The sequence below is a fragment of the Micromonospora sp. NPDC023737 genome (assembly GCF_040639715.1).
Classification (GTDB): domain Bacteria; phylum Actinomycetota; class Actinomycetes; order Mycobacteriales; family Micromonosporaceae; genus Micromonospora.
This window is the reverse complement of the sequence record NZ_JBFAAL010000007.1, coordinates 55162-111005: the sequence shown is the minus strand read 5'-3', so window position 1 is coordinate 111005 and position 55844 is coordinate 55162. Positions and strand designations below refer to the sequence as shown.

The following is a 55844-nucleotide window of genomic DNA, read 5'->3' as shown; positions in this document are numbered from 1 at the left end:
GGTTGCCGCTGCGCTGCGGACGCGACGACGTGCCGTGGGCCTGCCGGCACGAGTCACCGGCCAATCCGCCAGGAGCTGCGCGACGGCGCGCGGTCAGCCGGCGTGACGTACGTCGGTCTGCCAGATCTCCGCCCACGGTCGTCGCAGGCCCGTACAGAGCCAGATGGGTCCGCCGTTCTCGTCGTTGTCGACCTCGACGCGCTGGTCGACCCGGCCGGCGAGCGTGACGTCGGCGAACCAGGCGCGCAGCTGCTCGGGGTGTTCCCAGCCGACGGCGATCACCACGTCGGCATCGGCGGGCGGCTGGCCGAAGTCGACCATGCTGTTGTGGCCGGAGTAGGCCGCCGGCAGTCCACGGGAAGGACCGTAGCGGGCGATCGCACCGGCCTCGCCGTAGTTGGCGGTGAGGACGACGGCCCGCCGTCGCTGCGGGTCGGGCAGCGCCCGGTGGACGGCGGCGACGGAGTCGGCGAACTCCGGCCAGCCGATCGTCTCGCCGGCGTCGTAGTTCACGGCGGTCACGAAGCCGGGCAGCCGATCGGCGGGCAGGGTGGGCAGCAGCAGCACCCCGTTGGGGGCGACGAACAGCAGCGCGGCGACGATCAGTAGGCCACGCTTCAGCGTGCTCGCGCCGCGGCCGGCCCAGGCGACGGTGAGCACGGCCCCGGCGGCGGTGAGCACCAGCAGCAGCGGAGCGTCGTAGTAGCCCTTGCCGCCGGCGAGCAGCACGACGGCGACGACCACCAACCAGGCCCACGCCAACGCCCGGTACGGCCGCCAGGCCGGTCGACGCAGCAGGGCCACGAGCCCGGCGATCCAGATCGGTACGGCGTACGGGCTGATGATGACGAACTGGAGAGTGAACGCGTCGACCCGGCCGCTGTAGGAGCTGTCGCCGTCGGAGATCGCGGAGGCGACGGAGAGCTGCGGGAAGCCGTGCGTGGCCTGCCAGATCAGCGTGGGTGTGGCGAGCAGGACGGCGACGGCGGCGGCGGCGAGCACCCACCGGTCGCGCAGCAGCCGCCGTGGCCCGGCGATGGTCACCCCGGCGACGAGCCCGACGGCGAGCAGCGCGGGCAGCAGCTTGTTGAGCATGCCGACGCCGAGAGCCAACCCGATGCCGATTGCCCATCGAGGGTCGCCGGTGCGCAGCATCCGTACGGTGAACAACGCCGTGACCAGCCAGACCAGCATGTCGACGGTGGTGGTGCTGAGCAGGTGGCCGCTGGCGAACACCAGGCCGGAGGTGCCGGCCAGGAACGCCGCGAACGTCTGCGCGCCCCGCCCGGCGCCGAATTCGCGAGCGATCGCGGCGACGATCAGGACGCAGCCGCCCCCGATCAGCGCCGACGGGGCGCGTAGCGCCACCAGGTTGCCCGGCGCGATGGTGTCGACCAGCCGGGCGAGGGCGGGCACCAGCGGGCCCTGGTCGACGTATCCCCAGTCGAGGTGCCGCCCGCACAGCAGGAAGTAGAGCTCGTCGCGGTGGTAGCCGTAGCGGTTGGCGAGCAGCAGCAACAGGGCGGTCACCGCACCGGCGATCAGCCACGGCCCGCGGGCGCGGGGACCGGGGGCGGGCGGACGGACGGCCGCGGCGGAGTCTTCGCCGCGCGAGCGGCCCAGCTCGGTGACGGATTCGGCCACGTCCATATCATGGCGGTCCGCGTCGCCGAGCGGGGTCCCGGCTGCGGCGTGTGTGGTAACGGATCGGCCACGGGACGGCGTCGTGGATCATGATGCGGGGACGGGAGCCGGTGCCGGTGGGGTCGGCGCGGGCCAACCCAGCCGGCGTACGGCGGGGACCAGCGCGGTCCCGGCGCAGGCGACGAAGACCAGCACACCGGCGACAGCCAGGGGCACCGGTTCACCCCAGGCGCGGGCGGCCAGCGGTGCGAGGGCGTAGCCGAGCGGCATCGCGCCGAGTGACACCAGCCAGTCGTACGAGGTGACGCGGGCCAGCACGTCCGGGGGGAACTCGCTCTGGACCACGGTCTCCCACACCGGGTTGAGGTATCCGAGGGCGGCCAGCGCGATCCCGTACGCGACGACGACGGCCGGTGCCGGCGCGGCGACGGCGAGCAGGATCAGCGGCGCGGCGTAGCTGGCCAGCGCGAGGTTGGCCATCAACACCGGGCGGCGGGGACGGAGCCGGCCGGCGATCAGTGATCCGGCGAGCATGCCGACCGCGCCGGCCTGGAGCATCAGCACCCAGATCCCTTCGCCACCGAGGCGGTCGATGGCGACGGCCGGGCCGAGGGTGGTCAGCACCGCCGCGGCGCCGTTCCAGGTCCCGTGCCCGAGCAGGCTGGTCCAGAACCAGGTCCGGGAGCGGATCTCGTGCCAGCCGTGCAGCAGGTCGGCGGTCAGTGACCGTCGCTCGAGCTGCGGCACGTGCCGTACCGCGATGACCGAGAGCAGAGCGGCGCTGACCGCGAAGGAGGCGGCGTCGAGGACGAACGCCCAGCCGGGGCCGGCGGCCCAGATGAGGGCGCCGGCCAGTGCCGGACCGGCGAGCCGGCTGGCGTTGGCGGTCGCGCCGAGCAGGGCGTTGGCTCGTTGCCGGTGTACCGCGTCGACGGTGCCGGCGACCAACGGCGAGGCGGTGGGCAGGGCGAACGCCGCGGCGGTGCCGCCGACGGCGGACGCGACGGCGAGGTGGGTCAGCGACGGATCGCCACCGAGCAGCTCGACGCCGACCACGAGCTGGGTGGCGCACCGGGTGAGGTCGGCGAGGATGGCGACTCGGCGGGCGTCGAACCGGTCGGCCGCGACGCCGCCGGCGGGGAGCAGGAGCAGCCGGGGGAGCATCGCCGCCGCGAGGACCAGGGCCAGGGCGCTGGTCGAGCCGGTGGCGCGGAGCACGGCGAGGGCGAGCGCGGCGGGAACCACCGCGTCACCGACTGCGGAGACGGTACGGCCGACGAACAGCAGCCGGAAGGCGCGCAGGCGCAGAGGATGAGGCACCGAGGCAAGGTACTTCGACGTCGAACCTTTTGGCAATGAATATTTTATCGCCGTAGTATCGTCGTGGCATGACGATGTCCGACCGCGCCGACCGGCACGTGGAACGCTGGCGACCCGTACTGCCCGACCTCGACCCGGACATGGAGGGCGCGGTGACGCGGATGCAGCTGCTGACACGGCACCTGCGCACCGTGAAGGAGCGGGCGCTCGCCGACGTGGACCTGCCGGCGCACGAGTACGACACCCTGCACGCGCTCGCCGGTCGCCGAGGCCGGGCCGCCCCCTCCGAGATCGCCGAGGATCTCGGCGTCGCTCCGGCCTCGATCACCGCGCGCGTGGACTCGCTGGCGCGCCGCGGGTTCGTCGAGCGGATCCCGTCCAGCACGGACCGACGGCGAGTGGACGTGGCGCTCACCGACGCCGGGCGCGCGGCCTGGCGGGGGGCGTTGGACGTCTCGGGCGCCGAGGAACGCCGGCTGCTCGCCGCGCTCGACCCGGACGAGCGGCGCGTCCTGTCCGACCTGCTGCGCCGCGTCCTGCTCGTCGCCGAGCAGCCGGCCGAGTGAGCCACGCGCCGGAAATCGCGTGGCGGTCGCGTACCACCACTGGCAGGGTGACCGGCATGACGGCACATGCTCTCGCCGGCGCCCTCGCCGATGACGTACGTCGGCGGGTGTTCGCGGCGATCACGCTGGGCGCGACCGGCACGGTCCAGATCGCCGACCGCGCCGGCCTGCCCGCACGCGAAGTGGTGACCGCGCTTCGCCGGCTCACCGCCGCGGGCCTGGTGGTCGAGGGTGGTGGGGCGTTCACGGTCGACGAGGCGCGGCTGCGTGAACTGGCCCGCACCCCGCAGCCGACCCGGCCCGCGGCCAGTCGTGAGGAGACGGTGCTGGGGACGTTCGTCCGCGACGGCGTGCTGGTGGGCCTGCCGGCGCAGCGCAGCCGGCGACGCATCGTCCTGGAACACATCGCGCAGCGGTCGTTCACGCCGGCCACCCCGTACCCGGAGAGCGCGGTGAACGACGCCCTGCGCTCGTGGTGTGCCGACGGCGGATCCGACCATGTCACGCTGCGCCGGTACCTGGTGGACGAGCTGCTGCTCACCCGGGAGCAGGGCGTCTATCGTCGGCCCTGAGCCGGCGGCCGGGCGGATCCGCGCCGGAAATCCTGTTGACGGGGTGGGGACCATCGGCGGGTGACAACCGAGATTCGCGCATTCTGGACGGTGCGTCCGCTGCACCCCGACGAACCCGACGCGGCGGCCCTGCTGCGCGAGTACTTCGCGGAGATAGTGGAGCGCTACTACCGGCGGCCCCTCCGGCCCGGCGAGGTCGAGGCCGCGATGGACGAGTCGCCCAGTGGTGACCTGGTGGCGCCGACCGGAGCGCTGCTGCTGGCCGCCTGTGACGGGCGACCGGCCGGCTGCGCCGGGCTGCGATTCCGTCCGGGCTGGGCCGAGCTGACCCGCGTCTACGTACGCCCCGAGCAGCGCGGGCGCGGTGGCGGCGCGGCGCTGCTCGCGGCGGCCGAGGCGTACGCGTGTGACGCCGGCGCGGACCGGATCCGCCTGGACACCCGCAGCGACCTGGTCGAGGCGCGAGCCCTCTACGCCCGGCACGGGTACGTGGAGATCCCGGCGTACTCGCAGGACAAGTACGCCGAGCACTGGTTCGAGAAGTTGCTGCCCACAGCGGTTGACGATGTGGACGGACCGCGCTATCAAAGAACAGGAAGTTGAGTCACCCGGACTCAACCTGAACCCTTGGACCGGAGAACCGAGGAGCGACCATGTTGATGCGCACCGACCCGTTTCGTGAGATCGACCGACTCGCCGAGCAGTTCCTCGGCACCACCGCCCGCCCGGCCGTGATGCACATGGACGCCTACCGCGACGGCGACTTCTTCTACGCGGCGTTCGACCTGCCCGGCGTCGAGCCGGAGAGCATCGACTGCACGGTCGAGCGCAACGTGCTGACCGTACGCGCCGAGCGGCGCCGGCCCACCGACGACAAGGTCGAACTCGTGGCCGCCGAGCGGCCCATGGGCGTCTTCACCCGGCAGCTCTTCCTCAGCGACACCCTCGACGCCGACAACCTGGAGGCGGGCTACGAGAACGGGGTGCTGACGCTCCGGATCCCGGTGGCGGAGCGCGCCAAGCCGCGGCGGGTACCCGTGGTCTCGAACGGCGACGGCCGCAAGCAGATCAACGCCTGAGCACGACACGTTCGGCGGGGCGGCCGGTGTGGCCGTCCCGCCGCCGCGCACGCTGGCGAGGCTGCGCGCGTGCAGGGATGAGCCCGGCCGGCCTTGCGAGCGCGCCGGGACGTACTGCGCAGGTCAGCGAGTTAGGAACTCGTCGGCGGCGGCCTGGATCGCGGTGACGAACGCGGCTACCGCCGGGTGGGCCGCCGCGCCACGCCGGTACGCGATCCGGGTCCGGCGGCGCGTCGGCAACGGAACCAGCCGGACCCCGTCGGGCGGCTGGGCGGCGGCGAGCTGTGGTACGAGGGAGATGCCCTGACCGGCCGCGACCAGAGCGAGCACGGCGGTGAAATCGTCGGCCCGGTGCCGGACTCGGGGTGTGAAGCCGGCCGCGCGGCAGACCTGTAACGTGACCGTGTGGCAGAGTGTGCCGGGCGTCGCCACGATCCACGCCGCGTCCCGCACCGCGCCCAGTGCGCTGCCGTCGGCCGGCGATCCGGCGTCGGCCGATAGTTCGTCGGCGGTGAGCGCGGTGGGCGGGCCAGTGCCGGGGAGGGCGAGGAAAACGGTCTCGTCCAGCAACGGCATCGTGTCCAGCGCCGGATCGGGCTCGACCGGCACGACGTCGTAGTCGTGCAGCAGCCCGACGTCGAGGCGCCGCTCCCGCAGCGCGTCGGGCACCGCCACCGGGTCCAGTTCGGTGACGGTCAGCTCCAGCCCCGGATGCCGCCCCAGCGCGACCAGGGTCGCGGGCAGCAGCGTCCGGACGGCGGTGGGGAAGGCGCCGATGCGCAGTGGCCCGGTCAGGCCCGTGGCCACCGCGACGAGCGCGGCTGTGGCCTGTTCCAGCGCCGCGAGAACCGTTTCGGCGTGCACGACGAGCACCCGACCGGCGGGGGTGAGGGTGACCCGTCGGCCGTTGCGCTCCAGCAGCGCCACACCGGCCTCCCGTTCCAACGCGGACAGTTGCTGGGAGACCGCCGACGGAGTGTAGGTGTGCGCCTGCGCGACGGCCGCGATGGTGCCCAGGCGGGACAGGTCGTAGAGCAGGCGAAGCCGGCGTACGTCGAGCATCAGTTCAGCTTACGGTTCGGCTCAGGAAAGCGAACTGGACCTTACGGTCGCAGTGTCAGACGCTAATTCCATGATGCTTTCCGGTGTGTACGTACCGCTGATCACCCCGTTCGACGCCGCCAGCGCGGTGGCCCATCCCGCGCTGGAGGCGTTGGCGCACGAGGTGCTGGATGCGGGCGTGGCCGGCCTGGTCGCACTCGGCACCACCGCTGAGCCGGGCTCGCTCGACCCGGAGGAACAGGAGGCGGTGGTCGACCTGCTCGCCCGCGTCTGCCGGGAGCGGAACGCTCCGCTGCTGGTCGGCGCGAGCACACCGACGGCGGTGACCGCGCTACGCGGACGGCCCGAGGTGACCGCCGCGCTCAGCCTGGTGCCGCCGTTCGTCCGTCCCGGCGAGTCCGGCGTCGTCGCCCACTTCGCGGCGCTGGCGGCGGCCAGTCCGGTCCCGCTGGTCGTCTACCACGTCCCGTACCGCACCGGGCAGCAGCTCTCCCCGGAGACGCTCCGTCGACTCGCCGCGCTGCCCGGAGTCGTCGGCGTCAAGCTGGCGGTCAGCGCGATCGAGGCCGACACCGTACGGCTGCTGGCCGATCCGCCTACCGGATTCGCGGTGCTCGGCGGCGACGACACGGTGATATCCCCGCTGCTGGCGCTCGGCGCGCACGGCGGAATCCTCGCCTCCGCGCACCTGGCCACGGCCGGTTTCGTCGAACTGGCCGACGCCTGGCGCAGTGGGGACACGAACCGGGCTCGCGGGCTTGGTCACCGGCTGGCCGAGCTGTCGGCCGCCCTGTTCGCTGCGCCGAACCCCACCGTCGTCAAGGCCGTCCTGCACGCTCAGGGTCGGATCCCGGCCCCCACGGTCCGGCTACCACTGTTGCCACCCGACCACCAGAGTGTCCGTGCGGCAGTGGAGCGGCTCGCCGCGGTGCCCGGCACGGCCGACGTCGCGATGCGCTGACCGCCGCACGGCCCGTACCCGCCGGCCAGCGTTCGACCGACCCGCCCCGCCGGGCGACCGCATCCGGTGCGGCTGCCGTCAGTCCGGGCCCACCGGGTAGAGCGCGGCGAGTCGGTGCGCGGTGTCGGTGAACCGTTCCCGCAGCTCCGGCGGGTCGAGCACCTCCACCTCGGCACCGAGCTTGAGCAGCTCGATGTGGCCGTGCTTGACCGACTCGATCGGCACGGTGGTGGGCAGCCAGCCGTCGGCGTCCGGCTCGCCGGCCGCATCTCGGGCCGCCCGGCTCATCGCCGGCGGGAAGACGAACGGCATCAGCTCCAGGGCCGCCACCGTCATCCGGACCCGCGCCTGCGCCCGGTAGACGCCCTGCTCGTAGCGGTCGGCGTGCTCCCGCCAGCAGCGAGCCAGGTCGAAGCCGTCGGGCCGGTCGGCCGGGTCGTCGAGCGCGACCAGGTCCAGGATCGACCCGACCCGGTAGGTGCGGGTGTCACCGTCGACGGCGGCGACCAGATACCACCGGCCGGCCTTGAGCACCAGCCCGAGCGGGTCGAGGACGCGGGTCACCTCGCGCGGCGCCCGCCACCGGCGGTAGCGCACCCGGACCCGGCGTTCCGACCAGACCGCCTCGGCGAGCGCGGGCAGGTGCGGGGTGGGCTCCGGGTCCCGGAACCAGCTCGGCGCGTCCAGATGGAAGCGTTGCCGGATCCGTCCGCCTCGGTCGGACAGTTCGGCAGGTAACGCGGCCCGCACCTTCAGCTCCGCGGCGGCCAGCTCCGAGCCGAGGCCCAACTCGGCCGCGGGACCGGGCACGCCCGCCAGGAACAGGGCTTCCACCTCGGCCGGGGTCATCCCGGTGAGCCGGGTGCGGTAGCCATCCAACAGCCGGTAGCCACCCGCCGGTCCGCGCTCGGCGTAGACGGGCACTCCGGAGGCGCCGAGCGCCTCCACGTCCCGGTAGACGGTCCGCACCGACACCTCGAGCGCGGCGGCGAGCTCCTGCGCCGTCATCCGGCCCCGGGTCTGCAGAAAAAGCAGCAGGGACACCAGGCGACTCGCACGCACCGCCCGACGATATCGGGCGCGCCCGACAGAACTCGTCGGGCGCGCCTCACCGGCTCACCCACCCGAATCTGAGAACCTTTTTCACATGGTTTTCCCCGAGGCCCCGGCACTGGCCCGACCGTCGGCCGGCCCCGCCCTGACCGCCGGCCCCACGGAGTTCACCGAGGCCTGGCTGCACAACCGTCGACTGTCGGCACACACCCGCGACGCCTACCGGCGGGACATCGCCGGCTGGCTCGCCTGGTGCGCCGAGCGCGACCTGAACCCGCTGCGCGCGAGCTTCCTCCAGGTCAACGAGTACGCCCGCGACCTGGAGAGCACCCGCAACGCACGCACCGGTCGACCGCTGACCCCGGCCAGCGTGGCCCGCAAGCTCTCCGCCCTGTCCAGCTGGTACGACTTCCTGGCCAAGCTGCGCGCGGTCGAGGCCAACCCGGTGGCCGGCGCGGACCGTCCCCGCATCGATCGGGACCACTCGGCGACGGTCGGGCTCACCCCGGAAGAGGTCGACGCGCTGCTCACCGCGGCGGAGACGGAGACCGGCCCGATGGCGGGCCGTAACCGTGCCGCCATCGCGTTGCTGGCCGACCTCGGACTGCGGGTGGGGGAGCTGGTCTCGCTCGATGTCACCGACCTCGGCGCGGAGCGGGGACACCGCAGCGTGCGGTTCACCGGCAAGGGTGGCCGGCAGCGCCGCCGGGCGTTGACCCCCGGCACCGCGTACGCGGTGGACGACTACCTGGCGCAGCGCGCCGCCGGGGCCGGTGTGCCGGTGACCGAGCTGACCGGGCCGCTGCTGGTCACCGCCACCGGCAGCCGGCTGGACCGGCACGCGGTGTTCCGGTTGGTGCGCCGGCTGGCCCGGGTGGCCGGCATCCCCGCGTGGGCGAGGCTCTCCCCGCACTCGCTGCGGCACGCGTTCGCCACCACCGCCCGCGCCGAGGGGGTGCCGCTCGAGGACGTGCAGGACGCGATGGGGCACGCGGATCCCCGCACCACCCGCCGCTACGACCGGGACCGGCACAACCTCGACCGCGACCCCGCGTACGTCATCTGGGCCGCCCGGTCCCGCCGGCGCGGCTGAGCCGCCGGGCGGGATCGGGCGACCCTGCCTCGCCGCAGCGGAAGAGCCTGCGGGCGGTCAGTTCTGCGGTCGGGGGCAGATGCAGAACGGCTGTCCGATGGGGTCGATGAGCACCACCCACCGCCCGTCGCCGGGCTGGAACTGCGGCTTGGTGGCGCCCGCGGCCACGAACTCCTTCTCGGCCTGCGCCAGGTCGTCGACGTGGAGGTCGAGGTGGTAGCGCTTGCCGCTGGTGGTGTCCGGCCAGGCCGGGGCCTGGTAGTTCTCGACCAGCCCGAAGCCGACCGCCGTGCCACCGCCGCTGATCATGGCGTACTCGGGCTGGCTGTGGGTGACCTCCCAACCGAGAACCTGGTGGTAGAAGGCGGCGTGCGCGACGGGATCGGAACTGTCGAGGTTGACCATGGCAAGGTCGGCTCTCACTGTCATGCCGGCAGCCTGCCGCAGGTACCTGACATCTCGTGTCAGGTACCTGCGGCAGAGATCACGGCTCTTCCGGGGTCAGTCGACGGCTCAGCGCGGCGACGCCCTCCGAGGTGCCCGCCACGACCAGGGCGTCACCATGGGTGATGCGGTGATCCGGCCCGGGCGCGGTGGTCGTACGCCCGCCGGAGAGCACCGCGACCACGGTGACGGCGCGTACGCCCGCGACGACCTCGCCGAGGGAATGGCCGACGTGCGGCGACGCGGCGGTGACCGGGACGGCGGCCACCGTCAGCGACCCGGCGCTGCGTTCCAGGTCGGGAACGTGCTCGATGGTGGCCACGGGATGCAGCAGCTCTCCGAGCTCCCGCGATTCGGCGGCGGTGAGCGCGAGCGACCGCTCCACGGTGTCCGGGTCGCCGGACGTGTAGAGGACGAGATCCCGGCGACCGCTGCGGTGACACACGACACCGACGCACCGCCCCTGCGCCGTGCGCAGGGTGTAGCCGACACCGATACCGGGTAACATCACGCGTTCGATCTGCACTATCGCCTCCTGACTGTTGGGGCGCACCGCTCGGGATGGCCGGTTTCGCCGAACCAGCCGGCCAGCCGGCCGCCGCGGGCGACGGCCCGCAACCGCCGCTCGGTGGCCTCCCGCACCCTCGGGGTGGTGAGGACGACGAGCTGGTCGCCGACGCGCAACCGGGTGTGCTCGTCGGGCACGAAGGTGTCCGGGCCGCGTACCACGAGGGTGGTCGCGGCCGGCGGGGGCAGCCGCAGCTCCGGCAGGTACACGCCCTGCAAACGGGAGCCGGGCTCGACGGTGACGTGGATCAGGTCGGCGGCCATCGCGTCCAGCGGCGCCAGTTCGACCTGCAGGTCGGGGCCGACGGCGTGTGGGGTGAGCCGCAGCCGCCGTGCCAGCCAGGGCAGCGCCGGCGCCTGGATGACGGTGAACACGACGACGAGCAGGAACACGATGTTGAACACCTGTTCGCTGCCGGGTGCGCCGGCGACGACCGGGATGGTGGCCAGCACGATCGGCACGGCGCCGCGCAACCCCGCCCAGGACAGGAAGACCTGCTCGCGCAGCGGCAACCGGAACGGCAGCAGCGACACCAGCACCGACGCCGGTCGGGCGACGAGCAGCAGGGCCGTGCCGACCACCAGGGCCGGCACCACGCTCGAGGGCAGGTCGCTCGGCGTGACCAGCAGCCCGAGCATGACGAACAGGCCGATCTGCGCGATCCAGCCGAGTCCTTCGGCGACCGACCGGGTGGCCCGCCGGTGCGGCAGGCCCGCGTTGCCGAGCACGAGACCGGCCAGGTAGGCGGCGAGGAAGCCGCTGGTCTGCGTCAACCCGGCGACGGCGTAGGCGAGCACGCCGCAGCCCACTATCGCGATCGGATGCAGCCCGGAGGTGGGCAGGGTGAGGCGACGCAGCAACCACACCCCGGCCAGGCCGATGGTCAGGCCGATCGCTCCACCGGCGCCGAGTTGGAAGAGCATCGCGGCGAGCAGCGGCAGCGGCTCGATCGCGTCCAGACCGACCGCGCTGAACGTGAGCACCAGGATGAACGTCGGCGCGTCGTTGAGACCGGACTCGGCCTCGACGAGGCTGGTCAGCCGTTTGGGCAGCGGCACCGCCCGCAGCACCGCGAAGACCGCCGCGGCGTCGGTGGAGGAGACGATCGCGCCGAGCAGCAGCGCGGTCTGCCAACCGACGTCCAGCAGCAGGTACGCCGCGGCCGCGGTGACCGCCACGCTGACCAGCACGCCGAGCGTGGCCAGCACGGTCGCGGGAGCCAGGACGGGCCGGACGTCGCGCACCTCCGTGGTCAGGCCACCCTCCACCAGGATCACCGCGAGCGCGGCGAGGCCCAGCGCCTGGGCCAGGGCGGCATCGTCGAAGGGCAGGCCGAGCCCGTCCTGGCCGAGTAGCAGACCCACCCCGAGGTAGGCCAGCAGCACGGGCATGCCCAGCCGGGTGGCGAGGCGGGCCGCGGTGACGCTGACCAGGACGACGCCGGTGCCGACGGCCAGCACCAGGTACAGCTCGGTCAGTGTCACCTCGGCCCTCCTTTCGCCGAGCGCCGGGTCAGGTGAAGTAGCGCAGCCACACGTATCCCCAGGCGATCAGCGTGGTCAGCACCGTGGTGACGATGCCGTACCGGGTGAACTGCCAGAAGCTGATCGGTTGGCCGGCGCGGGCGGCGAGGCCCAGCACGACGATGTTCGCGCTGGCCGCGACCGCGGTGCCGTTGCCGCTCAGGTCGGCGCCGAGGGCGAAGGACCACCACAGCGCCTGCCCGGTCTGCGGGTCCGCTTGGGCGGCGATGTTCTCCACGATCGGCGCCATCGTCGCCGTGTACGGGATGTTGTCGAAGAACGCGCCGAGCACCGCCGAGCCGAAGATGAGGCTGGTCGCGCCGGCGAGCCAGCTGTCGCCGACGGCGCTGGTCGCCCACTGCCCGACCTGCTCGATGACCCCGGTCTCGGTGAGCCCGGCGACCATCACGAAGAGGCCGAGGAAGAAGACCAGGGTCGACCACTCGACCTCGGCCAGGTACTTCGCGGTCTCGGCGCGAGTCACCAGCACCATCGCGCCCGCGCCGACCAGGGCGACGATCGCCACGTCGACACCGGTCACGGTGTGCAGTCCGAAGCCGACCATCACCAGCGTGAGCACGATGAGGCTGCGGGTGAGCATCGCCGGGTCGGTGATCGCGGCGCGGGCGTCCATCTCCCGTACGGCCGCGAACCGCTCCGGGTGGTACTCGAACGACCGGCGGAACATCACCCGCGCCAGCAGGACGAACGCCAGGAACATGAGCGCGGCGACCGGGGCCATGTGCACCAGGAAGTCGTTGAAGCTCAGCCCGGCCCGGCTGCCGATGATGATGTTCGGCGGGTCACCGATGAGGGTCGCGGCGCCCGCGATGTTCGACGCCAGCACCTCGGCGATCAGGTACGGGGCGGCGGCGATGCCGAGCCGACGACACACCGAGATGGTGATCGGCGCGACCAGCATGACCGTGGTGACGTTGTCGAGGAAGGGCGAGGCGAGCCCGGTGATCGCCACGAGCAGGACCATCAGGCGGTAGGGCCGGCCCTGCGAGCGCTGGGCCGCCCAGATCGCGAGGAACTCGAACACGCCGGTCTGCTTGATCACCCCGACGATGATCATCATGCCGAGGAGCAGGAAGATGACGTCCCAGTCGATGCCGGCGTGGTGGGCGTAGAACACCTCGGAGCCCGGCACCAGACCGAGCAGCGCCATCAGGCCCGCGGCTCCCAGCACCACCGCGACCCGGTTGAACTTCTCGGTGGCGATGAACATGAACGCCACCGCGAAGATCACGGTGGCGGCGATGGCGGGCCAGGCACTCACGGGCGCCCACCCGGCGGGCCGTGCTCGGCGCCCGGGCGCGTCCGGGCGGCCGCGGGCGGTCGAGCCGCCGGTACGGGTCGTTTCGGTACTGCGATCACGGGGACCTCCGGTGGGGTGGACCGCCAGGGCCCTCCCCGGCAGGCTCGGGACCACCGGGGAGGGCGTCAGGGTGGCGGCGGAATGACAGACCGGATGTCACAACCGGCCTCCTGGTAGAAGTTCATCCGGCCGGGCCGCCGCCCGACATCGGGTCCGACACCCATTTGCCGCCGGTGGTGACCCGCAGATCCGCGGCGGCCGCCGGCGCCGGCACACCGGGCCCGAGGACGGGCGTCGCCCGCCCCGGCGCGGCCGTGGCATGCTGGCCGTGCCCGTCGCGCGCTCGGCACCGCCGGCGGCTGTCGCGTCGGGTCCGTCACCGGCGTCACGACGGGCGAATGGGTGCGAGCACGCATTTACACCGGCACCCGGCACCGGCCAGGCTGGCCAGAATGGTCACGGACCGCGAGCGTGGCCCGGCCGGCAGCCGACGGCCGGACCGGGAAGGAGGCTTACCGGTGTCGCTGTTCTGGCGGATCTTCCTGCTCAACGCCGCCGTGCTGATCACCGCGACACTGCTGCTGCTCGGCCCGGTCACCGTCTCCACCCCGGTGCTGCTCACCGAGGCGATCGTCCTCACCGTCGGGCTCGCCGCGATGCTGATCGCCAACGCGGCGCTGCTCCGGATCGGTCTGGCGCCGCTACGGCGGCTGGCCCGCGCCATGACCACCATCGACCTGCTGCAGCCCGAACCCCGCCTGGTCGCCGTCGGGCCCGGCGGCACGGCCGAGCTGATCCGCGCGTTCAACGCCATGATCGACCGGTTGGAGGCGGAGCGGGCCGCCAGCGCCGCCGCCGCGCTCTCCGCGCAGGAGGCCGAACGCCGCCGCGTCTCCCAGGAGCTGCACGACGAGGTCGGTCAGACGCTGACCGCGATGCTGCTCGAACTCAAGCAGGTCGCCCGGCACGCACCGGAACCGATCCGTGCGCAGCTCGCCCAGGTGCAGGAGACCACCCGCGACAGCCTCGACGAGATCCGCCGCATCGCCCGCCGGCTGCGCCCCGGGGTGCTGGAGGAGCTGGGCCTGGTGAGCGCCCTCAAGGCGCTCACCAGCGAGGTCACCGGGCACACCGACCTGACCGTGGAGCAGCACCTGGCGGCGGACCTGCCCGTCCTCGGCCGCGAGGCGGAGCTGGTGCTCTACCGGGTCGCCCAGGAGGCGCTCACCAACACCGTCCGGCACGGGAAGGCCACCGCCGTCGAAGTGAACCTCGAGCACCGTGGCGGGTTCGTCCGGCTGCACGTACGTGACGACGGGCGGGGCATCGGCGGCGCGCCCGAGGGGGCCGGTATCCGCGGGATGCGGGAACGCGCCCTGCTGATCGGCGCGCACCTCAGTGTCGGCCCGGCACCCGGCGGAGGCACCGAGGTGCGGCTGACCGTACCGGTCGCCGTGGCGGGCGGCCGGCCGTGACCACCCGCATCCTGCTCGCCGACGACCACGCCCTGGTCCGCCGCGGCGTACGGCTCATCCTCGACAGCGAACCCGACCTGACCGTGGTGGCCGAGGCAGGCGATGGCGCGGAGGCGCTCGGCCTGGCCGCCTCCGAGCGCCCCGACCTGGTCATCCTCGACATCGCCATGCCTCGGATGACGGGTCTGCAGGCCGCCCGGGAACTGGCCCGGCGACAGCCTGACCTGCGCATCCTGATCCTGACCATGTACGACAACGAGCAGTACTTCTTCGAGGCGCTCAAGGCCGGCGCGAACGGGTACGTGCTCAAGTCCGTCGCCGACCGGGACCTCGTGGAGGCCTGCCGGGCCGCCATGCGCGACGAGCCGTTCCTCTACCCCGGCGCGGTCAACGCGTTGATCCGCAACTACCTGGAGCGCAGCGCTCAGGGCACGGACCCGCCGGCGCGGGCGATCACCGAACGTGAGGAGGAGATCCTCAAACTGGTCGCCGAGGGCCACTCGTCCAAGGAGATCGCCCGGCTGCTGTTCATCAGCGTCAAGACGGTGGAGCGGCACCGCGCGAACCTGTTGCAGAAGCTCGGCCTGCGCGACCGGCTCGAACTGACCCGGTACGCCATTCGGGCCGGTCTGATCGAGCCGTGACCGGTTCAGACGCTCAACCGGACCGCGCCCGACTCGAACGCTGAGCCCACCGGCCCCGACCGCCTCGATGCCGCGGGGGCCGCCCGACGGCCCGGGTCAGCAGAGCAGTTCCAGGTGGTGGTGGGCGTCAGCGGCGATCTCCTCGTGCCGCAGCCATCGGCGGGCCCACAGCCGGGCGGCCAGCTCCGCCTGTTCGTCACCCCAGGCCGCGTGCTCCACGAGCAGCGCGGTGGTGAGCGCGTGCGCCAGGCGCAGCGCCAGATCGCGGGCCCCGGCGACGACCGCGACGCCCTGCGGGTCGACGGCGACCGCGGCGAGACGCTCGCGCAGTTCGGCGGTGACGGCGGCGAGCGTGTCGGCCAGTGCCGGCGCGATCGGCCGGGCCAGGTCGGCGGCGGCGTCGAGGCGGCGCAGCAGCGGTGGTCCGGCGTCCTCGCGAGTGACCGCGCGCAGCACGTCCAGGGCGAGCACGTTCGTGGTGCCCTCCCAGATGGGCAGCACCTGCGCGTCGCGCAGCAGCCGGGGCACGCCGGTGTCCTCCACGTAGCCCGCCCCGCCGAAGCTCTCCACGTACTCGCTGGCGGAGCCGACCGCGAGCCGGCCGGTGGCCAGCTTCGCCAGCGGCGCCACGATGCGCAGCTCGGCGGCGGCGGCCGGGTCGGCGCCCACCTCGACCCGGCCCAGCAGCGCGAAGGCGTGCCCGGCGAGGGCGAACGCGCCGGCCGCGTCGACCGCGAGAGCGCCGAGGGTGGCCCGGTGCAGCGGGGACGCCGACAGCGTCCCGCCGGCCACGTGCCGCGCCGAGGCGTACGCCCGCGCGTAGGCCAGCCCACGGCGCATCCCGCCGGCCGCGGCTGCCGCGTTGTGCACCCGGGTCACCACCACCAGGGTCATCGCCCGGACGAGGCCGGGCTGGGCCGGGTCTCCCAACGGCAGCGCGTACGCGTCCCGCAGCCCGATCTCGGCGGTGGGCAGCGCCCGCGTGCCCAGCTTGTCCTTGAGCCGGTGCACGATGACGCCCGGCGCCGGCGCGAGCGGTGCGGCACCACCGGCCAGCGGCGAGTCGACGGCGTAGCGGGGCACCAGGAACGGGGCGAGCACCCGGCTGCCCCGCCCGGAACCCTCCGGCCGGGCCAGCGCCACCGCCATCGCCGAGTCGGCGGCCGAGCAGAACCATTTCTCCCCGGTCAGCCGCCACGAGCCGTCGGCGGCGGGACGCCCGGTGGTGCTGGATCGTCCCAGGTCGGAGCCGCCCTGCGACTCGGTCATCCACTGGCCGCTGGTGATCGCCGTGTCCGGGTCGGTGCGGAGCAGCCGGGGCAGCCAGGCGTCCCGGATCGCCGGGTCGACCTCCGGGAGGCTGAGCAGCGCCGCCGCCCCGTCGGCCATGGCGACCGGGCAGGAGAAGGTGGCCGACTCCGGGCCGTACAGGTGCAGCAGGGCGTGCTGGACGACCCGGGCGGCCGCACCCCAGGTGCCGCGCGCCGATTCCAGGTACGGCAGGGCCACCACGGCGTGCCGGGCGGCCGCGGCGCGTTGCGCCTGCCAGCCGGGCGAGGTGTCGATCCGGTCGATCCGTGCCCCCCACGGGTCGTAGCGGACCAGCGTGGGCGGGTGTGCCTCGGCGTCGGCGTGGGCCGCGCGCAGCGGACCGGCGACGTCGGCGGCCAGGTCGGCGAGCCGGTCCTTCGCGGCGGCGTGCCCCTCGGCGCCGAGCTGCCGTTCCAGCCAGGAACGCAGCAGCGCGTCGCCGGCGTACGGGTCGTCGGGGGCGGGTACCGGCTGCACGTAGCGGGTCATGCGCGCTCCTGGCAGTGGCTGGGGGTGTGGGCCCGACGGTAGACGATGCGGCGTCTCCGGCGACAGAGCCGAATGCCGCACGCGGACCCGTCCCGGTTCTTTACGGTCGTGGCGTGGGCGCTGGGCAGCCGTGGAACAGACCGGCCCGGCGACACCGCCCGATGCGTGTGGGGTTGGTGTTCGCCGGTGTCGGTGTCGCCCTGTGCTGCATCGGCGTGACCGGCCTCGGCGTGCGCAACCTCCAGGTGGTCACCCAGGCCGCCACTCCGGTGCGGGAGACCGCCGACGAGTTCCTGCGGCAGGTGGTGCTCGGCGACACGGGCCGCGCGTACGACCGGCTCTGCGCCGAGGCACGCAAGAAGTGGAGTGAGGGCGGCTTCGAGAGCTGGGTGCGTACCCCACCGGAGGTCCGTGACTACGAGATCGTGGACGTGTCGGTCACCACCCGGGGCGGTCGCCCGCTGGGCACGGTGGTCGTCCAGCTGACCCGTGCCAGCGGTGTGACCGAGCAACGTGAGCTGCCCGTGGTGCAGGAGGACGGTGGCTGGCGGGTCTGCGGTGACCCCCTCTAGCAGCGCGTTCGCCGGCCGGGTGTCGGACCGGCGGGCGGTTCAGCCTCGGGGGCCGAGGTCTCCGCTGCGGTAGTGCCGCCGGCACAGCACCTGGTACCGCACCTCGGCGCTCTCCACGGTGTCACCGATGACGACCTGTGCGCCTTCGCGGGCCACCCGCCCGTCGACCACCCGGGCGTTGAGCAGGCCTTCCCGGCCGCACCAGCAGAGCACCTCGACCTGGATGCGGGCCACCTCGTCGGCGAGTTCGAACAGCCGCTGGGCGGCGGGGAACAGGCTGGAGCGGAAGTCGGTGGCGAGGCCGAACGCGTACACGTCGACGTCGTAGCTGTCGACCAGTTCGGCCATCTGCTCGACGTGCTCGACGGTGTAGAAGCTGGCCTCGTCGCAGATGAGGTAGTCGACGCGGACGCCTTCGTCCCACCGGCCGCGCACCAGGGCCCGCAGGTCGAGGTCGTCGGTGACCTCGATGGCGGAGTGCGCCAGGCCGATACGGGTGGTGACCTGCGCTCCCATGGACCGGTCGATGCGCGTGGTGACCAGGCCGCGGCGGCCCTGCCGGGCGTGGTTGTAGTTCATCTGCAGGGCCATGGTGGATTTGCCGCAGTCCATGGGCCCCCAGAAGAACTTCAGCGCGGCCGCGTGCAGCGGGCGGCCGTTCATGCCGCGCGCCGCCGCGCACCCGGCGGGGAAGTCGTCCGGCGCCCCGAGGGGGCGGGCCAGGCAGGTGGGTGCGGCAGCGGCGTCGTCAGTCACGGTCGGGCAGCCTAACCCATCGACCGGCGCCAATCAGGTCGGGCGATCATGGTGCGTTCCGGGCCACCGTGCGCTAGAGGACCCGCGGCGGTGTGTTCCCGGCGGCCACGATGGCTCGGCGGATCGGCACGGCGAGCAGCAGCAGGAACCCGACCACGAAGAAGATCAGCAGCGAGACCAGCCCCACCCGGTACGAGGAGGTGAGCTGGAAGACCAGACCGAACGCGAGCGGCCCGAGCCAGCTGGTGCCCTTGTCGCTGATCTCGTAGAAGCCGTAGTACTCGCCTTCCTTGCCGGTGGGGATGAGCTGGCTGAACAGTGACCGGCTCAGCGCCTGGCTGCCGCCGAGGACCAGACCGATCGCGCCGCCGAGGATCATGAAAGGCAGCGGCGCCTCGGCGGGCAGCCGGAACGCCGCGACGATCACACCGGTCCAGAGCACCAGGCTGAGCAGCACCGTCTTCCACGCGCCGATACGCCGGGCGAGCATGCCGAGCAGCAGCGCCCCGCCGAAGGCGAGGAACTGCACCAGCAGGATGGTGACGATCAGGGTGTCCTGCTCCAGCCGCAGCTCCTCGGTGCCGTACTGGCTGGCCAGGGTGATGACGGTCTGGATGCCGTCGTTGTAGACCAGGAACGCGAGCAGGAAGAACAGTGTCAGCGGGTACGCCTTGATCTCCCGCAGGGTACGGCCGAGCTGCCGGAAACCGTCGGTGAGCACGTTGCCCCGGGCGGTCAGGGCGGCGGCGGTGGGGTGCTCGCGCAGCCAGCGCAGCGGCACCAGCGTGAACACCGCCCACCACACGCCGGCCGAGACGATCGACCAGCGGGCCAGGTCGAGGGTGCGCTGCGGATTGCCGTCCTCGCCGAGCATGGTGACCGCGACCAGGTTGAGCGCCAGCAGCACCCCGCCACCGAGGTAGCCCAGCGCCCAGCCGCGGCTGGAGATGCCGTCACGTTCGTCGGGGCCGCCGAGCTGCGGCAGGAACGAGTTGTAGACCACGATCGCGGCGCCGAAGCTGATGTTCGCGACCAGGAACAGCGCCCCGCCGAGCAGGTACCGCTCGCCGGTGACGAAGGCCATCGCGACGGTCGCGGCGGCACCGGTGAAGGCCGCGCCGGCGAGCAGCCGCTTCTTGTGCATCGACCGGTCGGCGATGGCGCCCATCACCGGCAGCACGAACACGGTGAGGAACACCGACAGGGAGATGAGGTACGGGTAGTACGAGCCGGCCGCGACGCGGATGCCGAGCGGGTGGACGTAGCCGTCGCAGCTGTCCGCGCCGAGCTCGCAGCCGGCGGCCAGTTCGGTGACGGTGGTGAGGAACGGCCCGAGGAAGACCGTGATGACGGTGGTCTGGAAGGCCGAGTTCGCCCAGTCGTAGACGTACCAGCCGGTGCGCTCACGCCGGGTGCTCGCCGGGGGTGGAAGGTCGGTCGCCGTGGGGGTCACGGTCTCGGCCATCGGGTCCTCTCGCCGGGTCAGGCGGCCCAGTGGCCGCGGCTGCGGTAGACGTCGCGCAGCACGCCGACGTGATCGGTCATGATGCCATCAACACCAAGATCAAGTAAGCCGTGCATCTCGGCGGGTTCGTCGATGGTCCAGACGTGCACCTGCAACCCGAGCCGGTGGCAGTACGCGAGGAACCGCCGGTCGACCACCGGGATACGGCCGTACCGGACGGGGACCTGCGCCGCGACCACCGACGGGGGCAGCCGCAGCGGCCGTCCGTGCAGCGAGGCCATCCGCAGCCGGGCCACGCCGCGCATACCGAGGCTGGTGGCGACCTTCGGCCCGGCCAGGGCGCGCAGCCGGGCCAGTCGGGCGTCACTGAACGAGGCGAGCAGCACCCGGTCGCCTGCCCCGGTCCGGGTGACCGTGTCGACGGCCGGCACGACACCGCCGTCGGCCTTGACGTCGATGTTGAATCGGACCTGCGGCCAGGCGTCGAGCACCTCGTCCAGGCGGGGCACGACGGCGGCGCCGCCGACGCGTACCGAGGCGAGGTCGGCCCAGCGCAGGTCGGCGATGCGCCCCGGCTCGCCGGTGACTCGGCGCAGCGTGGGGTCGTGGAAGACGACGCTCACCCCGTCGGCGGTGGCGTGCACGTCGGTCTCGACGTACCGGTAGCCCAGAGCGATGGCGCGGGCGAACGCTTCCGCGGTGTTCTCGTCGCCGTCGGCCGCGCCGCCGCGGTGCGCGAACGCCAGTGGTGCGGGCGCGTCCAGGTAGGGGTGCACGACCGGCAGTATGCCGGGCCTGGGTGGCCCCGGGGTGACCGGTTGGCGTCCCCCCAACGAACTTCCCTATCATTCCCTATCGCGTCTATCATTGGGTGCGATGAGTAATGATATGTATTCGGTTGAGCAGGTGGCGGAGCTGCTCGGGCTGCATGTGCGCACAGTGCGCGCCTACATCCGCGCCGGCCGGCTGCGGGCGACGCGAATCGGCAAGCAGTACCGGATCGCCCGTGCCGACCTCGACGCGCTGACCGGCCGACCCGTGTCGGCCCCGCCCGCCGGGCCGACGGCGCTGGAGGTGTCGAGCATCGTGCAGGTCGACGGCGTCGACCGGACGGCGGCCGACCGGCTGGCCACGCTCGTGCTGGCCGGCGTCAACACCCACCACGACCCGGCCCGCCCGCTGCGCGTGCAGAGCATCCACGACGAGGAACGCCACCGAATGAAGATCGTGATCCTGGGCGACGCCGCCACCACCGCCGACCTGCTGCGCCTGGTCGACAGCGTGCTCAGCGGTGGCGACAACCTGCTGTCCGGGGAGGCCGGCGATGCCTGACGTGCTGCAACAGCGGGCCGGGGTGTCCGTCCTGGTCTGCGACGCCGCCGGTCCGCCGGTGGCCACCACCGAGACGGCCCTCGACCTGATCGGCAACGCGTCCTTCGGCGGCGCCGAGGTGGTGGCCTTGCCGGCCGGCCGGCTCGACCCGAGCTTCTTCACCCTGGGCACCCGCTTCGCCGGGGAGGTCATGCAGAAGTTCGTCAACTACCGGCTGCGGCTGGTGGTGGTCGGCGACATCTCCGCACATCTCGCGGCCAGCAGCGCGCTGCGGGCCCTGGTGGCCGAATCCAACCGGCACGATCACGTCTGGTTCGTGCCCGATCTGGCGGCGCTCGACGCCCGGCTTGCCGCCTCGAGGTGATCCTCGGCCGGCCCGAGGCTGGCGGCCACGCTCGACCGGCCCGTCGGGCCCGGGTCCAGGTCCGGCGACCGGCTGACCGGCGGGTTCCGTCCGGGTCAGGCCGGTGGGCGGCGGCGGTGCGAGCGGCTGGTGTCGGTGGGCCGGCCCGGGTCGACGTGCCGGGGCCGCTCGGGCTCGTCCGGGCGTAGCGGCACCAGGGCGTCGGTGATCGCGTCGATGATCCGGTCGGTGGCGCGGCGGGCCGCACCGGGCGTGTCGCAGGTCAGGCCGGCGAGGTCGACGGGCGCACCGAAGTGCACCCGGATCACCGGGCGGCGCAGCAGGGCCTGGATGAGCCCGCGCAGCAGCCCTTTCGGGGTCCGGTACGGCACCACCTCGTGCGAGCCCCACTGGGCCACCGGTATCACCGGTGCGCCGCAGGCGAACGCGAGCCGGGCCGCACCGGTCTTGCCCCGCTCGGGCCACATGCCGGGGTCCAGGCCGATGCGCCCCTCCGGGTAGACCAGCACCACGGAGCCGGCGGCGACAGCCGCGGCGGCGTCGTCGAGCGCCCGGCCGACGGCGGCCGTGCCCCGGTCGACGCGGATGTGTCCGGCGCGGCGCATCAGGGCGCCGATCACCGGTGCGCGGAACAGCCCACCGGTGGCCATGATCCGGGGCGCGACGTTTCTGACCTGGCAGGCCGCGGTGAGCACGATCGGGTCGAACGGGCTGATGTGGTTGGCGGCGAGGATCAGCGGGCCGCGGCGCAGCGCCTCGGGGACCTCCCCGCTGACCTCGAGGCGGGCCAGGGGAGCGACGACGCCACGGGCGAGCAGCTGGGCGGTACGCCAGATCGCGGGTGGCTGCCAGGCGGCGCGGGCGGTGTCCATCAGCGGTGAATGCTCCCATGTTTCGGGGTGGCGGTGGCACCGCGGTCGGATCGTCACCCCGCTGGCGGCGTGGTCGTCCTCGCCCGACCGGGCCGTTCCGGCAGTGCCGGCGGGCCCGGGCGGTCCGACGTGATCAGGGTCATCGGTCATCTGGCGGTTCTGAGGCCGGGTCGACGCGAATTCCTCTACGACGGGAAGTAGTATTTACTACGTCACGTAGTATCAACAGCTGGGGGTTCCAGGTGGACGCGTTGGACGTCGCCCGCTGGCAGTTCGGTGTCACCACCGTCTACCACTTCCTCTTCGTGCCGTTGACGATCGGCCTGTCCGTACTGGTCGCCATCCTCCAGACGCTGTGGGTCCGCACCGGCAACGAGCGCTACCTGAAGCTCACGAAGTTCTACGGCAAGCTCTTCCTGATCAACTTCGCGATGGGTGTGGTCACCGGCCTCGTCCAGGAGTTCCAGTTCGGCATGAACTGGAGCGACTACTCGCGGTTCGTCGGCGACGTCTTCGGCGCCCCCCTCGCCATCGAGGCGCTGGTCGCCTTCTTCCTCGAATCCACCTTCCTCGGACTGTGGATCTTCGGCTGGGACCGGCTGCCGAAGCGGCTGCACCTGGCCAGCATCTGGGCCGCGGCGATCGGCAGCAACCTGTCCGCGTACTTCATCCTCGCCGCGAACTCGTTCATGCAGAACCCGGTCGGCTACCGGATCAACCCCGACACCGGCCGCGCCGAACTCACCGACTTCGTCGCGCTGCTCACCAACAAGGTCGCCCTGGTCACCTTCCCGCACACCATCGCCGGCGCGTTCCTGGTGGCCGGCTCCCTGCTGGTCGCCGTGGCCCTGTGGCACCTGATCCGCAACCGGGACTCGGCCGACATCCCCACCTACCGGTTCGCCGCCAAGTTCGGCTCCTGGGTCACCCTGCTCGCCGCCGGCGCCGTCCTGATCACCGGCGACATCCAAGGCAAGATCATGACGCAGGTGCAGCCGATGAAGATGGCCGCCGCCGAGGGCCTCTACAACACCGAGAGCCCCGCGTCGTTCTCCGTACTCACCGTCGGCAGCCTCGACGGCAGCCGGGAAGTGTTCGCCATCAAGATCCCGTACCTGCTGTCGTACCTCGGCACCGGCCACCTCAAGGGCACCGTGCAGGGCATCGACGACCTGCAGGCCCAGTACGCCAGCCAGTACGGCGCCGGCGACTACGCCCCGATCATCCCGGTCACCTACTGGAGCTTCCGCTTCATGATCGCCTTCGGGATGGCGGCCGCCGCGATCGCCCTGCTGGTGCTCTGGACCCACCGCAAGGGCCGTACCCCGAGCAGCAAGTGGCTGCTGCGCGCCGGCCTGGTCATGCCGCTGCTGCCGCTGGTCGCGAGCTCCTTCGGCTGGATCTTCACCGAGATGGGCCGCCAGCCGTGGATCGTCTTCGGCGAGATGCTCACCCGCAACGGGGTGTCCCGAAGCGTGTCGCTGACCGAGGTGCTCACCTCGTTCACCGCGTTCACCCTGATCTACGCCACCCTCGCCGTGGTCGAGTTCAGACTGCTGATCCGCTACGCCAAGGCCGGCGTCCCCGACCTCACCGAAGAACAGCCCGAGATCGACGACAGCCACGACGACGCCGAGCGACCGCTCGCGTTCGCCTACTGACCTGCGGAGCGCACCGTGGAACTCACGACCATCTGGTTCCTGCTCATCGCCGTGCTCTTCACCGGATACTTCATCCTGGAGGGCTTCGACTTCGGCGTCGGCATGCTGCTGCCCGTCCTCGGCCGCGACGACCGGGAACGCCGCGTCCTGATCAACACCATCGGCCCGGTCTGGGACGGCAACGAGGTCTGGCTGATCACCGCCGGCGGCGCCATGTTCGCCGCCTTCCCCGAGTGGTACGCCACGATGTTCTCCGGCTTCTACCTGCCGCTGCTGCTGATCCTGCTGGCCCTGATCGCGCGCGGCGTCGCCTTCGAGTTCCGGCACAAGCGCCCCGAGCCGTCCTGGAAGCGCCGCTGGGACGCGGCCATCTTCTTCGGCTCACTGGTGCCGGCCGTGCTGTGGGGCGTGGCGTTCGCCAACATCCTGCGCGGCGTACCGCTCGACGCCCAGCACGAGTACGTGGGTGGCCTGCTCGACCTGCTCAACCCGTACGCCCTGCTGGGCGGAGTGACCACCGCCGCGCTCTTCCTCACCCACGGCGCGGTGTTCATCGCGCTGAAGACGGTGGGCGAGGTCCGTGAGCGCGCCGGGAAGCTCGCGGTACGGGTGGGCGCCGTGACCATCGTCCTGGCGGTGGCGTTCCTGGCCTGGACACTGGACATCCGCTCCAGCACGCTCGCCGTCGCGCTCGCCGCCGCCGCGGCATTCGCCCTGCTCGGCGCGCTCGCCGCCGCCCACGCACGGCGGGAGGGCTGGGCGTTCACCGGCACCGCGGCGGCGATCGGCCTGGCCGTGGCGACCCTGTTCGCGGCACTGTTCCCCAACGTGCTGCCCTCGACGCTGGACGCGGCCGGCACGCTGACCGCCACTAACGCCGCCTCCACCCCGTACACCCTGAAGATCATGAGCTGGATGGCGGTGGTGTTCACCCCGATCGTGATCGCCTACCAGGGCTGGACGTACTGGGTGTTCCGCAAGCGCATCGGCGTGGCACACATCCCGCAGCACTGACCACCTGACCACCGCCGGCCCGCCCGTTCCCCGGGGCGGGCCGGCGGTCCATCCGGCTAAGGTGAGCCGGTGACCGGTGAGCCATGGACGCGTCTGCTCGGCAGCGCGACGCCGGTCGTCGGCGCGCCGATGGCCGGGGGAGCCAGCACCCCGGCCCTGGTGCGGGCCGTCACCGCGGCCGGTGGCTTCGGCTTCCTGCCCGCCGGCTACCGCAGCGCCGAGGCGGTCGCCGCCGACCTGGCCGGCCTGGAGGCCACCGGCACGCCGTTCGGCGTGAACCTGTTCGTGCCCGGGCCACCCGACATCGACGAGACGACCTTCCGCGCGTACGCCCGGCGGATCGCCGCCGAGGGTGAGCCGTACGGCCTCGACCTGGCCGGCGCGCCGCTGACGCACGACGACGACCACTGGTCCGACAAGATCGACCTGCTGGTGCGGCATCCGGTGCCGGTGGTCAGCTTCACGTTCGGGCTGCCCGACGCGGCGGCGCTCGCCGCGCTGCGCCGCGCCGGCACGCGGACGCTGGTCACCGTCACCTCGGTGGCCGAGGCGCTCGCCGCCCGCGACCTCGGCGTCGACGGGCTCATCGCGCAGGGCACCGAGGCCGGCGGGCACAGCGGTGTCCACGACCCCCGCCGGCCGGCGCCGCCGGCGTCCACCGGTCCGCTGGTACGCGAGGTGGTGGCGGCCACCGGCCTGCCGGTCCTCGCCGCGGGTGGAGTGGCCGGTCCCCACGACGTGCGGGACCTGATCGCGGTGGGCGCCACCGGGGTGGTGGTGGGCACCCTGCTGCTACGCACCGACGAGAGCGGCGCGAACCGGACCCACCGCGACGCCCTGGCCGACCCGGCGCGCACCACCACCACCGTCATGACCCGCGCCTTCACCGGCCGGCCCGCCCGGGGACTACGCAACACGTTCATCGACCGGTACGAACCGGCCGCGCCGCTCGGCTATCCCGAGCTGCACCATCTGACCCGTGGCATGCGCGCGGCGGCCGCCGCGGCCGGGCACCCGGACCGGGTGCATCTGTGGGCCGGCACCGGCTACCGGCAGGCGCGTACCGGCTCCGCCGCGACCGTGGTCGAGGGGTTGACCGCGGCTCTCTGACCGCCTCCGCCGCACCGGCCACCTGATCGGCTCGGCTCGCGTGATGGCCGGGGGGTGATCCCGCGTCTCAGGCAAGCCGAGCCGATCAGCCGTTCGTGCGCCCGCGCCTGGCAGGGACGCGGGTCAGCGCGTCTCGTCCGCGCCCTGCTCCGTGCCCGCCTCGCGCAGCTCCGCCAGCCGGGACTCGATCTCCGCCAGCTCGGCGCGCAGCTTCTCCGCCTGCTGCTCCGCCTCGGCCCGCTCGGCCGAGAGGATCTGCTCCACCGCCTCGTGCACACCCGGCACGTCGACCAGCGCCACCATCCGCAACGCCTCCGCCGGCTTCACCACGTACGGCTTCGCCAGCGCCTTGCTGCCCTGCTGCGCCGCCACCGTCCACTCGCCGTCGGCGTAGGCCAACGTCACGGTCAACCCGGCCGGCCCCTTCGGCTTCGTCACCTTCACCGCCCGGCGGGCCGGCTTGGCCGCCTCGACCGTCTCCACCTTCGACTCCTCACGCGGCGCCGGTCGCGGCGCCGGCACCTGGTCCAAAACGAACTCCGGCTCCGCCGGCGCCGCGACCGGCTCCGGCTGCGGCTCCGGCTCGACCGCCTTACGCCCCGCGCCTCTCGGCGCCACCGCCACATCGGCGGGGGAGAAGGGCAACTCGTCGCGCCCGAACCGGACGACGACGAACTCGTCGGACTCGGCCGGGTCGGTCAGCTCCACCACCTGACCGATCTGTCCGGCGATCTGCCCCGCCGCGGCGGTGAACACCACCTTCGGCTTGCGGCCCGCGGCCAACGCCTCCCGGAAGGTGCGCACGTCGTCTTCGGACAACCCCTGGCCAGCGGCACCCATCAGCAACCTCTTCCGTACACCTGTTTGATTCCTGTCTTGATACCAGCCGGCTGTGACAGCGCTGACGGCGGACCACCCACCGGTGACCACCGCGGTCCACGCGCACGACCCCGACTACATCCACTGTGGACCATCGCGGGGCCGGGTCGACGGCCGGTACCCCCTGCCGCACCGCGGCGCGGTGAGCCTAGATGATCACCGCCAGACGGCGGCCACCTCGTCGGCGACCACGTCCGCCTGCGCCCGACCGGCCCGCGCCGCCCCGGCCCTGCGCGCCGGATCCAGCACGTTACGCCCGATCGCGGCCCGCGCCGCCGCGTCCGGCGACACCACCACCACCCGCGCCCCCTGCACGCGCAGCGCCGTCACCTGCGCCGCCAGGCGCGGCATCGGCCCGAACGCCGCCGTCGTCGGCGCCAGCACCACCACCCGCCGCGCTCCGGCCGCCAGGTCCGCGTTCACCGGTGAACGCATCCCACCGTCGACGTACCGCCGGTCGCCGATCGTCACGGGCGGCCACACCCCGGGCACCGCGCAACTCGCGCCCACCGCGTCCACCAGCGACACCCCGGAGTCGGCGTCGAAGACCACGAACTCACCCGAGTGGGCGTCCACCGCCGTCACCAGCAGCCGGCGCCGCGGCCACTCCCGCTGCGGCAGCCGCGCCGCGATCACCGCCCGCCGTGACTCCTCCGACGGGGTACGCGCGGCCAACGCCATCGCCCCGATCCGCGCCCGCGCCCGCACCACGTCGCGGGTACGAGCACCGGCCCACGCCAGCCGCAGCACCGCCGCCGGCCCGAACCGCGCCGCCACCTCACCCCGCGACGGCTGAAGCTGCGCCGCGTACGACTCCTGCACCGGCCGGCCGGAGCGCAGCTGCGCGCCCACCACCGAACCCGCCGACGTGCCCACCACCAGATCCGCCTCGGCCAGCGGCACACCGTGTTGCGCCAGCCCGGCCAGCAGCCCCCACTCCCAGGCCACCCCGGTCACACCGCCACCGCCCAGCACCAACGCCCGCGTCATGTGATCTTCCCCTCCGTCGCGGCCCGTGCCGGTCACGGTAACGTCGGGCGCACCAGCACCGGCAGGGGAGGGGCATTGAGCCCGGTCATTGTCATCACCGGCGGCAGCCGCGGTATCGGCGCCGCCACCGCGCGCCGACTCGCCAACACCGGCCACGACGTCGCCTTCGCCTACCGGCGCGACCACGACGCCGCGGCGTCCGTCGTCGCCGACATCCAGGCCGCCGGTCGTCGAGGCGTCGCCGTGCCCGCCGACACCACCGACCCCGACCAGGTCACCGCCCTGTTCGACGCCGCGGCCGAGCTCGGCGAGATCACCGGGTTGGTCAACAACGCCGGCGTGACCAGCCCGATCGGCCCCTTCGTCGACCTCGACCCCGCCGACCTGCGGCGCGTCGTCGACGTCAACCTGATCGGCTACGTGCTCTGCGCCCAGCAGGCGGCCCGCCGGATGAACGCCGGCGCCGCCATCGTCAACGTCTCCTCCGCCGCGGCCACCCTCGGCAGCCCCAACGAGTACATCCACTACGCGGCGGTCAAGGCCGCCACCGACACCCTCACCCTCGGGCTGGCCAAGGAACTCGCCGCCCGCGGGATCCGCGTCAACGGTGTCGCCCCCGGAATCATCCGCACCGACATCCACGCCGTGTCCGGTGTACCCGACCGCGCCGACCGCGCCGTCGGTCGTATCCCACTGGGCCGTGCCGGCGAACCCGACGAGGTCGCCACCGCCATCGCCTGGCTGCTCGGCCCCGAGGCCTCGTACACCACCGGGACGGTGCTGCGCGTCGCCGGCGGCCTCTGACCTGGTCCACCGCCACGCGGGCGGCCCGGGACCTGAAGCCCCGGACCGCCCGGACGGTCAACTCGTGAACAACTTCGCCGCCGTGATCGCCGTCTGCGCCACCCCGTAGCCGAGCAGCACCGACACCACCAACCAGGAGATCCACAACCGGGCCTGCTGCCCGCGTGGGCCGACCTCGTTCATCGCGTGCCGCTCCTCTCCGCCATCGTCTCGGTGTCCGGTTCCGGGTCGGCCGTCGAAGGTTCGTGGAACCGTTGCGGCACCGGCCGGACCAGCAGGTTGGCGATGAACCCCACGGCCAGCACCCCGACCATCGTGAACAGCGCCGGCCGGTACGCCGCGGCCGTCAACGTGCCCGGCTCGCCCTGCGCGTCGAGGAACCCGTTGACGATCAGCGGACCGGCGATCCCCGCCGCCGACCACGCGGTGAGCAGCCGGCCGTGGATCGCGCCCACCTGGAACGTGCCGAACAGGTCCCGCAGGTACGCCGGCACGGTGGAGAACCCACCGCCGTAGAAGGACAGGATCACGCACGCCAGCAGCACGAACAACGCCGTCGCCGCATGCCCCACCACCGCCAGCAGCGCGTACAGCACCATGCCCACGCCCAGGTACAGCAGGTAGATCGGCCGGCGGCCGATCACGTCCGACGTGGACGACCACACGAACCGGCCCGCCATGTTGAACAGCGACAGCAGACCCACGAAGCCACCCGCCGCGGCCACCGACACCGACGAGACCCCGCCGTCGCGGAAGAAGTCCTGGATCATCGGGCTCGCCTGTTCGAGGATCCCGATACCGGCGGTCACGTTGCAGAACAACACCACCCACAGCAGCCAGAAGGACCGGGTCTTCACCGCGTTCGCCGCGGACACGTTCGCCGTGGTCACCAGAGGCTTCGCCGCCACCCGAGCCGGGTCGAACCCGGCCGGGCGCCAGTCCGGCGCCGGCACCCGCACGTTGAACACCCCGAACATCATGATCAGGAAGTAGCCGACGCCCAACGTGACGAACAACCACACCAGCGCGCTCCCGGACGCCGTCGAGCCCGCGTTCGACGGGTCGTACCCGCCGTCGTAGAACGACAGCAACTGGCGGGACAGGGGAGAGGCCACCATCGCCCCGCCACCGAACCCCATGATCGCCAGGCCGGTCGCCAGTCCGGGCCGGTCCGGGAACCACTTGATCAGCGTGGAGACGGGGGAGATGTAACCGATGCCCAGCCCGATGCCGCCCAGCAGCCCGTACCCCAGGTACAGCAGCCACAGCTGCCGGGTCGCGATACCCAGCGCACCGACCAGGAAGCCGGCCGTCCAGAAACACGCCGACACGAACATCGCCTTGCGTGGCCCGTTCGCCTCCACCCACGTGCCCGCCACCGCGGCCGACAGACCCAGCATCACGATGGCGATGCTGAAGATGACGCCGATCGCCGTCTGGCTGGTGTCGAAGTGCGCAATGAGCGAATTCTTGTACACGCTTGTCGCGTAGACCTGCCCGATACAGAGATGGATCGCGAGCGCCGCCGGTGGTATCAGCCAACGGCTGTAACCCGGCGGCGCGACGGTGTGCCGACGATCAAGTGCGGAAAGCATGCCGCGGCGTCCCTTCGGAAGGTTTTCGGATTCCCTCCCTTCATCCACCCGACGACCGTCCACGGGAAAGCCGATCATCGCCGGACGGTCGCTGCGGTGAGCCGAACGGTCGACACCCACCGGCGACGGTCCCACCGAGACCCTCACTCCGCGTCCGTTTCCTCCCGACCGAAGCCGTGCCACGATGACGACGTGAGGACGCTCTTCGGTGACGTCGCCGACACCTACGACGACGTACGCCCCGGCTACCCCGACCGCATCGCCGAGGCCATCGGCGACTACCACGGCACCACCCCGGAGCACATCGTCGAGATCGGCGCCGGCACCGGCAAGGCCACCCGCCTGCTGCGACGCCTCGGCGCGCCGATCACCTGCCTCGAACCCGACCCCCGGATGGCCGCCCGGCTCACCGCCAACCTGCCCGACGTGACCGTCCACACCGAGACGTTCGAACAGTGGGCGCCACCACCCGGCGGCGTACCGATGATCGTCGCGGCCCTGGCCTGGCACTGGCTCGACCCCGCCATCCGCAACCAGCACGCCCACGACGCTCTCACCCCCGGCGGCACGCTCGCGGTCTTCGCCCACAAGTACGGCTACGCCGACCCCATGCAGTCGCGAGCCATCGACACGGCACTGCGCGCCATCGACCCCGACGTGCAGGACCGCCCCGCCGGCTGGTTCCACCTCGACGTCACTGCCAGCGGCCGGTTCACCGACGTACGCGCCGAGACCTTCGACCGGGACCTCACCCTGTCCACCGACCGCTACCTGGACCTGGTGCGCACCTTCGGCCTGTTCCGTCAGCACCAGGCCGACCAGCAGGAACGGGCCCTCGCCGCCGTCCGATCCCTCGTGGACGGCTTCGGCGGCGGCATCGCCCTGCGACTGCGCACCAGCCTGGTCCTGGCCCGCCGGCCCCGCCCGACCGGCCCACCCGAGTGACCGTCGCCTGCCGAACACCTGGCCTGCCCCACCGCGCACAGCGGATGGACCCACCGCCGATAAGGAACATTTACAGTGCGACGACGACCCGGGTAGCGTGCGGAACTGATCGACAACCACCGATCACGATCAGCACCAGGAGGTGCCCGTGCGCCACCGCCACACCATCACCCGGCTCCTCGCCGCAACCGCACTCGCCCTACCACTCACCCTCCCCACTACCCCCGCAGCCGCCGCACCGGCCGGGACACCCGCCCGCCAGCTCACCGACGTGATCCCCGCCCCCGCCGAAACCCGTCCCGACCCCCGGAACAGCTTCACCCTCAGCCCGCTGACCGTCATCCGCACCTCACCGCACTCGGCCCCGGCCCGCCAGGTCGGCAGACAACTCGCCGACCTGCTGCGCCCCGCCACCGGCTACCCACTGCCGGTCCTGCCCGTCCACGCCACACCGCTGCCCGAGATCGCCCTGCTCATCGGCGGCGCCGACGCGCGCCTCGGGCAGGAGGGCTACCAGCTCGACGTCACCCGCCGCGGCATGACCATCCGCGCCAACACCGCCGCCGGCCTCTTCGCCGGCACCCAGACGCTGCGTCAGCTGCTTCCCGCCCAGATCGAGGCCTCCCAGCGGCAACGCACCACCTGGTCCATCCCGGGCGGACGCATCACCGACCACCCGCGCTTCGCCTACCGCGGCGCCATGCTCGACCTCGCCCGGCACTTCCACACCGTCGACGAGATCACGGCGTACATCGACCTGCTCAGCCAGTACAAAATCAACTACCTGCACCTGCACCTGACCGACGACCAGGGCTGGCGCATCCAGATCGACTCCTGGCCCCGACTCACCACCGTCGGCGGCGGCCCCGGCACCGGCGTCGACGGCGCCGGCCCCGGATACCTCACCAAAGCCGACTACAAGGCCGTCGCCGCCTACGCCGCCGCGCGGCACATCACGATCGTTCCCGAGATCGACATGCCCGGCCACACCAACGCCGCACAGTCCACCTACGCCGAACTCAACTGCGACGGCGTCGCACCGCCACCACGTACCGACACCGCCGTCGGCTACAGCTCCCTGTGCATCGACGACGAACTGACCTACCAGTTCATCGAAGACGTCATCCGCGAACTCGCCGAGATCACCCCCGGCCCGTACCTGCACATCGGCGGCGACGAGGCCCACGCCACCAGCGACGAGGACTACGCCACCTTCATGCGACGCGTGCTGCCGCTGGTCGGCAAGTACGGCAAGCGGGCCTTCGGCTGGAACGAGGTCATGCAGGTCGACCCGGCCACCGACGTCGTCGCCCAGTTCTGGGGCACCGGCACCACCAACACCGACCTCGCCGAGGCCGTCGCCCGCGGCAACAAGGTCGTCATGTCACCGGCCAACAAGACCTACCTCGACATGAAGTACGACCGCAACACCCCACTCGGCCTCTCCTGGGCCGGCTACATCGAGGTACGCGACGCGTACGACTGGAACCCGGCCGAACGCGTCACCGGAGTCGGTGAGGACGCCGTCCTCGGCGTCGAGGCGCCACTGTGGTCGGAAACCCTGCGCAGCCTCGACGACATCGAGTACATGGCCTTCCCGCGGCTGCCCGCGATCGCCGAACTCGGCTGGTCCACGGCAGCCAGCCACGACTGGGAGTCGTTCCGCACCCGGCTCGGCGCGCAGGCACCGCGCTGGCACCTGCAGGACGTCGACTACTACCCGTCCCCCCAGGTGCCCTGGCTCTGACCCGCACACCTACCCGGGCGGGCCCCCGGCTCACCGGCCGGGGGCCCGCCCGATCCCCGCTTCCGGCGGTGGAACGTGATGCGCGAGCGGCCCGGAGTCAGGTGCTCCCGGCGGCGACGGCAGCCCGCCGATCGAACCGCTCAGCAGCCGTCCCGCGCCCCGCACACGCGAGCGGGCATCCGCCGCCCCGCCGCCCGGACCATTGCGGTCACGGAGCGTCAATGGGCCGCCCCCGGCTCCTCCGGCGGGAAGTCCACCGGGTACGGCTGGTCGAAGTCGGCGGACCGGCTGACCTGCTCCCACGCGCTCGCCTCGGCGATCTGCCGCCGCGAGTAGTCCAGCGCCGCCGATGCCGCGTACGTGCCGACGAGCAGGTGCGACGGCAGATCGTGGCGATTGAGCACGCGGACCAGGATCTCCGCGGCGCGCTTCGGGTCCCCGGCGGTCAACGCCGGGTTGCTGCGGTCGGCGCGCAGGCCCACCGTGCTCGCGTACTCCGGGGGAACCTCATGCATCTGCATGGACGAACCCGCCCAGTCGGTGGCGAACCCGCTGGGCTCGACGACGAGGGTCTTGATGCCCAACGGCGCCGTCTCGGCCGCGAGCACCCGGGTGAGGCCGTCGACGGCGAACTTGGCCGCCTGGTAGGAGCCCAGGCCGGGGCTTCCTCCGACCCGTCCGCCCAATGACGAGAACTGCACGATGGTGCCGGCGCCCTGCTTCTTGAGCACTGGAATCGCCGCCTTGGACACGTGGTACACGCCCCAGAAGTTCGTGTCGAACTGGCGGCGGAAGTCCTCCTCGGAACCGGTCTCCACCGGCGCGATGTTCGCGTAGCCGGCGTTGTTGACCACGACGTCGATCCGCCCGAACCGGTTGAGCGCAGCGTCGAAGGCCGCCGCGACAGCGGCCTGATCGGTGACGTCGAGAGCCACCGGCAGCACACGATCGCCGTACTGCTCAACCACGTCGGAGAGCTGCTCGGGCGTACGGGCGGTCGCGACGACCTGGTCGCCGGACTCCAGGGCGGCGGTGGTCAGGGCGCGGCCGAAGCCGCGAGACGAACCGGTGATGAACCATGTCTTTGTCACACCCGTAGCAAAACACGGTTTCACTAATAAGGCAACGCGGTTGTGTTAGATTGCGGAGGTGGCACCCATCACCCCCCGGCAACGAGCGCGCAGCGCCGAAGCCAAGCGGTTGCGTGAGCACGACATCCTCGACGCCGCGCGCGCACTGGCCACCGAACGCAGTGTCCGGGAGGTCACCCTGACCGACGTCGCGACAGCAGTCGGCATGCACAAGTCCGCGATGCTGCGCTACTTCGAGACCCGCGAGCAGATCTACCTGACCCTGACCGCCGAACAGTGGCAGGAGTGGAGCACCGCGGTCCGCGCAAGCCTCGAACACCTCGACCCCGTCGACAGCGACACGGTCGCCGCCACCATCGCCGAATCACTGGCCGACCGGCCGTTCTTCTGCGACCTGCTCGCACAGGCCCCCTTGAACCTGGAACGCAACGTGTCGCTCGCGGCGGCCTACCAGTTCAAGACGACCACGCTGGCCCAGGTCGACACGATCGCCGAGGCTCTGCGCCGACTCCTCGGGATCACCGCACTCCAGGCACTCGACGTGGTGGCCGCCGCGACGAGCATGGCCGGAGCCCTCTGGCAGATGGCCGCACCCGGCACGTCACTCAGGGATCTCTACGAAACGCACCCCGAACTCGCACACGCCGCAGTCGATGTCGGACCGCAGCTCACCCGCATCCTGACCGCGCTGCTGACCGGAATGCGAACAACCCTGCGACCGTGAACGACCGGCCACCACACCCGGCCGGGCACCTGCGAGGCGGCCCACCCCGGTGCCCGACGGCAGGGGAGCGGATGTATCGAGGTTCCCTCGTCTTGAGGCTGCGCCGGTGCCTCTACGTACTTTCCGGGTCGGCACCGAGGGCCGCCCTGCCGCCATCGACGGGAAGGACGGCGCCGGTGATGAAGGCTGATTCCGCAGAGAGCAGGAACGCGACGGCGTGTGCGACCTCGAGGGGCCGACCGACGCGCCCCGAGGGAATGCAAAGCAGCCATGTGCTGGTCGGTTCCGGGGTTCTCGCGCCGGTACTCCTCGTACCGGGCCGTCGTGATCGAACCCAGCGCGACGGCGTTGACGCGAATGCCCTGAGGACCGTGGTCGACGGCCGCCGCTCGCGTGAGCCCTTCGACAGCGGCCTTCGCTGTGGCATAAGGCAGAGCGCCCCGCACGGGGCGCTGTGCCTGGTGTGAGGAAACGTTCACGATCGAGCCGGGCCGTGAATGCGAGAGAAAGTGCCGCACCGCGGCGTGGCACCCGACGACAGCAAGGTTCAGGTTGAGCGCGATGAGCGCACTGATCTGCCCCGCTGTCGCCGTGGCAAGGCCGGCGTCGCGAAAAATCGCAGCATTGTTCACCCAGCCGCTCAACGGACCGTGCTTCTCCGCGAGCACCGCCGCAGCCGCGGCGGCGGCGCAATCGCCCGCGTCACCTTCGACTTGATGCACCCGAGGGTTCGCGCTGTAAGCAGGAGTCGGGTCGAGGTTGACGACATGACCGATCGAGGAAAGGTGTTCCGCGATCGCGCTGCCGACGCCCCCGCTCGCACCTGTGACAACGAACGAACGTGTGCTGCTCATGCGCGTGCTGTGCGAGTTAGCGGCATCCCCCCACTCTTCCCGCTCGCGCTCAGCCGAAAACCCTTGTGCCAGTCGGGCAACCCGCACCAGCTGCCCGACTGATTCCACCACTTACCCTCACGACGGCGGCGGCTCGGCAATCCGTACGACCACCGCCGTCACCGTCGAAATCAGCTAACGACCCGGTACCGGCTGGTGATCGAAACCCGGTTGAACGCGTTCATCACAGTTGCCAGCCACGCGACCGCCGAGATCTGATCCGCCGTCAGTACGGCCGCAGCCGCACCGAACTCCTCATCGCTGACGTGCCCGTCCGACACCAGCGTGATCGCCTCGACCAGCCGCAGAGCCGCCCGGTCGGTCTCGGAGAAGTAGCCGGTCTCCGCCCAGGCGGGCAGCACCGCGATCCGATCGGGGCTCTCGCCCTTCTTCACGGCATCGCGAGTGTGCATGCGCAGGCAGAACGCACAGCCGTTGATCTGCGACACACGAATCCGCAGCAGCTCGACCAGGAGCGGGTCGAGGCCCGCCGCCGCGGCGGCCGCATCCACCTCCGACGACAGGGCGATGAGAGCCTTGTAGGCCGCCGGGTGCTGCTCGCCGATGTTGACCCGCTGAACCTCAGTCATGGTTCCTTCGATCCTTTCGTAATCCACGCCGCGCCCTCCGAGCGCGCCTCGCGGTGGTCGGTGCAGGGTGTTGCCAGTGCGCGTGCCCCGGGCTACGACTTCGGATCGTCGACCTTCAGCTCGTCCCCGGTGTTGGAGACGAAGACGACCAGAAGCTTGGCCGGCTCACTCTGGCTGGCGTTCTCGGTGAGGACGTGATCGGCGCCCGGCTGCTCCACCCAGTTCTCACCCTGGTGGAACGTGGTCACCGGCTTGTCGTCGAGCTTGCTGCGCACCGTGCCCTCGAGCACGTACGCGTAGACGAACGCCTGGCCGTGCCGGTGCGGTGCCGCACTCGCGTTCGGCGGAAGCTCGACCACCGCCGAGGTGAACGTCTTACCCTCCACATCCGGCAGGGCCTGCTGAAGCAACGGCTTGAGTGTCTCCGCGGGGCGCGTCGACGCCGAAACCGACGCAGATGCCGCAGCCGTGGTCGGTTCTCCGGCCTGGGCGGGCTGGTCGGAAGCCGAACAGGCCGTGGCCGCAGTCAACGTGGCGACAGCCAGCAGGCCGGTGGCGATACCGACCCTCCGGCCTCGCCCAGTGATGGCTCGCATACAGGTCCTTACTGAGCAGGGGCGACTCGGGCCCACAGCCCCGACCGCAGGCGGGAGCACATGCCGTTGCGCATGACCGACCCCACCTGCTCGCGTCTGATCCTTCGTCGCCCGTTTTCCGTTCTCATCAGGGAGACGAGGTAGCCCCTCCGGGTGTGACAGCTCAGATGCGCACGAGTTTGTCGGGGTTCATCACCCTGCGGTACGCGCTGATCAGACCACCAGTGATCTGCACCGTGTCGACGGAGTAGACCCGGCCCTCCCGCTGGAACACCAGGGCGAGCTCACCGCCGACCTCGGCCAAGTCGATGCGCTCCGGGCGCCACTGCCGTCCCGTACGCACCATCACCTCGGCGACGCGCTCGCCGCCGTAGATGAGCCGTCGAGCCGCGGAGACCTTACCGCCACCGTCGGTGACGTACACGGCGTCCGGATGCAGCAGCCTGACCAGGCCGGCCAGGTCCCCGGCCTCGTACGCGGCACGGAAGGCCGTGAGGACCCGTTCGCGCTCCGCCTTCGACGCCCGCGGCGCGGACCGCTTCGCCCCGGCCACCCGCCGCCGTGCCCGCGAAGCGAGCTGCCGGGCACCCGGCACGGAGACGTCCAGCACCTCGGCGATCCGGCCGAACTCGAGACCGAACACGTCGTGCAGCACGAAGGCCACCCGCTCCGGCGGGCTCAACTCTTCCATGATCAGCAACATCGCCGAACTGACGGACTCGTCGACGAGTACCGGCTGCGACGCGTCCGGCCCGGTCAGCAGCGGCTCCGGCAGCCACGGCCCGACATAGGTCTCCCGCCGGAAACGGGCACTCTTGAGAATGTCGTACGACCGTCGCGCGGCCACCGTCACCAGCCAGGCCTGCAGATCACCGACGTCCCGCAGATCCGCCCCGGCCGCCCGCAGCCACACGTCCTGGGTCACATCCTCGGCGTCGGCCACGCTGCCCAGCAGCCGGTAGGCCACCCCGAACACCGCGGGCCGGTGCCGCTCCCATCCGGCTCCGAGCGGGTCCGCGGGCTCCGATCGTCCGGGCCCGTGCGAGTCACCCATGCAGGTCGCGACCTCCTCCAGCTTGCCGATCCAGCCTAACCACCCGAACCCGGGACCTTCGACGACATCTGCGCGGAAGGTGGTACACGAGACACCCCGCACCTCGACGGCTCAGCGCCCGCGTCCCGGCGTGCAGGTCCGGGACGCGGGGGAGCGGAGCCGAACTTCCCTCACGCGGGAGGTGCCCGCGGTCGACCTCAGCGCGGCCACCGGGCGGTGCCAGCACTGCGGGGCGGCCGGCCCGATGGCCGCGTCGCCACCGCCCGACGACCGTCCTTAATGCTCCGTTAACGCGCCCTTATCGCGTCCCCGGAAATGCTGCTGCCCGATCCGGCCCCGTGCCGCCGGACGCCATCTCCGAGGAGGACACCCATGCGTATCCGCACCATTCTGGTGCCGTCACTGGCGGCCGTCCTGCTGGCTGCGGCCACCCCGACCGCCGCGGCGGCCGCCACCGCGAGCTTCGGGCCGCGGGTCGACCTGCCCGCCGGGTACGGCCCGATCTTCGCCACTCACGGCGACCTGGACCGGGACGGCCGGCCGGACATGGCGGTCGCCAACGAACTCGGCGGCACCGTCTCGGTGCTGCTCAACCGGGGCGCGGACGGGTTCCGGACCATGGCCGAGGTGAGCACCGGCAGCCGGCCGATGACGGTGGCCATCGCCGACGTCAACGGTGACGGACGCGCCGACCTGGTGACCGCCAACCTCGGCGGCACCGTCGCCACCGCACTGGGCCGGGGCGACGGCCGCTTCCGCGCGCCCCAGCACATCGACCTGGGCGGGTCCAGCAATCCGTGGGCGGTGGTCGCCGAGGACCTGGACGGCGACCGCGACGTGGACGTCGCCGTCTCGCTCACCGGCCTCTCGCAGGTGCAGGTGCTGCTCAACGACGGCCGCGGACGCCTCACCTTGGGCCAGACGGTGTCGCTGGAGTACAGCGACTTCGAGGGCCTGCGTGCGGCGGACCTCAACGGCGACGGTCTGGTGGACCTGGTCGGCAGCGAGCACTTCGCGGGCCGGGTGGGCATCCTGCTCGGCACGGGAGGGGGCGCCTTCGGCCCGCTGCAGCGGATCGAACTGATCAACGACACCAGCCGCGTGGTGGTGGACGACTTCAACTCCGACGGGCGGCTGGACATCGCGGCGGCCCGTGGCAGCAGCTACGCCGACAGCGGCTGGCTGCTGCTGGGCAACGGCGACGGCACGTTCGCGGAGCCGCGGACCATCCCGGTGCGCTGGGCGGAGACGGTCGCGGGCGGCGACTTCGACGGCGACGGCAGGGCCGACCTGGCGTTCGCCACCTCCTCAGTCGTCTTCGTGTTGCTCGGCAACGGTGACGGCACGTTCGGCGAGTCCCTTGAACTGCCGGTGCAGGGCCGGCCGGGTGTGCCGACCGCCGCCGACTTCACCGGCGACGGCCGCGACGACCTCGCCGTGCCCAACGGCGACGGGTACCCGGGCACCGTCTGGTTCTTCCCCACCGCCTGAGGACCGGGACCGGCGGCGGCGCGGGGTAGCGCGCCTACGAGACAGAACTGGTCGTTCTTCGCTACCGCAAGGTTGTTGCTGATCACGTCACTGAGCACCCACGCGGGTCGGCCATCGTGTGCGCAGGTGTGTGAGCGGACCGGCGCGAGTCGGGCGGACAACTGTTCGCCCGACTCGTGGCGGATCACCACAGGCAGGTGATCCATTCACGCCGATGTCTTCGCTGACCTGCAGGACGGTTAGGCCCTGATCAAGGCCCTCCAGGGGCGGGGGATGAGGGCCGACGGCTGGCCGCTGTCGCGCGGCAGGCTTGTGGCGTGGGCAGGAAGTGCCGGCTCATGACGAAGCGTAGCAACGAAGGTTCGCCAGCGAGCACGCGCCAGTCAACAGTGGCTCACACTACTGAGAACACTGAGCAGATGGCTCAACTTGTTGAGAACGCTCGGGATGAGAAGGGACAGCCGCGCGAAGCAGGCCCCAACAGCAGGCCGTACGAGCAGCCCAGAGACCACCCGACTGTGATTCGATAATGTACATTATGTCAAGTTGACCAAATTGGGGCCTCCCTCAGCAGGGGTTCAGATGTGCCGCGACGAACGCGGCCCGCTGCGCCACCGGTCCCGGCGGTACGTGGACGAGTTCGTGCCCGTGGTCGGCGTAGACGCGGGGCGTGCACCCGTCCGAACGCCACCGCGTCGGCCAGGCTGATCCGCCGGGCCGCCGTACGCGTGACGAAACCGAGCGACCCGACCAGGAACACCTGACGCTCGTAGATCGCCTCACGCCGAGCCTGCGCGAGTTCGGCCGCGAGTTCCGGGCCGGTCGGGTGTCCCAGGTATTCGGCCAGGGCCAGCGTGCACAGCGGCGAACGATCATGCACCTGCACGGGCCCCCGGGTTTCGGCGAGCCTGCGCCGGCGCTGCAGCCGGGCGACGGCCTCGACGAATCCCGGCTCCGCCCACGGCTGCGCGACCCCCCGGGCCTGCTCCGCGGCGATCACGTCGGTCGCCGCCTCGTCGACGACCGGATAACCGCGCTGCCGCAGGGCTCGCGCGATGCTGGTCTTGCCCGCCCCCGGCGCTCCGGTCAGCACGTATCGCCGCATGGACACCCTCCCCTGATTTGCCCGATAATGCGAAAATCATGCATAATATGCCTTATGCATGACAAACGGAATGAATCGGTACAGTTCTGGATCGAGGAGTTCCTGACCGCTCGCGCGACCCGCAAGCCCTCACCCCATACCCTGGAGGCCTACCGGCGGGATCTGCGCAGCGTGGCGAACCTGGCCGGCGAGACACTCACCCCTCCCCTCCCCCTCGACGGCCTGTCGATCGACGCCTTCTCCCCCCGGCTCATGCGGGCGGCGTTCGCCGGGTTCGCCGCACCCCGCGCCGCCGCGTCCGTCCATCGTGCCTGGTCCACCTGGAACAGCTTCTTCACCTTCCTGGTCGCCGAGGGTGTCGTACCGGGAAACCCGATGCCGGCGGTGGGGCGGCCACGCGCCCCGCTCCCCCAGCCCAAGCCGTTGCGGGGCGAGGACACCCCGGAGGAACTGCTGGCCGCCGTTGCCGGCCAGGCCGGTCGGCAACGTGACCCGTGGCCCGAGCGGGACCTGGCGGTCCTGGCCCTGGCGCTCTGCGCCGGGCTGCGTCTTTCCGAGTTGCTGGCGCTGCGCGTGACGTCGGTGACCGGTCGCCAGGGTGAGCGGCGGGTCGAGGTGGCGGGCAAGGGCGGGCGGCCACGTACGGTGCCGATCGAGGATGCCGTGGATCGGGTGCTCACCGAGTATGTGGACAGCCGTCGGCGCCGGTTCGGGGCGCGCAGTGTGCGGCCGGATTCGCCGCTGCTGGTGGATCGGCGGGGTGAGCCGTTGCGCCGGGGTGGGCTGCAGTATCTGGTGGAGTCGTGTTATCGGCGGGCGGGTATCACCGACCGGGTTCCGCGGGGGGCGCGGCTGCACGCGTTGCGGCACACCTTCGCCACCCGGTTGGCCGAGGACGGGGCGGGCGCTTCGGAGATCATGCGGCTGTTGGGGCACGCGTCGTTGACGGCGTCGCAGACGTACATCGAGGTGACGGCCGGTCAGCAGCGTGCGGCGGTGCGGTCCAACCGTACGAACCGGGCGTTGGCCGGTCTGTTCGCCCAGGACCTCCGAAGCTCCGGCGGGCCGCACGACGGCGGTGAGGTGGTCTCCCGTAACCGGAGTGAGCCGCTCGGCGGCCAGCCGGGAACCTCAGATCGTGCGCCGTAGCGCGGTCTCGACGGCATCGACCAGCGGATCACCTGCGGTCCGCGGGTGCCGTGCGAGACCGAGTTCGACGTCCGGCAGGGTGGGCAGGGCGTCCTCGTCGTGGCAGGCCATGGCCGGTTCGAGGTTCGCGGGCATGAGCGCCGCGACGCCGAGGCCGGCCCGTACCGCGGCGAGCACACCGACCAGGCTGTTGCTTTCGTACGTCATGTGCCAGCGCCGCTCGGCGCGTTCCAGTGTTTCCAGCACTGCGGTACGCCAGAGGCACGGGTTCGAGAAGAGCACCACCGGCAGCGGATCGGCGGCCACGTCGACGCCCTGGCCGATCGCCCAGACCAGCGGGCGGCGTACCGTCCAGCGGGGCGGCCCGGGAACGTACGGAACCTCGTCGAGCACGAGTTGGATGCGACCCGCGTCGTAGGCCTCCCGCATCGCGGCGCTGGAGAAGGTGAGCACCTCCAGTGTCGCGCCGGGGTGTAGCCGGGCGAGGTCGGCGAGGGCTTGTGGAAGTTGGGACGCGGCGAGGTCTTCGAGTAGGCCGACGCCGCAGTGGCCGGTGAGCGCGCGCCCGGTTTCGGTGAGTGCCTGTGCGGAGAGCGAGAGGATGCGTTCGGCGTACGGCAGGAGTTCCTCACCCGCCCGGGTTGGTGAGACGCCGGACGGCGACCGGTGCAGCAGTGGACGGCCGACGACGCCCTCGAGCTTGCGCAGCTGCTGGCTGAGCGCGGGTTGGGTGTGTCCGAGCGCGGTAGCGGCGCGGCTGATGCTGCCGGCCCGTACGGCGGTGACGAACGACCGCAGCAACGCCGTCTCAAGATCCCTGGGCATAAGCGTTCATTATGCCAGCCCCAACAAGCTAGCCTCTTCCTATGACCTGACGGGGAACCTAGCGTCACGCAGGTGACTGGATACCGACAGGTGCTCGCTATGCCCGGGATGGCGTCGCTGCTGGGTGTTTCGCTGCTCGCCCGGGTTGCGATCACGGCGCACGTGATGGCGCTGACGATGTATGTCGTGCTGGGTCTGGACATGAGCTACGCGGCAGCGGGGGGCGTCGCGGCGGCTGTGACCGCAGGGATGGCACTGGGCGGGCCGGTGCTCGGCCGCATGATCGACTCTCGGGGCCTACGTGTCGTCCTGCTGGTCACTGTCGTACTTCAGGTCGTGTTCTGGCTGAGTGTGCCGTTCCTGCCGTACGGGATTCTGCTGGGCGCCGCCTTCGCGGCGGGTCTGCTGATGGTGCCGGCCTCGGTGGTGACCAGGCCGGCGATCGCCGCGATGACGACGGCGGGACAGCGCCGGGCCGCGTTCGCGCTGGAATCGGTGCAGGGCGAGCTGTCGTACGTGGTGGGCCCACCGATTGTGATCCTCTGCACAGCGAAGGTGTCCCCCGGTGTGGTGGCGTGGGGCGTCGGCGCTGCGATCGTGGCGGGTGGGGCGGGATTGGCCCTGCTCAACCCGCCGCTGCGTGCCGACGACGAAGTGGTCGCCGACGCGGCCGGCCGTCCCCGTCGCCGCGAGTGGCTGGGCCCGGGCATGGTCGCCGTGCTGGTGATGGCGTTCGGCGCCACGATGGTGTTCAGCGGTACCGACCTGGCCGTCGTCGCCACCCTCGAAGAAGCCGGTCAGGTGTCCTGGGCCGCCGTGGTCGTGGCAGTTTATGGCGTGGCCTCCATCGTCGGCGGGCTGGTGTACGGCGTGCTCTCCCGGCCGCTGCCCGCGTGGCTGCTGCTGGGTTTGCTCGGACTGGCGACCGTTCCCGCGGGGCTGGCCCGTGACTGGCGCTGGTTGTGCGTGGCCGGTGTGGGTGCGGGGCTTCTCGCCGCGCCGACTCTTTCCACGGTGGCCGGCGCGGTGAGCCGGCTGGCGCCGGCCGGCGTGCGGGGTGAGGCGACAGGTCTGCAATCTTCGGCGCTGAGCGCGGGTTCCGCGCTCGGATCCCCGATCGTCGGGGTGGCGATCAGCGTCTCCGTGCCGGCGGGCGGCTTCGCGGCAGCCGGGTTGGCCGGTCTCGCGGCCGCGCTGGCTGGATGGCTGCTGTCCCGCCGTTCGCCCGCCCGATCGCGGTCTCTGTTCGGCGATGTCGGCCGCGCCGGGGTATCAGACCTCGAGCCGTGCGGGGCCCGTGCCCGGCCTGGCGTATGAGGTGCTGGCTCGTGTCTGCGACCCCCGGTAGCGCACTGAGCCGGCCCGGTGTGCGCGCCGCTGATCACTCGTGCCGTCGGCGCCGCACGCGGTCTGCCGGGCTCGACGGGCCGCGGTGATCCGGCTGTGTCAGTGGCATCTCCGCCGTGCTCGAGGGCGAGGCCGGCGCGGTGCGGGAGCGCACTCTGTCGCCATCGGCGTTCCGCACGGGGACCGGGCATGGCGCGTACCGTGCGGCCGACTGGTCTTCGATGACCCTCGGGTCGCCGGTGGGTGGGTCAGTGGGCGCGGTGTCCGCTGCCGTCGGCGGTGGTGGGCAGGGGGCCGAGGACGGCGTTGACGAGGTGGATGCGGGCGCCGGTGGCCAGGTAGTCGGCGCAGACGGCGTCGGCGGTGTCGCCGAAGCGGGTGGTGTCGCCGGTGCGGGTCACGGTGAGGGTGACGCCGTCGAGGGTGGTGGTGGTGCCGGCGGCGGCGAGTTCGTCCAGGGGGTGGGTGCCGGCGATGAGGTGTGCCTTCAGCAGGGTGCGCAGTTTCTCGTGGTCCCGGGTCATGAGGGTGTCCCAGGTGTCTTCGGAGAACTTCTTGGCGAAGGCGTCGTCGGTGGGGGCGAGCAGGGTGATGCCGTCCTGGTGGAGGTCGGTGAGCAGGCCGCTGGTGCGGAGGGCGGCTTCGAAGGTGGTGAGGGTGGGCATCCACGTCAGGGCCTGGTCGACGGGGAGGCCGGCGAGGGCGGTGGGGTTGCCGGGTTCGGTGCCGCTGGGCAGGGCGGGGCAGAGCGGTCCGGTGACGCTGACGGTGCCGGCGGCTGGGGCCGGTTCGGGTTGGTCGGTGCAGGCGGTGGTGGCGAGCAGCAGGGCCGCCGCGAGGATGGCGCCGGCGCGTCGCGGCCTGCTGGTGCGGGGGTACGACACGGCGTCTCCTCCTGTGGGGGTGTGCCGGCAGGGCGGAGGCGCGTCCGCCCTGCCGGCACGGTCATCGGGTGTTACAGGGTGGCGCACTGTCCGGCGCGGGGGCCGGTGACGGTGTTGCTGATGTTGAGGTTGGTCGGTGCAGTGGTGTTGCCGGCGCAGGCCAGCGGGCCGTTGACCGTGTTGCCGACGAGCAGCGGCTGGTTGTCGGTGCGGTTGGCGGACAGGTCGACCGGGCCGGTGACGGTGAGGTCGATCAGGGAGACCGCGTCGGTGGTGCCGGTGACGCGGAGCGGGCCGGTGATCTTGCTGTCGGCGAGCAGGACGCCGGCGGCGCCGGTGGCGTTGACCGGGCCGGTGATGGTGGTGCCGGTGGTGACGAGCGCCGCGCCGGAACGGACGGTGACCGGGCCGGTGACGGTGGCGTCGTCGAGGCAGGCGAAGCCGGTGACAGTCAGCGGGCCGGTGTGGGGGCCGGTGCTGGTCGGGTAGATGCGCTCGCCGTCGACGAGGTTCTCCACGCCCTGCCCGTCGAGGAGCAGCGGGATGAGGCCTCGCTCGGGCTGGTTGAGCGGGACGTAGTAGCTGTCGCCGACCTTGATGACCTTCCAGCCGTGATCGGCGATGCGCTCGGCCGCGGTGGTGACGGCGCCGGTGGGGCCGTCGGTGCGGGCGCCGTGGTACTGCTCCTCGGTGAGCCGGTAGGCGCAGGGGGCGTTGTCGAGGATGAGGTCGGCCGGCGGGGCGTCGATCGGCGGCGGGCTGCTGCCGGGGTGCGGCGCCGGGTGGGCGGTGATGGGTCGGGACCCGCGGAAGACGAGGCGGCCGGTGTTGGCGGCCTGGAAGGTGATGGACTCGGCGCGGGCCTGCTTGATGTCGGGCAGGCTCGCGCGGTGGTAGTCGAGGAACTGCTGGAAGGTCCAGAGCGCGGAGAAGGTCTTGCGGCGGCGGTTGTTGGCCGCGTTGCCCTCGTCGGGGCGGGTCTGTCCGCCGGAGCTGCGCAGTTCGAGCAGGGAGTTGACGACGTTCTTCAGGCCGAGGGTGTTGCGGAGGATGGTTTCCTCGCCGAGGCCGACGTTGCCGCCGCCGTCGCAGCCGTAGGGGCAGGGCCACCAGCCGTCTTCGGCGCCCTTGGTGTACATGTGGCCTTCGATCATGTCCATGGACTCGTCGAAGATCGGCTGGGCGACGTTCTGGTGGCGCGGCGGCAGCATGGGCAGGTCGCCGGCGCGGGAGTTGCCGTACTCGTGGCCGTCGTAGCCGGCGACGGGCCGGTACTGGCGGACCATGTTGACGTACGCGGCGGTCTCCGGCTGGCGGATCAGCGAGTAGTCGCGGTTGAGGTCCTGGCCGGTGGAGTTGCCGCGGGTGTTGGCGGCTCGGCCGTCACCGTTGATCGTGGGGACGATCAGAACGGTGGTGTGGCTGAGCAGGTCGATGACCCGGGGGTCGGTGCTGAAGGCGAGCTGCCGGGCCATGATGAGGCAGGCTTCGCGGTCGCCGGGCTCGTTGCCGTGGACGTTGCAGTTGACGGCTGCGGGTGAGGTGGCGGCGACGGCTTCGGGGGTGGCCGGCGGGGTGGGGTAGCCGATGACGAACATGTTGATCGGCCGGTTCTTCACGGTGCGGCCGATCTCGACGACGCGGACGCGGTCGCTGAGTTCGTCGATGGCGGCGGTGTAGGCGTACTCCTCGGTGTCGCTGGTGTACTGCGCGGCGTGGGTGGTCTCCCACTGGGTGCGCAGCTGCTCGCCGGGGACGTCGGGGTTGCCCCAGGGGGCGGTGGTGGTGCCGGCGACCGGGTCGGAGTAGGGCTGTTCGGTGGTGTCGAAGCGGGCGCGTACCCGCCACTGGAACCGGTCGCCGGGGTTGAAGCCTGCGTCGGCGAAGGTGGGTGACTCCTGGTTGATCTGCCGGTTGGGGCGCCAGATGCCGACGATGGTGGCGGTGCCGGTGGGGGTGCCGGCGTTGTCGACGGGGGTGCGTTCGATCTGGTAGTCGGTGGCGCCGTCGACGGGCTGCCAGGCGAGGGTGGCGAATCCGTCGGCCTGATGAACGGTGAGGCCGGTGACCTGGTGGGGTTCGGCGGCGTTGGCCGGGGTGGCGATGGTGGTGAGGCTTGCGGTGAGGAGTGTGGACAGTGCGATGAGAACAGCGCGGTGGCGTCTCACATGACCTCCATGGCGTTGTGCTGGTTGACCGTGTCGCGGTTTGGACCAGCATGATCGTCATGGATCATTGAATCAACGATCTTGAGGGAATCTTGCGTCTCGATATGGTAAGGGGTCTTCTCCCCCGGTGCCGCTGACGGTTGGTCAGCCGATGTCGACCAGGAGCGGTCGGTGGTCGGAGATGGTGGACAGCGGTGTGGTGACGGCGGTGATCGGTGGGAGCCGGCGAAGTGCGTGCCGGTCGCCGAGGATGTGGTCGAGTTGTACGCGGGGTTCGCCGGCCGGGTAGGTGGGGCGGCGGCCCAGGGGTCGCCAGCCGGAGACGACCCGGACCACGCCGGCGGGCAGGTTGAGGTCGCCGAGCAGGATTCGGGGCGCGGGTAGGGCGCGTAGCGCGCGAACGACCTGGCGGAGTTGGCGCAGGTTCCACCCGGGTACGAAGGACAGGTGGGTGGCGGCGGCGGTGAGGGTGCCGTACGGGGTGTGCAGGACGGCGGCGAGCACGACGCGGGGTTCGTCGCGGAGCAGGACGAGATTGCGGCCGGGTCCGGGGACGTGGACGGGTGAGCGTACGGGCGCGGGGGTGAGGCGGGTGACGCGCCATTTGCTGACGGGGTAGCGGCTGATCAGTCCGATGCCGTAGCAGGGTTCGCCGTGTCCGTCGTCGTCGCCGGTGAGGGGGCGGAATCCTTCGCCGGGGGTGCCGACGAGGGCGCCGGCGAAGCGGTGGTGGGGGGCGTCGAGTGCGCGGGCGGCGATGGCGGTGAGGTCGAGGTTGCCGCTGCGGCTCTGGTCCCGGTCGACCTCCTGAAGGGCGAGTACGTCGGCGTCGAGCGCGGTGACCGCCGCGGTGAGCCGGTCGGGGTCGACGAGTCCGTCGGTGAGTGATCGACCGTGCAGCAGGTTGAAGGTGGCCAGGCGCACTCCTGCACCCTACGACGTCGTGGCAGTCTTGCCGGGTGGTCAAGGCGTTGCTGTGCTCGATGCTGGTGTTCGTGGCGTTCGGCGCGCTCGGAGTGTGGCTGCGCCGCCGCCGCTGACCCCTGCGCCCCTCTCCGCGCCCCGGGCGCTCCCCGGTGATCATGAAGTTGTTGCGCTGCTCATCGGCGTGTCGGCGCAGTAACTTCATGATCACGCGGTCGGGCGGCGGCGGGGGTGGTGAGGCTGGCCACAGGGCGCGGCGACGGGCTCGGGCGGGTCGGAAGAATGGCGGCCCGTGGACGTCGCATCGCTGATCACACTCCTCGCCGCGGCCGGTGCGGCCGGCTGGGTCGACGCCGTGGTGGGCGGCGGTGGGCTGCTTCTGCTGCCGGCGCTGCTGGTGGCCGCGCCCGGGCTGCCGGTGGCCACGGCGCTGGGTACGAACAAGCTGGCCGCGATCTTCGGCACCGCGACGGCGGCGGCGACGTACGCGCGACGCACCAAGATCGACTGGGTGGTGACGGGGCCTGCCGCCGCGCTGGCGGTGCTCAGTTCCGGGGTGGGTGCGGTGCTGGCCGGTGCCGTGCCGGCGGCGGCGTACCGGCCGGTGGTGCTCGTGGTGCTGCTGTCGGTGGCGCTGTTCGTGCTGCTGCGCCCCCGGCTGGGTGTGGTGTCCCTCCCCCACCGGCGCACCCCGGCCCGGGTGGCCGCGGCGGTGGCGCTCGCCGGTATCGGCATCGCCCTGTACGACGGGCTCATCGGTCCCGGCACCGGCACGTTCCTGGTGCTGGCGTTCACCGCGCTGGTCGGCGCGGACTTCGTGCACGGGTCGGCCATGGCGAAGGTGGTCAACGCCGGCACGAACCTGGGTGCGCTGGTGGTGTTCGCGGCGACCGGGCACGTGTGGTGGCTGCTCGGCGCGGGGATGGCGGTGTGCAACATCGCCGGCGCGGCGTTGGGCGCGCGGATGGCGCTGCGCCGCGGCGCCGGGTTCGTGCGCGTGGTGCTGCTGGTGGTGGTGCTGGCCCTGGTGGGCAAGCTCGGCTACGACCAGTGGCTGGCCGGCTGAGGTGCCGGTCCGCGCCGAACACGACCGCGCCGTGCTGGCCGCCCTGCTCGGCCGGGACCCGGTGCTGCACGCGTACCAGCTCGGCGACCTGGACGACTTCTTCTGGCCGTACACCTCGTGGTTCCGCCACGGCGATCAGGTGGCGCTGCTGTACCACGGCGTGAACCCGCCGACGCTGCTGGCGTTCGCCGCGCCGGCGTACGTCGGCGAGCTGGCGGTGCTGCTCGCCGACCTCGCCCTGGTGCTGCCCGCCCGGCTGTACGCGCACCTCTCCCCCGGCCTGGCGGCGGCGCTGGCGACCGCGTTCGACGTCGACGGCCCGGCTGCCCATCTGAAGATGGCGTTGACCGATTCCGCGCGCCTGGACCGGGTCACCCCGGTCGGGCGGCCGCTGAGCGCGGCGGACCTGCCGCAGCTGCACGCCCTCTACGCCGAGGCGTACCCGGGTAACTGGTTCGACCCGCGGATGCTGGACACCGGGCAGTACGTGGGGATCCACGACGGTGGGGCGCTGGTGGCCGTCGCCGGTGTGCACGTCTGGTCGCCGACGTACCGGGTGGCGGCCCTGGGCAACGTCACCACCCATCCGCGGGTGCGGGGGCGTGGCCTGGGCACGGCGGTGGTGGCCGCGCTCTGTCACCGGCTGCGTGACACCGTGGAGCACGTCACGTTGAACGTCCGGGCCGACAACGGCACGGCGGTGCGGCTGTACGAACGGCTCGGGTTCACCCGGGTCGCCGACTACGGCGAGTACACCCTGACGGGCCGCCCGCAGAAGCAGCACGCGTCAGGGCGGTAAGGGGTCCGGTCGTGGGCGGGCGCTGACGGGTCGTCGCCGTTCGCCTGCGGGGTCCGCGGTTGGTTGCCGGTCTCCGACTCTGCCCCGGCTGCGCCGGCCTCAGACGGCGGCCCGTCCGGACACTGGTGTCGGGACCGCCGTCTGGGCCTCGGCTCGCCCGGGCGAGCCTGATCACACGGGCTCTCAGGCCGGCACCGAGACGGGGGTGGTGGCGGGAGCGGCCCGGTCCATCAGTCGCCAGGTGCGGCGCCGGACCAGTGGGTCCAGGGTGACCAGCAGGTACGCGGCGCCCACGACGAGGATGCCGCCGGTGGCGCCGAGCGTTGTCGCGAGCACGCCACCGACGAGCCCGCCGAGCGGGATGCCGGCCCAGGCCAGGCCGCCGACCGCGCCGAGGACACGCGCCCGTAGGCCGGCCGGGATGCGTTCGAACTCCGCGGCGGACAGCAGCGGGTTGATCGCGCCGATCAGCACGCCGCCGATGAGCGCGACGCCCGCGATGACGGGCAGTCCGACCGGCAGCGCCAGCACGAAGATCCGCGGGACGGCGCCGAACAGGAAAGCCACGGTGTACGTGCGCCAGCGCGGCAGTCGGGCGCCGTGCATCGACACGAGCAGCGACCCGACGAGGGCGCCGGCGCTCAGCGCGCCGAACACGAGGCCGACGGGTGCGGCGTCGTCGAACCGCTCGGCCGCCCATACCGGGATCAGTACCGCCGTCATCGCCTGGTCGAGCAGGTTGGTCAGCAGCACCATCGCGACGATCGCCCGTAGCAGTGGATCACGTCGGACGAAGCGCAGCCCGGCGGCGAGGTCGGCCAGGTAGCCGCTGACGCCGGTCTGGTGGTCCGCCTCGGCCGGGGCGGGTTCGGCCCGCCGGACCCGGACCAGGGTCGCCACCAGCGCGGCGGCGAGCAGGAAGCTGGCCGCGTCCAGCGCGATGACCGCGGGAGCGCCGAGCAGAGCGATCAGCACCGCGCCCAGCGGCGCCCCGATCAGTGACCCGAGGCGGTGACCGCTGTCGGCCAGCCCGGCGGCCCGTTCGTTGCTCCAGCCGGCGGTGGCGGCGACGTCGGGGACCATCGCGTACTTCGCGTTGTCCGACGGCCCGCGGAACAGCCCGACCAGGCCGACCAGGACGAGCAGGACCGGGAAGCTGAGCAGGTCGGCGGCGTACAGCAGGGGCAGCACGCCGAGCACGAGCCCGGCGATCAGGTCACCGCCGACGCTGGCGATCCGCGGGCCGATCCGGTCGATCAACGGTCCGCCGAGGATGCGTGCCGCGACCAGGGCGCCCATCTCCACGAACGCGGTGACGCCGGTGAGCAGGGCGTCGCCGGTGCTCTGCAGCACGAACCAGGGCACCGCCACGACCGACATCCGGGTGCCGGTGACCGAGACCGTCTGGGCGATGAGCAGCCCGTAGGCGTACCGGCGCCTCATGGTCGGCCGCCGTCGCCGGAGGGTCCGTCGGTCGCGGCTCCGGAGGGTCCGTCGGCCGCGGCGCCGGAGCGTTCGGCCGGCTCGCCGGTGGACGCGGTTCGCGCCGCGAGCAGTGCGTCCAGCTGGCCGCGCCGGGGGAAGATCTGGAACTGCGTGCTCATCGAGACGCGTTCCGATCCGTCATCGGCCCGTTCCGCGGCCTGGTCGCGGTACCGCACCAGCAGGGACATCATGTCGTCGGCGAGTTGCTGCGCCTCGGCGGCGCTGAGTCTGACGGTGAGGTCGCTCAGGCTGGCTGCCCGTACCCACTCCTGCGGCCAGTCGGCCAGCTCGGTGATGGATTGCTCGACGTTCTCCGCGTACATCCGGGCGACGGCGCGCAGGTACGCCTCGCCGAGTTCCCGCTCCGGCGCGTCCCGGTCGGGAGCGTCGAACCAGGTCGAGCGATGCACGGCGCGCCAGAAGCGTTCCCGGCCGCGGCCCAGCTCGGGCGCGTCGGTGACGAAGCCGTGGGTGGCCAGTGTGCGGAGGTGGTAGCTGGTCGCGGCGCTGGACTCGCCGAGTCGGGCGGCCAGCTGGGTGGCGGTCTGCGGTCCCTCGTGGCGCAGCGAGCCGAGCAGCCGCAGGCGCAGTGGATGGGCTACCCCGCGCAGCGCTCGTGCGTCGAGTACGACGTCCTGCTTGGGGTCGTACCCAGGCTTGTGTGGATCCTCGGTCATGATGCCAAGATAGCGATGCAAAGAAGCCTTTGCAAAGGCTTCTTTGCATCGCTGTCGTCGCCCTGAACCGGTATCCGGAGGCCGGGAAGGCTGTCAGCCTTCCCGGCCGGGGAGCATGGCCAGGGCCCGGGAGCGTTGCGCGACGAGGTCGTCGTAGGTGCCGTCACGCTCGGCCCAGCGGTGCATCTGGACGCCCTTCACGAGGATCTGGTGCGGGGTGGGATCCGCCGAGAGCAGCTGCATGACCTCGGTGGCGAAGTCGTCGAGCGGCAGCGCGTGCGGATTCACCTTCTCCTGGCCCGCGGTGGCGACGGCCGGGGGAACGAGCTCGACGACGCCGACACCGGTGCCGTCGAGCTGCGCGCGCAGTGCCTCGGAGTAGGCGTGCACCGCGGCCTTCGAGGCGGCGTAGCTGGGCATGGGCGGGAACGGCAGGAAGGCGATGCCGGAGGTGACGGTGATGAAGGTGCCGGCGCCCCGCCGGACCAGGTGCGGGGTGAAGGCGTCGACGACCCGGATGGTTCCGACCAGGTTGGTGTCGATCGTCGTCTCCGCCGCCGCGAAATGCGCCGGGTCGCGCAGGTCCTCCAGGAGCATGACACCCGACATCGTCACCACCGTGTCCAGCTCGGGATACCGGGCGAGCACGGCATCACGGACAGACGCGACGGAGGCGCCATCGGTGACGTCGATGCTGAACGTGCCGAAACCTTCCCCGGCGAGCTCCGAGAGCGCCTCCGGGCTGCGTCCGCCAACGGCCACGGTGCTGCCCGCCGCGGCGAAGCGCCGCGCCAGCTCTTGCCCGATACCCGAGGTCCCGCCGACGATGAGAACGGTGCGATTGGAGAGATCCACGAGATCTTCCCTTCGATCTAGGACGCGGGCGGTGGTCAGTTCCACGCCACACGTCCTGCTCAAAACGGTGTCACCAGAGTCTTGACGGAATCCGCCGGGTGTGACTGGTCCCCGCTTTTCCCTGGTCCTGCCAGGGCCCCCGTTGAGACACGCACACCGCATTACGGTGTCGACATGAAAGATGAGGAGTCCGGCAACCGGCTGGGCAGCTACCTTCGCGCCCGCCGCGAGCTGGTATCCCCGGCGCAGGCGGGACTGCCGCCCGGCCGTAACCGCCGCGTGCCCGGCCTGCGCCGGGAGGAAGTCGCCCTGCTCGCCGGAATCAGTCCCGACTACTACCTGCGCCTGGAACGGGGCCGTGACAAGAACCCCTCACCGCAGGTCCTCGAAGCACTCGCGCGCGTGCTGCGGCTCGACGAGGTCGAACGGACGTACCTGCTCGGCCTCGTGGCAGCACGCCCCCGGACGCCGCGCCGCAAGCGGCCCGAGCACGTACCGGCGCGGGTGCACGAGCTGCTCGCCCACCTTCAGATCCCCGCGTTCGTCGAAGGACGCGCGTTCGATGTCCTCGCCTCCAACCCCATGGCCGTGGCGCTCTCCCCCCGCCTGCGACCCGGCCGGAACCGGCTGCGTGACCTCATGCTCGATCCCGAGGAACAAGCCTTCCACCAGGACTGGACGAAAGCCGCCGCCGGTTTCGTCGCCGCTCTTCGCACCACCATCGGGGACGACACCGACAACCCCAGGTTCGTCGAACTCGTCGGCGAACTCGCGCTGTCCAGCCAGCGGTTCCGTGCCCTGTGGGCCCGCCACGACGTCCGCGGTCTCGACGGAGGCACGACCACGGTGCACCACCCGATCGTCGGTGAACTACGCCTGCACCGGGACAAACTTCCCGTCGGCGATGTCATCCTCGTCGTCTACTACCCCGACAAGGACAGCGACAGCGACGAGAAGCTGCGGCTGCTCGCCGCGCTCGCACACACCGGGTCCGCCGGCGCGGCGCCCGACCGGCCGGCGGACATCCCGGACCCGAAGACAACCTGACCACCCTGCCGTCCCGGCGCCGCGACCCGAACGCCCACACGCAGGGTCATCACCCCGGGCCTTGATCACGGGCCGTCCACCTCCCGCCGGACGGACAGCGGGAACGGGTACCGTCCGGGGCCGCGCGGCGAAGCCGAGCCGCTTCAGCCGCGGCGGCTGGGCGAGTCGAAGCGGCCGGCGCGGATCTCCCGCAGCGCCCGCCGCCGGGTCTCCCCGGTCAGGGTGTCCACGTAGAGCCGGCCGGCGAGGTGGTCGGTCTCGTGCTGCAACGCGCGGGCGAGGAATCCGCTGCCGGAGATGGTCAGCGGCTCGCCGTGCTGGTCGAAACCGTGGGCCGTGGCGTGCAGGGCGCGCCGGGTCGGGAAGTACAGCCCGGGGATGGACAGGCAGCCCTCGTCGTCGACCTCGGCCTCCTCGGACAGCTCGATCGTCGGGTTGACCAGGTGCCCGCGGTGACCGTCGGCGTCGTAGACGAACACCTGGGCGTCGACGCCGATCTGCGGGGCGGCCACGCCTGCTCGTCCGGGCGCGCCGAGCAGGGTGTCCATCAGGTCGCCGACCAGGGCGCGTAGTTCGGCGTCGAAGCTGGTCACCGGCGCGCACGAGGTGCGCAGCACCGGGTCGCCGATGATCCGGATGGGCCGCATTGTCATGCCGGCAAGATTATCCGGCCGCGCGGCGGACGTGGATGAGCACCTCAGTGCCGTCGAGGATGCGGGCCACGCGGAACTCGAAAACCCGCGCCGGGTCGCCGTTGGCCCGGCGTTCCTGGCGGGCGTCACCCGGCGCGGCGGGCTCGGATGACCGGGCGTACGGCACAGGGGGCGTCGTCGTCGGGCTCGCTCAGGTGGGTGGTGGAGGCAGGCCGGCGTCGGCTATGCGCTGGCGCAGTGGCCGGCGGGCGACGGCGGCGAGCACCGCGTGCAGCACGTCGGCCAGGGGTGCGGGCAGTTCGCCGTCCAGCTCACGCATCGCCGCGGTGGTGGCCGCCCACTCCGCCTCGATGACCGGCAGGAGTTCGCGTGCGCGAGCGCTCAGGTGCACGACGCGCTGCCGGGCGTCGGCGCCGGGGGTCAACTCGACCAGGCCGGCCCGGGCCATCTGGGCCACGGTCTGGCTGGCCGCGGAGTGGGTGACCCCGATCCGGTGGGCGAGGTCCCGGATCGGCAGCGGCCCGTCGGCGACCAGCGCCCGCAGCGGCGGGGAGAACCGCGGCCGGTAGTCACCCAGTCCTCGCTCGGCGTAGACGCTGGCCACATCGCCGTCGAGTGTCTCGAGCAGGTGCCGAAGCAGCGTCCCCACGGCCTCCCGGTCCGGCACGTCGTCCCTCACACCGCTAATGTAACAGCGCTGTTGTTTCTGGGGAGGTCAGGATGTACCCACCGGTGGAGCCGTACGCCCACGGTCTGCTCGACGTCGGCGACGGCCAGCACGTCTACTGGGAGACCTGCGGCAACCCCGACGGCAAACCGGCGGTCGTGCTGCACGGCGGCCCCGGCTCCGGCGCCACCCCCGGCTGGCGGCGCTACTTCGATCCGGCCCACTACCGGATGGTCCTGTTCGACCAGCGCGGCTGCGGCCGCAGCCGCCCGAACGCCGCCGACCCGGACGTCGACCTGACGGTCAACACCACCGGCCACCTGATCGCCGACATCGAGCGGCTGCGCGAACACCTCGACGTGGATCGGTGGCTGGTGCTCGGCGCGTCGTGGGGCTCCACCCTCGGCCTGGCGTACGCCCAGCGCCACCCCGAGCGGGTCAGCGAACTGGTGCTGTTCAGCGTGGTCACCACGAGCCGCCACGAGGTCGAATGGATCACCCGGGAGATGGGCAGGATCTTCCC

General features: G+C 72.0%; 56 protein-coding genes and 3 pseudogenes (1 of these 59 running past the window's edge). 26 read left to right on the top strand and 33 right to left on the bottom strand.

The genetic code is table 11. The features are described 5' to 3' along the window. Positions 1-93 precede the first annotated feature (93 nt). Together AB0F98_RS17555 and AB0F98_RS17550 are read right to left on the bottom strand one after the other, a co-directional pair. Positions 94-1644, bottom strand: a complete 1551-nt coding sequence (locus tag AB0F98_RS17555; protein ID WP_357736034.1) for a glycosyltransferase family 39 protein — start codon at positions 1642-1644, stop codon at positions 94-96. A gap of 87 nt (positions 1645-1731) precedes the next feature. Then, a complete protein-coding gene (locus AB0F98_RS17550; RefSeq protein ID WP_357736031.1) occupies positions 1732-2964 on the bottom strand; it encodes an MFS transporter in 1233 nt (410 codons plus the stop codon). A gap of 68 nt (positions 2965-3032) precedes the next feature. Between AB0F98_RS17550 and AB0F98_RS17545 the strand changes: the two genes are divergently transcribed. From AB0F98_RS17545 to AB0F98_RS17530, 4 genes are read left to right on the top strand one after another with little or no spacing between them, the layout of a single operon-like run. After that, positions 3033-3530 carry a MarR family transcriptional regulator gene (locus AB0F98_RS17545; RefSeq protein ID WP_357736028.1) on the top strand — a complete coding sequence of 166 codons (498 nt, stop codon included), beginning with the start codon at positions 3033-3035 and terminating at the stop codon, positions 3528-3530. Positions 3531-3586: 56 nt separating this feature from the next. Beyond that, positions 3587-4102 (top strand): DUF2087 domain-containing protein, encoded by a 516-nt coding sequence (locus tag AB0F98_RS17540; RefSeq protein WP_357736024.1) that lies wholly within the window; start codon positions 3587-3589, stop codon positions 4100-4102. 60 nt (positions 4103-4162) lie between these two features. After that, entirely contained in the window at positions 4163-4705 is a 543-nt protein-coding gene (locus AB0F98_RS17535) for a GNAT family N-acetyltransferase (protein ID WP_357736021.1), read from the top strand. Between the two features lie 50 nt (positions 4706-4755). Then, positions 4756-5181 (top strand): Hsp20/alpha crystallin family protein, encoded by a 426-nt coding sequence (locus tag AB0F98_RS17530; protein ID WP_357736018.1) that lies wholly within the window; start codon positions 4756-4758, stop codon positions 5179-5181. A gap of 123 nt (positions 5182-5304) precedes the next feature. On the opposite strand, the gene AB0F98_RS17525 is transcribed toward AB0F98_RS17530, so the two are convergent. Then, the gene (locus AB0F98_RS17525) at positions 5305-6243 is read right to left on the bottom strand and encodes a LysR family transcriptional regulator (protein ID WP_357736015.1); all 939 of its coding nucleotides are present in this window, start codon (positions 6241-6243) and stop codon (positions 5305-5307) included. Between the two features lie 70 nt (positions 6244-6313). Between AB0F98_RS17525 and AB0F98_RS17520 the strand changes: the two genes are divergently transcribed. Next, positions 6314-7204: a dihydrodipicolinate synthase family protein gene (locus tag AB0F98_RS17520; protein ID WP_357736011.1), complete on the top strand. Its 891-nt coding sequence runs from the start codon at positions 6314-6316 to the stop codon at positions 7202-7204. A 78-nt stretch (positions 7205-7282) separates the two neighbouring features. Here the strand turns inward: AB0F98_RS17520 and AB0F98_RS17515 are convergent, their stop codons facing one another. Further along, positions 7283-8266, bottom strand: a complete 984-nt coding sequence (locus AB0F98_RS17515) for a YafY family protein (protein ID WP_357736008.1) — start codon at positions 8264-8266, stop codon at positions 7283-7285. Positions 8267-8351: 85 nt separating this feature from the next. Here AB0F98_RS17515 and AB0F98_RS17510 point away from each other — a divergent pair, with 85 nt between their 5' ends. After that, positions 8352-9350: a tyrosine-type recombinase/integrase gene (locus AB0F98_RS17510; protein WP_357736005.1), complete on the top strand. Its 999-nt coding sequence runs from the start codon at positions 8352-8354 to the stop codon at positions 9348-9350. 57 nt (positions 9351-9407) lie between these two features. Here the strand turns inward: AB0F98_RS17510 and AB0F98_RS17505 are convergent, their stop codons facing one another. The 4 genes from AB0F98_RS17505 to AB0F98_RS17490 are packed head-to-tail and all read right to left on the bottom strand — an operon-like array spanning position 9408 to position 13167. After that, positions 9408-9779: a VOC family protein gene (locus tag AB0F98_RS17505; RefSeq protein ID WP_357736001.1), complete on the bottom strand. Its 372-nt coding sequence runs from the start codon at positions 9777-9779 to the stop codon at positions 9408-9410. A gap of 55 nt (positions 9780-9834) precedes the next feature. Then, the gene (locus tag AB0F98_RS17500; RefSeq protein ID WP_357735997.1) at positions 9835-10320 is read right to left on the bottom strand and encodes a TrkA C-terminal domain-containing protein; all 486 of its coding nucleotides are present in this window, start codon (positions 10318-10320) and stop codon (positions 9835-9837) included. Beyond that, positions 10320-11846 carry a potassium/proton antiporter gene (locus tag AB0F98_RS17495; RefSeq protein ID WP_357735994.1) on the bottom strand — a complete coding sequence of 509 codons (1527 nt, stop codon included), beginning with the start codon at positions 11844-11846 and terminating at the stop codon, positions 10320-10322. The genes AB0F98_RS17500 and AB0F98_RS17495 overlap by 1 nt, the downstream gene beginning before the upstream one ends. Positions 11847-11874: 28 nt before the next feature. Further along, positions 11875-13167: an ArsB/NhaD family transporter gene (locus AB0F98_RS17490; protein WP_357735990.1), complete on the bottom strand. Its 1293-nt coding sequence runs from the start codon at positions 13165-13167 to the stop codon at positions 11875-11877. Between the two features lie 557 nt (positions 13168-13724). Between AB0F98_RS17490 and AB0F98_RS17485 the strand changes: the two genes are divergently transcribed. Both AB0F98_RS17485 and AB0F98_RS17480 read left to right on the top strand, forming a co-directional pair. Next, a complete protein-coding gene (locus AB0F98_RS17485; protein WP_357735986.1) occupies positions 13725-14681 on the top strand; it encodes a HAMP domain-containing sensor histidine kinase in 957 nt (318 codons plus the stop codon). After that, positions 14678-15325: a response regulator transcription factor gene (locus tag AB0F98_RS17480; protein WP_350790262.1), complete on the top strand. Its 648-nt coding sequence runs from the start codon at positions 14678-14680 to the stop codon at positions 15323-15325. The genes AB0F98_RS17485 and AB0F98_RS17480 overlap by 4 nt, the downstream gene beginning before the upstream one ends. Before the next feature lie 96 nt (positions 15326-15421). Here the strand turns inward: AB0F98_RS17480 and AB0F98_RS17475 are convergent, their stop codons facing one another. Continuing rightward, complete coding sequence (locus AB0F98_RS17475; RefSeq protein ID WP_357735982.1) at positions 15422-17125, bottom strand: acyl-CoA dehydrogenase family protein; 1704 nt, start codon at positions 17123-17125, stop codon at positions 15422-15424. A gap of 113 nt (positions 17126-17238) precedes the next feature. Here AB0F98_RS17475 and AB0F98_RS17470 point away from each other — a divergent pair, with 113 nt between their 5' ends. Continuing rightward, positions 17239-17697, top strand: a complete 459-nt coding sequence (locus AB0F98_RS17470) for a hypothetical protein (protein WP_076471776.1) — start codon at positions 17239-17241, stop codon at positions 17695-17697. Positions 17698-17736: 39 nt separating this feature from the next. Here the strand turns inward: AB0F98_RS17470 and AB0F98_RS17465 are convergent, their stop codons facing one another. The 3 genes from AB0F98_RS17465 to AB0F98_RS17455 form a co-directional block, all read right to left on the bottom strand. Further along, positions 17737-18360 (bottom strand): thymidine kinase, encoded by a 624-nt coding sequence (locus AB0F98_RS17465; RefSeq protein ID WP_357736595.1) that lies wholly within the window; start codon positions 18358-18360, stop codon positions 17737-17739. Positions 18361-18526: 166 nt separating this feature from the next. Further along, a complete protein-coding gene (locus tag AB0F98_RS17460) occupies positions 18527-19918 on the bottom strand; it encodes an MFS transporter (RefSeq protein WP_357735978.1) in 1392 nt (463 codons plus the stop codon). 17 nt (positions 19919-19935) lie between these two features. Further along, positions 19936-20694: a glycerophosphodiester phosphodiesterase family protein gene (locus AB0F98_RS17455; protein WP_357735975.1), complete on the bottom strand. Its 759-nt coding sequence runs from the start codon at positions 20692-20694 to the stop codon at positions 19936-19938. Positions 20695-20794: 100 nt separating this feature from the next. On the opposite strand from AB0F98_RS17455, the gene AB0F98_RS17450 reads away from it, so the two are divergent. Further along, positions 20795-21250 (top strand): helix-turn-helix domain-containing protein, encoded by a 456-nt coding sequence (locus tag AB0F98_RS17450; RefSeq protein ID WP_357735972.1) that lies wholly within the window; start codon positions 20795-20797, stop codon positions 21248-21250. After that, the gene (locus AB0F98_RS17445) at positions 21243-21614 is read left to right on the top strand and encodes a DUF4180 domain-containing protein (RefSeq protein WP_357735969.1); all 372 of its coding nucleotides are present in this window, start codon (positions 21243-21245) and stop codon (positions 21612-21614) included. The genes AB0F98_RS17450 and AB0F98_RS17445 overlap by 8 nt, the downstream gene beginning before the upstream one ends. Positions 21615-21709: 95 nt before the next feature. On the opposite strand, the gene AB0F98_RS17440 is transcribed toward AB0F98_RS17445, so the two are convergent. Beyond that, on the bottom strand, positions 21710-22486 hold the full coding sequence (locus AB0F98_RS17440; RefSeq protein ID WP_357735966.1) for a lysophospholipid acyltransferase family protein: 777 nt from the start codon (positions 22484-22486) through the stop codon (positions 21710-21712). Between the two features lie 242 nt (positions 22487-22728). On the opposite strand from AB0F98_RS17440, the gene AB0F98_RS17435 reads away from it, so the two are divergent. The 3 genes from AB0F98_RS17435 to AB0F98_RS17425 all read left to right on the top strand — a co-directional run bounded on the left by AB0F98_RS17435 (position 22729) and on the right by AB0F98_RS17425 (position 26271). Beyond that, the gene (locus AB0F98_RS17435) at positions 22729-24147 is read left to right on the top strand and encodes a cytochrome ubiquinol oxidase subunit I (RefSeq protein ID WP_357735963.1); all 1419 of its coding nucleotides are present in this window, start codon (positions 22729-22731) and stop codon (positions 24145-24147) included. Positions 24148-24162: 15 nt separating this feature from the next. Further along, the gene (gene cydB / locus AB0F98_RS17430; RefSeq protein ID WP_357735959.1) at positions 24163-25161 is read left to right on the top strand and encodes a cytochrome d ubiquinol oxidase subunit II; all 999 of its coding nucleotides are present in this window, start codon (positions 24163-24165) and stop codon (positions 25159-25161) included. A 69-nt stretch (positions 25162-25230) separates the two neighbouring features. Beyond that, positions 25231-26271: a nitronate monooxygenase gene (locus AB0F98_RS17425; RefSeq protein ID WP_357735956.1), complete on the top strand. Its 1041-nt coding sequence runs from the start codon at positions 25231-25233 to the stop codon at positions 26269-26271. Between the two features lie 123 nt (positions 26272-26394). Here the strand turns inward: AB0F98_RS17425 and AB0F98_RS17420 are convergent, their stop codons facing one another. After that, positions 26395-27111, bottom strand: a complete 717-nt coding sequence (locus tag AB0F98_RS17420) for a hypothetical protein (protein WP_357735953.1) — start codon at positions 27109-27111, stop codon at positions 26395-26397. Positions 27112-27306: 195 nt separating this feature from the next. Further along, positions 27307-28140 carry a patatin-like phospholipase family protein gene (locus AB0F98_RS17415; protein WP_357735950.1) on the bottom strand — a complete coding sequence of 278 codons (834 nt, stop codon included), beginning with the start codon at positions 28138-28140 and terminating at the stop codon, positions 27307-27309. 75 nt (positions 28141-28215) lie between these two features. Here AB0F98_RS17415 and AB0F98_RS17410 point away from each other — a divergent pair, with 75 nt between their 5' ends. Continuing rightward, complete coding sequence (locus tag AB0F98_RS17410; protein ID WP_357735947.1) at positions 28216-28944, top strand: SDR family oxidoreductase; 729 nt, start codon at positions 28216-28218, stop codon at positions 28942-28944. A 57-nt stretch (positions 28945-29001) separates the two neighbouring features. Here the strand turns inward: AB0F98_RS17410 and AB0F98_RS17405 are convergent, their stop codons facing one another. Next, positions 29002-29127, bottom strand: coding sequence for a hypothetical protein (locus tag AB0F98_RS17405; RefSeq protein WP_355149659.1), 126 nt, complete (start codon positions 29125-29127; stop codon positions 29002-29004). After that, positions 29124-30539: an OFA family MFS transporter gene (locus tag AB0F98_RS17400; protein ID WP_357735943.1), complete on the bottom strand. Its 1416-nt coding sequence runs from the start codon at positions 30537-30539 to the stop codon at positions 29124-29126. Before AB0F98_RS17400 ends, AB0F98_RS17405 begins: the two co-directional genes overlap by 4 nt. Positions 30540-30731: 192 nt before the next feature. On the opposite strand from AB0F98_RS17400, the gene AB0F98_RS17395 reads away from it, so the two are divergent. Further along, positions 30732-31484: a class I SAM-dependent methyltransferase gene (locus tag AB0F98_RS17395; protein WP_357735939.1), complete on the top strand. Its 753-nt coding sequence runs from the start codon at positions 30732-30734 to the stop codon at positions 31482-31484. A 148-nt stretch (positions 31485-31632) separates the two neighbouring features. Next, positions 31633-33231, top strand: a complete 1599-nt coding sequence (locus AB0F98_RS17390) for a beta-N-acetylhexosaminidase (protein WP_357735935.1) — start codon at positions 31633-31635, stop codon at positions 33229-33231. Between the two features lie 218 nt (positions 33232-33449). On the opposite strand, the gene AB0F98_RS17385 is transcribed toward AB0F98_RS17390, so the two are convergent. Continuing rightward, positions 33450-34322 carry an SDR family NAD(P)-dependent oxidoreductase gene (locus AB0F98_RS17385; protein WP_357735932.1) on the bottom strand — a complete coding sequence of 291 codons (873 nt, stop codon included), beginning with the start codon at positions 34320-34322 and terminating at the stop codon, positions 33450-33452. Positions 34323-34380: 58 nt separating this feature from the next. Here AB0F98_RS17385 and AB0F98_RS17380 point away from each other — a divergent pair, with 58 nt between their 5' ends. Further along, complete coding sequence (locus AB0F98_RS17380) at positions 34381-35046, top strand: TetR family transcriptional regulator (RefSeq protein WP_357735929.1); 666 nt, start codon at positions 34381-34383, stop codon at positions 35044-35046. Positions 35047-35158: 112 nt separating this feature from the next. Here the strand turns inward: AB0F98_RS17380 and AB0F98_RS17375 are convergent, their stop codons facing one another. The 5 genes and pseudogenes from AB0F98_RS17375 to sigJ form a co-directional block, all read right to left on the bottom strand. Further along, the gene (locus tag AB0F98_RS17375) at positions 35159-35473 is read right to left on the bottom strand and encodes an SDR family oxidoreductase (protein WP_357735926.1); all 315 of its coding nucleotides are present in this window, start codon (positions 35471-35473) and stop codon (positions 35159-35161) included. Next, positions 35382-35900, bottom strand: a pseudogene (locus AB0F98_RS17370) (SDR family oxidoreductase); the annotation flags it as partial. The gene AB0F98_RS17375 and the pseudogene AB0F98_RS17370, both read right to left, overlap by 92 nt. Before the next feature lie 170 nt (positions 35901-36070). After that, entirely contained in the window at positions 36071-36529 is a 459-nt protein-coding gene (locus tag AB0F98_RS17365; RefSeq protein WP_357735923.1) for a carboxymuconolactone decarboxylase family protein, read from the bottom strand. 92 nt (positions 36530-36621) lie between these two features. Next, positions 36622-36939, bottom strand: coding sequence for a cupin domain-containing protein (locus AB0F98_RS17360; protein WP_357735920.1), 318 nt, complete (start codon positions 36937-36939; stop codon positions 36622-36624). Between the two features lie 349 nt (positions 36940-37288). After that, positions 37289-38179, bottom strand: a complete 891-nt coding sequence (gene sigJ, locus AB0F98_RS17355; RefSeq protein ID WP_357735917.1) for an RNA polymerase sigma factor SigJ — start codon at positions 38177-38179, stop codon at positions 37289-37291. Positions 38180-38551: 372 nt separating this feature from the next. Between sigJ and AB0F98_RS17350 the strand changes: the two genes are divergently transcribed. Next, positions 38552-39670 (top strand): VCBS repeat-containing protein, encoded by a 1119-nt coding sequence (locus AB0F98_RS17350; protein ID WP_357735914.1) that lies wholly within the window; start codon positions 38552-38554, stop codon positions 39668-39670. A gap of 541 nt (positions 39671-40211) precedes the next feature. On the opposite strand, the gene AB0F98_RS17345 is transcribed toward AB0F98_RS17350, so the two are convergent. After that, entirely contained in the window at positions 40212-40775 is a 564-nt protein-coding gene (locus tag AB0F98_RS17345; protein WP_357735910.1) for an AAA family ATPase, read from the bottom strand. 54 nt (positions 40776-40829) lie between these two features. Between AB0F98_RS17345 and AB0F98_RS17340 the strand changes: the two are divergent. Next, positions 40830-41810: pseudogene (locus AB0F98_RS17340) on the top strand (tyrosine-type recombinase/integrase); the annotation flags it as partial. A 96-nt stretch (positions 41811-41906) separates the two neighbouring features. Here AB0F98_RS17340 and AB0F98_RS17335 read toward each other — a convergent pair. After that, positions 41907-42749, bottom strand: coding sequence for a LysR family transcriptional regulator (locus AB0F98_RS17335; protein ID WP_357735907.1), 843 nt, complete (start codon positions 42747-42749; stop codon positions 41907-41909). Positions 42750-42821: 72 nt separating this feature from the next. Here AB0F98_RS17335 and AB0F98_RS17330 point away from each other — a divergent pair, with 72 nt between their 5' ends. Further along, a complete protein-coding gene (locus AB0F98_RS17330; protein WP_357735903.1) occupies positions 42822-44066 on the top strand; it encodes an MFS transporter in 1245 nt (414 codons plus the stop codon). A 278-nt stretch (positions 44067-44344) separates the two neighbouring features. On the opposite strand, the gene AB0F98_RS17325 is transcribed toward AB0F98_RS17330, so the two are convergent. The 3 genes from AB0F98_RS17325 to AB0F98_RS17315 form a co-directional block, all read right to left on the bottom strand. Beyond that, positions 44345-44980 (bottom strand): fasciclin domain-containing protein, encoded by a 636-nt coding sequence (locus AB0F98_RS17325; RefSeq protein ID WP_357735899.1) that lies wholly within the window; start codon positions 44978-44980, stop codon positions 44345-44347. A 71-nt stretch (positions 44981-45051) separates the two neighbouring features. Continuing rightward, positions 45052-47148, bottom strand: a complete 2097-nt coding sequence (locus tag AB0F98_RS17320; protein ID WP_357735896.1) for a M14 family zinc carboxypeptidase — start codon at positions 47146-47148, stop codon at positions 45052-45054. A gap of 144 nt (positions 47149-47292) precedes the next feature. Then, positions 47293-48072 carry an endonuclease/exonuclease/phosphatase family protein gene (locus AB0F98_RS17315; protein WP_357735893.1) on the bottom strand — a complete coding sequence of 260 codons (780 nt, stop codon included), beginning with the start codon at positions 48070-48072 and terminating at the stop codon, positions 47293-47295. A gap of 292 nt (positions 48073-48364) precedes the next feature. Here AB0F98_RS17315 and AB0F98_RS17310 point away from each other — a divergent pair, with 292 nt between their 5' ends. Together AB0F98_RS17310 and AB0F98_RS17305 are read left to right on the top strand one after the other, a co-directional pair. Next, the gene (locus tag AB0F98_RS17310) at positions 48365-49138 is read left to right on the top strand and encodes a TSUP family transporter (RefSeq protein WP_357735890.1); all 774 of its coding nucleotides are present in this window, start codon (positions 48365-48367) and stop codon (positions 49136-49138) included. A 1-nt stretch (position 49139) separates the two neighbouring features. After that, positions 49140-49937, top strand: coding sequence for a GNAT family N-acetyltransferase (locus AB0F98_RS17305; RefSeq protein ID WP_357735887.1), 798 nt, complete (start codon positions 49140-49142; stop codon positions 49935-49937). Between the two features lie 183 nt (positions 49938-50120). Here AB0F98_RS17305 and AB0F98_RS17300 read toward each other — a convergent pair whose 3' ends face one another. The 3 genes and pseudogenes from AB0F98_RS17300 to AB0F98_RS17290 form a co-directional block, all read right to left on the bottom strand. After that, the gene (locus AB0F98_RS17300) at positions 50121-51557 is read right to left on the bottom strand and encodes an MFS transporter (protein ID WP_357736592.1); all 1437 of its coding nucleotides are present in this window, start codon (positions 51555-51557) and stop codon (positions 50121-50123) included. Between the two features lie 332 nt (positions 51558-51889). Continuing rightward, positions 51890-52099 (bottom strand): annotated as a pseudogene (locus AB0F98_RS17295) (helix-turn-helix domain-containing protein); the annotation flags it as partial. A gap of 93 nt (positions 52100-52192) precedes the next feature. Continuing rightward, the gene (locus AB0F98_RS17290) at positions 52193-52954 is read right to left on the bottom strand and encodes an SDR family NAD(P)-dependent oxidoreductase (RefSeq protein WP_357735884.1); all 762 of its coding nucleotides are present in this window, start codon (positions 52952-52954) and stop codon (positions 52193-52195) included. A 174-nt stretch (positions 52955-53128) separates the two neighbouring features. On the opposite strand from AB0F98_RS17290, the gene AB0F98_RS17285 reads away from it, so the two are divergent. Continuing rightward, positions 53129-54001: a helix-turn-helix transcriptional regulator gene (locus tag AB0F98_RS17285; protein ID WP_357735881.1), complete on the top strand. Its 873-nt coding sequence runs from the start codon at positions 53129-53131 to the stop codon at positions 53999-54001. A gap of 143 nt (positions 54002-54144) precedes the next feature. On the opposite strand, the gene def is transcribed toward AB0F98_RS17285, so the two are convergent. After that, a complete protein-coding gene (gene def / locus AB0F98_RS17280; protein WP_357735878.1) occupies positions 54145-54654 on the bottom strand; it encodes a peptide deformylase in 510 nt (169 codons plus the stop codon). Here def and AB0F98_RS17275 point away from each other — a divergent pair. Then, a complete protein-coding gene (locus AB0F98_RS17275; protein WP_357735875.1) occupies positions 54638-54805 on the top strand; it encodes a hypothetical protein in 168 nt (55 codons plus the stop codon). The two genes, def and AB0F98_RS17275, sit on opposite strands and share 17 nt — an antisense overlap. Before the next feature lie 39 nt (positions 54806-54844). Here AB0F98_RS17275 and AB0F98_RS17270 read toward each other — a convergent pair whose 3' ends face one another. After that, positions 54845-55333, bottom strand: a complete 489-nt coding sequence (locus AB0F98_RS17270) for a MarR family transcriptional regulator (protein ID WP_357735872.1) — start codon at positions 55331-55333, stop codon at positions 54845-54847. Positions 55334-55374: 41 nt separating this feature from the next. Between AB0F98_RS17270 and pip the strand changes: the two genes are divergently transcribed. Then, positions 55375-55844: the 5' end (the start) of a prolyl aminopeptidase gene (gene pip, locus AB0F98_RS17265; RefSeq protein ID WP_357735869.1), read on the top strand. It continues 478 nt past the right edge of the window; the window shows 470 of its 948 coding nt (coding positions 1-470); it begins with the start codon at positions 55375-55377; the stop codon falls past the right edge of the window.

What these genes read in the sequence shown, in the direction of transcription:
- AB0F98_RS17525 (WP_357736015.1), bottom strand. Translation starts at nt 6,243, where the DNA reads ATGCTCGACGTACGCCGGCTTCGCCTGCTCTACGACCTGTCCCGCCTG.
- AB0F98_RS17285 (WP_357735881.1), top strand. Translation starts at nt 53,129, where the DNA reads ATGAAAGATGAGGAGTCCGGCAACCGGCTGGGCAGCTACCTTCGCGCC.
- AB0F98_RS17400 (WP_357735943.1), bottom strand. Translation starts at nt 30,539, where the DNA reads ATGCTTTCCGCACTTGATCGTCGGCACACCGTCGCGCCGCCGGGTTAC.
- AB0F98_RS17275 (WP_357735875.1), top strand. Translation starts at nt 54,638, where the DNA reads ATGGGCCGCATTGTCATGCCGGCAAGATTATCCGGCCGCGCGGCGGAC.
- AB0F98_RS17540 (WP_357736024.1), top strand. Translation starts at nt 3,587, where the DNA reads ATGACGGCACATGCTCTCGCCGGCGCCCTCGCCGATGACGTACGTCGG.
- AB0F98_RS17545 (WP_357736028.1), top strand. Translation starts at nt 3,033, where the DNA reads ATGACGATGTCCGACCGCGCCGACCGGCACGTGGAACGCTGGCGACCC.
- AB0F98_RS17440 (WP_357735966.1), bottom strand. Translation starts at nt 22,486, where the DNA reads ATGGACACCGCCCGCGCCGCCTGGCAGCCACCCGCGATCTGGCGTACC.
- AB0F98_RS17460 (WP_357735978.1), bottom strand. Translation starts at nt 19,918, where the DNA reads ATGGCCGAGACCGTGACCCCCACGGCGACCGACCTTCCACCCCCGGCG.
- AB0F98_RS17475 (WP_357735982.1), bottom strand. Translation starts at nt 17,125, where the DNA reads ATGACCCGCTACGTGCAGCCGGTACCCGCCCCCGACGACCCGTACGCC.
- AB0F98_RS17365 (WP_357735923.1), bottom strand. Translation starts at nt 36,529, where the DNA reads ATGACTGAGGTTCAGCGGGTCAACATCGGCGAGCAGCACCCGGCGGCC.
- AB0F98_RS17415 (WP_357735950.1), bottom strand. Translation starts at nt 28,140, where the DNA reads ATGACGCGGGCGTTGGTGCTGGGCGGTGGCGGTGTGACCGGGGTGGCC.
- AB0F98_RS17510 (WP_357736005.1), top strand. Translation starts at nt 8,352, where the DNA reads ATGGTTTTCCCCGAGGCCCCGGCACTGGCCCGACCGTCGGCCGGCCCC.
- AB0F98_RS17520 (WP_357736011.1), top strand. Translation starts at nt 6,314, where the DNA reads ATGATGCTTTCCGGTGTGTACGTACCGCTGATCACCCCGTTCGACGCC.
- def (WP_357735878.1), bottom strand. Translation starts at nt 54,654, where the DNA reads ATGACAATGCGGCCCATCCGGATCATCGGCGACCCGGTGCTGCGCACC.
- AB0F98_RS17375 (WP_357735926.1), bottom strand. Translation starts at nt 35,473, where the DNA reads ATGCCACAGCGAAGGCCGCTGTCGAAGGGCTCACGCGAGCGGCGGCCG.
- AB0F98_RS17465 (WP_357736595.1), bottom strand. Translation starts at nt 18,360, where the DNA reads ATGAACGGCCGCCCGCTGCACGCGGCCGCGCTGAAGTTCTTCTGGGGG.
- AB0F98_RS17445 (WP_357735969.1), top strand. Translation starts at nt 21,243, where the DNA reads ATGCCTGACGTGCTGCAACAGCGGGCCGGGGTGTCCGTCCTGGTCTGC.
- AB0F98_RS17530 (WP_357736018.1), top strand. Translation starts at nt 4,756, where the DNA reads ATGTTGATGCGCACCGACCCGTTTCGTGAGATCGACCGACTCGCCGAG.
- AB0F98_RS17345 (WP_357735910.1), bottom strand. Translation starts at nt 40,775, where the DNA reads ATGCGGCGATACGTGCTGACCGGAGCGCCGGGGGCGGGCAAGACCAGC.
- AB0F98_RS17505 (WP_357736001.1), bottom strand. Translation starts at nt 9,779, where the DNA reads ATGACAGTGAGAGCCGACCTTGCCATGGTCAACCTCGACAGTTCCGAT.
- AB0F98_RS17420 (WP_357735953.1), bottom strand. Translation starts at nt 27,111, where the DNA reads ATGGGTGCCGCTGGCCAGGGGTTGTCCGAAGACGACGTGCGCACCTTC.
- AB0F98_RS17350 (WP_357735914.1), top strand. Translation starts at nt 38,552, where the DNA reads ATGCGTATCCGCACCATTCTGGTGCCGTCACTGGCGGCCGTCCTGCTG.
- sigJ (WP_357735917.1), bottom strand. Translation starts at nt 38,179, where the DNA reads ATGGGTGACTCGCACGGGCCCGGACGATCGGAGCCCGCGGACCCGCTC.
- AB0F98_RS17405 (WP_355149659.1), bottom strand. Translation starts at nt 29,127, where the DNA reads ATGAACGAGGTCGGCCCACGCGGGCAGCAGGCCCGGTTGTGGATCTCC.
- AB0F98_RS17450 (WP_357735972.1), top strand. Translation starts at nt 20,795, where the DNA reads ATGAGTAATGATATGTATTCGGTTGAGCAGGTGGCGGAGCTGCTCGGG.
- AB0F98_RS17335 (WP_357735907.1), bottom strand. Translation starts at nt 42,749, where the DNA reads ATGCCCAGGGATCTTGAGACGGCGTTGCTGCGGTCGTTCGTCACCGCC.